The organism is Vibrio sp. Isolate23, assembly GCF_022398095.1.
Taxonomy (GTDB): domain Bacteria; phylum Pseudomonadota; class Gammaproteobacteria; order Enterobacterales; family Vibrionaceae; genus Vibrio; species Vibrio coralliilyticus_A.
In genome coordinates this window covers 57,672-115,342 of the sequence record NZ_JAKEUV010000005.1, presented here as the reverse complement: position 1 = coordinate 115,342, position 57,671 = coordinate 57,672, and the positions used below count along the sequence as shown (strand labels likewise).

Genomic DNA, 57,671 nt, shown 5'->3' with positions numbered 1-57,671 from the left:
ACTACTACTTTTGCGCCTGAGTTACGAACACAGAAACGTTCGCCAGCCATACCGCGAATGAAAGACTCACCCGAAGTTGCACCGTAGAAACACACGTTACCAACCACGATGTTGTCTTCCGCGACAATGCTTGATTTCGCATCTGGGTAAAGTACTAACGTACCGCCAGATAAGCCTTTACCCCAGTAGTCGTTCGCGTCGCCTTCCACTTCGAACTTCACGCCCTTAGCTAGGAATGCACCGAATGACTGACCCGCAGAACCTTTGAACTTCACGTTCATTGGCTGAGGTAGACCTGCATCCTTGTACACTTTCGAGATTTCGTTCGACAACATGGTACCTGCAGAGCGGTCCGTGTTGACGATAGGGAACTCAGCATTCACCGCTTCGCCTTTCTCGAGTGCAGGAATCGCCGCTTGAATCAGCTTGCGGTCTAGTACTTCTTCTAGGTTGTGGTTCTGCTCTGCTTGGTTGAATACACCATCAGCTTCACGTGGTTGCTCAACGTGGAGAACAGGAGACAGATCTAGGTTCTTGTATTTCCAGTGAGAAACGTCTTGGCGAATCTTCAGTTTCTGACCTTGACCGACCATCTCATCGATAGTGCGGAAGCCAAGTTCAGCCATGATTTCACGTAGACCTTGTGCCATGTATTGGAAGAAGGTGACGACGTCTTCTACGCGACCATCAAAGCGTTCGCGAAGCGTCTTGTTCTGAGTCGCGATACCGACAGGACAGGTATTCTTATGACACTTACGCATCATGATACAACCTTCAACCACCAAGGCTGCGGTTGCCACGCCCCATTCTTCTGCACCAAGTAGTGTTGCCACTGCAAGGTCGCGAGGTGTCTTCATCTGACCATCCGCCTGAACCACGATACGGTTACGTAGACCGTTCTTCAGTAGCGTTTGGTGCGTTTCTGCCAAACCAAGTTCCCAAGGAAGACCGGTATGACGGATTGAAGACATTGGTGATGCACCAGTACCGCCGTCAAAACCTGCGATTAGTACAACGTCCGCTTTCGCTTTCGCTACACCAGAAGCGATCGTACCTACGCCTGCTTCCGATACCAGCTTCACGTTTACACGGCCCGCGCGGTTCGCGTTCTTCAAGTCGTAGATAAGCTGAGCCAAATCTTCGATTGAATAGATATCGTGGTGTGGTGGTGGCGAGATAAGGCCGACGCCCGGAGTCGAGTGACGCGTTGCACCGATCCAGTCATCTACTTTATCGCCTGGTAGCTGACCACCTTCACCTGGCTTCGCACCTTGAGCCATTTTGATTTGCAGCTCTTCAGCGTTAGTTAGGTAGTAAGAGGTTACGCCGAAACGACCTGAAGCCACCTGTTTGATTGCAGAGCGTTCCCAATCTCCGTTCTCTTTGCGATCGAAACGCATTGGGTCTTCACCACCTTCACCAGAGTTCGATTTCGCGCCAAGACGGTTCATCGCAACAGCTAGTGTGGAGTGTGCTTCGTAAGAAATAGAACCGAATGACATTGCACCCGTCGCGAAGCGTTTCACGATGCTTTCAATTGGCTCGACTTCGTCGATAGAAATAGAACCTGCTGGATTCTTAATAAACTCAAGTTGGCTACGCAGAGTTACCGCGTTGTCACCTTGTTTATCTACTGCTGTCGCGTACTGCTTGAACTGATCGTAGTTCTTGTTGCGTGTAGACTCTTGCAGTAGAGAAATGGTTTCTGGGTTGAATAGGTGCTTCTCACCACGCTGTTTCCATTGGTAAACACCACCAACATCCAGCATTTGAATTGGAATTTCGCGTTGTGGGTAACCGATGCGGTGACGGATCAGCACTTCTTTGGCGATATCATCAAGGGTTAGACCTTGGATACGAGAAACTGTACCTGTGAAGTATTTGTCGACCACTGATTTGTGGATGCCCAAGGCTTCGAAGATTTGCGCGCCGTGGTATGACTGTAGCGTAGAGATACCCATCTTCGAGAAGATCTTCAGAAGACCGCCATTGATCGCTTTACGATAGTTGTTGAACAGATCGCGAGGGTTCGCTTCTGGATCCAACTTCTTAGTACGTTGAAGCTCAATGATGGTTTCAATCACTAGGTATGGGTTAACTGCATTCGCACCGTAACCAAGTAGCGTTGCAAAGTGGTGCGTTTCACGTGCGTCACCGGTTTCAACCACGATGTCACACTTCGCACGCAGACCTTTACGGATCAAATGGTGGTGTACTGCACCAACCGCCAGCATTGCTGGGATCGCCGCGTGGTTTGAGTTCACTGCACGGTCAGTTAGTAGGATGATTGAGTAACCATCGATAACCGCGTCTTCTGCGTATTGGCAGATACGTTTTAGTGCTCGCTCAAGCTTGCCTTGATCTTCATTGGCTTGGAACACGATATCCAGCGTCTTCGCTTGTAGGTGCTCGTTATCGATCGCACGCAGTTTTTCAAGCTCTGAGTTCGCCAGAACAGGTGATTCTAATTCTACTTTCTGACAGTGAAGTGGTGTTTCAGTCAGAAGGTTTTGGTCTTTACCCAAGTAAGTGTTCAGCGACATAACCATACGCTCACGGATCGGGTCGATCGGTGGGTTAGTTACCTGTGCAAACAGCTGCTTGAAGTAGTTTGAAAGATGCTGAGATTGATGAGATAGAACCGCAAGAGGCCAGTCGGCACCCATTGCTGATAATGGCTCTTTCGCATCATTCGCCATTGGAACGATGATTTCGTTCACTTCTTCAGTGCTCACACCGAAAGCTTGTTGGCGGTGTAGCAAACGTTCTGGAGAAGGTTGGCTGAACTGGTTGCTCGCGTCTGGCAGCTTCTTCAAGCTCAGTAGGTTTTCTTCTACCCACTTCTCGTAAGGCTGCGCCGTTGCGATGGTGTCTTTCACTTCTTCATCAGAGATGATGCGACCTTGCTCCAGGTCTGCAACAAAGATACGACCTGGTTGTAGACGACCACGGAACTCAACGTTCTCTGGTTCAATATCCACAACACCAGACTCTGATGCCATCACTAGGAAGTTATCCTTGGTCACTGTGTAGCGAGAAGGGCGCAGACCGTTACGGTCTAGTGTCGCACCAACTTGAACACCATCAGTAAAACATACTGAAGCAGGACCATCCCATGGTTCCATGATGTTCGCGTGGTACTGATAGAACGCGCGACGCTTAGGATCCATGTTTTTGTTTTCTTGCCATGCTTCCGGGATCATCATCATCAATGCGTGTGGCAGGCTGCGACCAGAAAGAACTAGGAGCTCAAGTGCCATATCGAAGTTAGATGAATCCGAGCTGCCTTCCTGACAGATTGGAAGAAGCATGTCGATTTCAGCCTGAGTAAACAGGTCTGATTCTAGAATTGCTTCACGGGCTTTCATCCAGTTCAAGTTACCGCGAACTGTATTGATTTCACCGTTGTGGGCAATGTAACGGAAAGGCTGTGCAAGACGCCATTTCGGGAAGGTATTGGTAGAGAAACGAGAGTGTACCAGTGCCAGTGCAGTCACCATGGTCGGGTTTTGCAGATCAAGGAAGTACTGAGGTACTTGCTCGGTCGTTAACTGACCTTTGTACACTAATGTCTTGTAAGACATGGAGTTAATGTAGAAGTCGTCACCAATGTTCGAAATGCTTTCTAGGCAAACACGTACAGTGTAGTTACGAAGTACGTACAGTTTGCGTTCTAGCTCTTCAGGTGTGATGCCAGGGCCACCAGAGATAAACACATGCTCAAACTGAGGTTCTGTGCTTAGTGGGTCTGCACCGATCATTGAGTTATCGGTTGGCAGAACACGGTAGCCGATAACTTCAAGATCTAGACGTTGTGCGTTACGTTCTAGAATGTCACGGCATTGCTCGCGTTTGTATTCGTCTTTCGGGAAAAGAACGACACCAACACCATACTTTTCAAACGAAGGCAATTTAATGCCTAACTTAACGGCTTCTTCTAATAGGAATTCATGAGGTTTTTGTAGCAAGATACCCGCACCGTCACCGCTGCATGGGTCACAACCTTGACCACCACGGTGTTCCATGCGAGCCAGCATATCCAATGCTTGAGTCACTACTTCATGAGATTTACGGTTTTTAAGGTGAGCAACAAAACCGATACCACAAGCGTCATGCTCCAGCTCAGGAGTATACAGACCTTGCGAATTTTGCTCTCTATCTACCATAGATACATCCTTCCAGTTCAATAGGCGCAAATGAGCTAGTCGAAACCAGTTTTGCGTCCAGTCCTTTATTTTTTATGATTCGAAGTCTTCCGAAGTTGGCGACTTTGATTCCATTCCGTATCTCGCAGGAAAAATATTGCGAGAAAAACAATCCTTGGTGTAATCCATGTTTTTTGTATCACTATTTAGTGATTTATATAGGTGGGAGTTGGAAAACACCGACGTTTTAGTAAATGATTGTGTAATTAAATACACAAATAAAACTAAAATCTGAAATTATCCTACAATTTTGTCCAGCTTAATTGCAATCAAAATTCGAGGAAGTCGAGTAGTTTTTCAGGTCCTGTTATTGTATTTATGTTTAACTTTTGCTTAACAATTGCTTTTTGTGCTTAATTTTATGCATTTTTATTGATTTCAGATAAAGCTTAGCTGTTTTAAATCTTTAAATTCTGACCTGTTAATTTTTCATTGTTGTAATTTAATTACATAAATCGAAATGATAGTTATTCCTATTTGGTGTGTAAGAGAAATATGCAGCTACATGAGATGGTCAATACGATTGGGCAAGATCTACAGCGACGATATGGAGAGAAGGTCCATAAACTGACACTGCATGGCGGTTTCAGTTGCCCAAATAGAGATGGCACGATAGGCAGAGGTGGATGTACATTCTGCAATGTTGCTTCATTTGCTGATGAAAAAAGCCAGATTAAGAGTATTGGTGAGCAACTGAATGATCGTGCCAATGAAGTTCGCAGAGCGAAGAAGTACTTAGCGTATTTTCAAGCTTACACCAGCACCTATGCAGAAGTGCAAGTGCTGAAAAATATGTATGAGCAGGCCTTGAAAACAGCTGACATCGTTGGGCTTTGTGTCGGGACAAGGCCTGATTGTGTGCCAGATGCCGTGTTAGAGCTTTTGTCTGGTTATGCTCAACAAGGTTATGAAATTTGGTTGGAGCTGGGCCTGCAAACTGCTAATAATGAGACTCTGAAACGTATTAATCGTGGTCATGACTTCGAGTGTTACGCTGAAATTACTCACCGTGTGCGGGCTATGGGCATTAAAGTGTGCACTCACCTGATCGTTGGCCTACCAAAGGAGACTCATGAGGACAATCTGAGCACGCTGAGTAAAGTGCTAGAGGTAGGGACCGATGGTATTAAGCTTCATAGTCTGCATATTGTTGAAGGGAGTACTATGGCTAAAGCTTGGAAAGCGGGCAGATTGGATGCGCCATCATTAGAACAATACGTTGAAACCGCAAGTGCGATGATTCGGATGACACCTCCAGAGATTGTCTTTCATCGAGTGTCGTCTGCGGCCCGTCGACCTACTTTGCTTGCACCTTTGTGGTGTGAGAATCGTTGGCTAGCGATGACAGAGCTTGAACAGACACTTCAACGTGATGGTGCACAAGGTTCGTTAATTAATCAGCCGTTTGTATATATAAAACCATTAATAAATACAGAAAAATCAGCAATAAGCTGATATCTTTTGTAACCTTAGTATTAGGTTGCAGATGGACATAGAGTATTAGAATGGAGCAGGTACTTTACTGGCTATGGGATGTTTCCCGTGGACATGGTTTTAGCCTTGTCGTCATCCTGCTCTTCGTTATTTTATCCTCAGTGCTCTATTCGCGATTGCAAAAGCATATCGAGTTGCTGTTTCAGGATACCCCCACAGCCTTGATTCTCGTCGAGGCTCAGTCAGGAAAGTTGCTTCTATCCAATAAGAGTGCCATGCAGTTGCTTGCTATTCGACGCATGGGGAAATCGTTTCTTCTACCTGATACTGTTTCACGAGAATTCTTACTATCGACCATTAACCAGTTTGCAGGAAATGGATTTAAGAGCTTTCTCATTGAATGGAGTGTTTCGAGAAATACGCGTATTAAAGTAGAGATGACTGGGCGTAAGACTGTCTATCGAGGACGTGCATCTTGGTTACTCTATTTATCACCGCACCAAGCTTCTCACGAGGAAATGGCACGTGAGATTCAATCTCTTTCCATCGCCAAAAGTGCGTTAAATAACCTTTCAGAACTGGTGTTTATCAAGAATAACCAAGGAGAGTTGATTTTTACTAATCGAGCATTTGAACGTTTTTGGGATGGACGTGAACAGGAAGGCAGCGCTGATATTAAAGGTGTCGTTAAAGGGCGAGCGAATAAACGGCGCTGGACTGCAGACTGCGATGGGCGAAGTTGCCTCCTCGAAACCTATCAGAATATCTTGCTTTCCTCTACGGGAGAAAAAATGGGCAGCATAGGTATCAGCCATGACGTAACGGACTGGCATAATATGCAGCAAAGCCTTCGTGATGAGATGGATAAACGTCGCGATACTGAAGTGGCTTTGGCGCAACGCGATACCATTTTACAGAATATTCTTGAGTCCAGCCCAGATGCTATCGGTATCTTTAACGAGAACATGGTTTACCAAGCCTGTAACCTACCTTTTGTGCGCGCCCTCGGTATTTCTGAGGTGGATGAGCTCATTGGTAAGCGGCTTCAAGATATCATCCCAGGTGATGTCTATAGCCGTTTGTCTGAAACGGATAAGAAGGTTTTATATGAAGGGAAATCATTACGTTACATCGATAAAGCGATCAATAGTAATGGGGAGTTTACTTGGTATGATGTCGTGAAATCGCCGTTTCGTGATCCCGCTTCTGGCACTAATGGTGTATTGATCATGGCGAGAGATGTCTCGGATCGTTATCTTGCGGCACAAAAACTGGAAGAGGCCAATCAAGAGCTAGAGAGGTTGAGTTTTCTTGACAGCTTGACGCAAATTTCCAATCGACGTCGATTTGATGAGCAACTCGCTATTTTATGGCCTTTACATATTCGAGAGCGTCAGCCGCTGAGCGTTCTCCTGTGTGATATCGATTATTTCAAAGGCTTCAATGATTATTACGGTCACCAAGCTGGTGATGACGCTCTGATTCGAGTGGCTGAGGTGTTTAAATCAGTGCTATCTCGAAATAGTGATTGTGTGGCTCGATATGGCGGGGAAGAGTTTGGATTCATTTTGCCTAACACAACCGTTGACGGAGCGTGGCAGATTGCTGAAAAAATCCACCAAGAGGTGAAACGGCTGGGGCTAGAACATGAAGCCTCTGAAGTCTCTTCGAGTCTGACCGTAAGTATTGGGGTTGCCACGCTTGTCCCTAATCCTATGGATAACAGAGAAAGCTTGATTGCGTTGGCAGACAGTGCCCTGTATCAGGCGAAAGCAAACGGGCGTAATCAAACTTGTGTCCATCACACATCAGAAAATTAACTTCTCCAGATTTTAGGTTCTCTTAGCCGTGGGTAGTGAAAACAGGTAGTATTTACCTAGTCTTATCGTACGGAGCGCCCAATGAAACCTATAAAGAATCTCGCTCAGTATTATGTCGATCTTCTGGTCAAGCTTGGCATTTTGCGTTTCTCTATTTTACTCGCTTTAGCGCTGGTTGCCTTGGCTGTTGTGGTTCAGGTTGGCATCACCTTAGTGTTGAGCGGACATGTGGATGACATTGATATTGTTCGCTCGGTGTTTTTTGGTCTGCTAATCACGCCTTGGGCTGTGTATTTCTTATCTGTGGTCGTCGACCAACTTGAGGAATCACGCCAGCGTTTATCAAAGCTCGTATCTAAGCTCAAAGATATGCGTTCTCGAGATCAAGAACTGAACCATAAGTTACAGCAGAATATTGCTAAGCTGAATCAGGAAATTGAAGAGCGGATAAAAGCTGAGGAAGCCCGTGAAGAAGCGATGAAAGATCTCGAAAACGAAGTCTACCAACGTGAGCGTACGCAACTGGAATTGGCGGAAAGAACCGCACTTCTACGTTCATTTATTGATGCGTCTCCGGATCTTATTTATTACCGCAATGCTGAAGGGGTATTTTCCGGTTGTAACCGTGCCATGGAAGAGCTAACGGGTAAAAAAGAAAATCAGCTGGTGGGGCTCACCCCTTGGGATGTCTACAGCAAAGAAGTGGCTCAACAGATTGTTGATACGGACGAAAAGGTGTTTGCGGATAACCAAGCCTTGACTTACGAGCAGTGGCTGGAATACCCAGACGGCCGTAAAAATTACTTTGAGCTACGCAAAGTTCCTTTTTATAGCAAGGATGGCCGCCATCTTGGGTTAGTCGGTTTCGGGCGTGACATTACTGAGCGAAAACGTCACGAGGAATCATTGAAGAAAGCCAGCCGAGATAAGACGACTTTCATTTCAACCATCAGTCATGAGCTACGTACCCCACTAAACGGCATCGTTGGTTTGAGCCGTATGTTGCTTGATACGCCATTAACGGATGAGCAACGAAACCATATGCAGACCATCAATGTCAGTGCGATTACCCTAGGTAATATTTTCAACGACATTATTGATATGGATAAGTTTGACCGTCGCAAGTTAGAGCTGTTCCCATCTCCACTGAACTTTGAGGAATTTGTGGCTGAAATGGAGAGTATTTCTGCCCTCATGGCCTCCCAAAAAGGTTTACGTTTTGATCTAGAGCGTTTAAGCGAACTTCCAACAGCAATAGAAGTCGATGCAACCCGTTTGCGACAGGTACTGTGGAACCTGATCAGTAATGCTATGAAGTTCACCAAAGAGGGGGGCGTTGTGATGACCGTCGATGCTGAAATCGATGGTGAGCTTGCCAATATCACCATGGAAATTGAAGATAGTGGTATTGGTATTCCGGAATCTGATCTTGAGAAGATCTTTGCGATGTACTACCAGGTTAAATCCGGTAAGGATAACCTTCACGCAGTTGGCACAGGCATTGGTTTAGCGGTATCTAAACAACTTATCAAGATGATGGATGGAGATATTACCGTCAGTAGTGAGGAAGGGTTTGGCAGTACTTTTACGGTGACCATACGTGTTCCTCTTTCTGCACACGAGCAGCCACTTGAAAGTGAGCCAACGGAGCGTAAAGAGCTCAATATCTTTATGGTCGAAGACATTGAACTCAATATTACTGTAGCGCGTTCGCTTCTAGAGAGTATGGGGCATGAGGTTAGTGTGGCAATGACCGGACAGGATGCGATTGAGATGTTTGATCCGGAAATTTATGATCTGGCGTTCTTGGATATCCAACTTCCAGATATGACAGGTTTTGATGTTGCTGATTTTTATCGTAAAACCTATAAAGATTTGCCGCCATTGGTCGCCCTTACTGCTAATGTACTGAAGAACAAAAATGAATACTTGGAAAAGGGCATGGACGATGCGATCAGCAAGCCTCTATCCGTGACGGCTGTTCAGGAAGTTATCGCGAAATTTACCTCCGATGAAGAGTATCAACAGCCACTGACGATTGAAGAGCCAGTTGTGGCGGAAAGTAACGACTTATACAGCCGGGTGTTGGATTTGGAGATGCTGGAATCTTATGTCGGTATAGTGGGCTCTCAACCGGTCCTGGATAGTATCGAGATGTTTGAAAATATGATGCCAGAGTATGTCGAAGTTCTTAATTCTAATATGACGGCGAAACATCAAGACGGTATTGTTTCTGAAGCTCATAAGATTAAAGGCGCGGCTGGTTCTATTGGTCTTAAACATATTCAGAAAGTCGCACAAAAAGCTCAGTCTCCTGATTTGCCAGCATGGTGGGAAAACATAGATGATTGGGTTGAAGAAATAAAAAATGAATATCAGAATGATATTCAAACTCTCAAAGAGTGGTTGGCTCAAAGGTGATAACAATGAAAAAATATGCAGTAGTGGTGTTGGGAGCTGTGCTGCTAGCTGGCTGTGCATCGACTCCAGTGGGTTGGGAGCAGGATGAACAGGTTGCTATTGAAGGAGCTACGGTTCGACTAAAAAGTAATTTATGGCTAAACAAAATGCCTACCTTAGGAGAAGTTCAGGACCAAACGCTCCATGGCGCGCTCTATCTAGAATCGGATAAAATACTACCTGCCACTTTGGAAGTGGACAGTATTTCTATTAAGCAAGGTGAAGAAAGTTGGATTATCGATGGTGATTTACTGGATTTACGTACTCACAATCAAAGCCGTTGGGAAGTGGCATTTGTGTGGCAATTCGCGGTAGAGACAGAAAAACCAGTCGATGTCGCCTTAATGCTTAAGAATGGTGACAAGGTCGAGTGGCTCGTAGAAAAAGATGTTGTAATAGATACGGTGTACTAGTTTTTGAGATAGACAAGAACTAAAAAAGGTTGATGCGAAAGCATCAACCTTTTTACTTTTCCGTGTTAGCTGTTAGCTGTTAGCTGTTAGCTGTTAGCTGTTAGCTGTTAGCTGTTAGCTGTTAGCTGTTAGCTGTTAGCTGGAGCTTCTTTCAGACCAGCATTGATATCTAGGATATCTTGCTCGCTTAACGTACCGACTGCTTGACGAAGCTGCAACACACTTAGGATGTAATCGTAACGTGCGTTAGAAAGGTTCTTGTTTGCATCGTACAAGTTACGAGTTGAATCAAGAACATCGACAATGGTACGTGTACCGACATCAAAGCCCGCTTCAGTGGCTTCTAACGCTGAACGAGCTGAAACTACGGTCTGTTCATAAGCGCGTAGCGCACCAATCGAAGCACTGATGTTGTTATTAAAGGCACGAACGTCTTTCACCACACTGCGGTAAGTCGCTTCTAAATCTTGGCTTGCCGCTACGTAATCAAATTCTGCTTGCTTAGTCAGAGAGGTTGTTGAGCCACCGCTATAAATTGGTACAGACAGATTTAGCCCGACATTGAAATTGTCCGAGTCATAATCATCTGAACTGGATGTGCTGTTCTTTTGCTCGGCTAATGTATAGCCGCCATCTAAAGTCAATGAAGGGAGGTGGCCTGAGCTCTGCAGAGAAATATTATCTTTAGCGATGTCTTGGGCGATGCGTGAAGAAAGTAAGTTTAGGTTCTTCTCTTGGGCCTCTTTAACTAGAGAGTCTACTGGCGATTGAGTCTTGGTCGCAGAGAAACGGTCAATGTCTAATACATTGAGATCATCATGCTCTATGCCCGTGATTTCGCGTAAACCTTCGTAGCTGTTGATCAAACTGTTTTCGGCCAGCACTTCATCTGCTAAAACAGTGTCGTACTGTGCTTGTGCATCATGGACGTCTGTAATCGCAGAAAGTCCTACTTCAAAACGCTGTTTGGTTTGTTCTAGTTGACGGCCCACAGCCGCTTTCTCTGCTTGGACAAAAGCCAGGTTATCTTGTGCTCTTAATACTTCAAAATAGGCGGTAGCAACGCGAAGAATGAGATCTTGCTGGGCAGCCGCATAGGTTGCATCGGCCTGGCGTGCCGTCTTCTCCGCTGTATCTAGAGTGAGCCAGCTAGAACGTTTATACAATTCTTGAGTAAAACCTAGTTTAGCTGTCCAAGTATCCTTGTCATTGTCTGCGTCATTGTACTCACCGCGATCAAAGTCGTAGCTTGCTGTCAGATCAACTTGAGGGAGTAAAGTGGCACGGCTAGAAGTCACCGCTTCAAATGCAGAGTCGCGGGTAGCAGCTGCGCTAAGTAATGTTGGGTCGTTTTCTTTTGCTTGATTGTAAATTTCCGTCAGTGTGTCAGCAAAAACGTTGGTGCTTAAGCTGCCAAGTGCTGCACTGATAAATAGTGGAAGCAGTTTTTTCATAGGTCCTATTCCTGCCAAAATATGAAAAAGGTGACTGAGCGAGAGTTTAACTCATACTGATGCTAATTCACGCAAAACTTTGCAAATTTTTACACTTAACTATCCACCTGTGCAATATACTTGATTCTCAGATTTAACTCAGAATATAAAAATTGTATAAAAAGTTGAGCCATGTCCTTGGAAGTTAAGCTTCTGTCTGAGTAAACTATAAGATTCACTCACTGAGGTGCCAAATGCAACTATCTGATAGTCAACAAAGTGAATTTACTCCACAAGATGTAGAAATCATCTCAAAAGAGACACTATTTAAGGGCTTCTTTAGGATGATTAAGTATCGCTTTCGACATAAGTTGTTTGAAGGTGGCTGGAGTGAGGTTATTGAGCGTGAAATGTTCGAGCGAGGGCACGCTGCGGCATTACTGCCTTATGATCCAGTAACGGATCAGGTTGTATTGATTGAACAGATTCGTGTCGGTGCGCTGGAACATGATCACCCTTGGCAATTTGAAATTGTGGCGGGGGTGATTGATACCAATGAATCTTCAGAGCAGGTTGTGCGTCGCGAAGCGGTTGAGGAAGCGGGGATCTCCGTTGACGATGTAACCAAGGTGACGTCTTATTACCCTTCTTCTGGTGGTTGCTCCGAGAAACTGGATGTTTACGTTGGGAAAGTGGATGCATCCACCGCTCAAGGCGTTCATGGTTTAGACTATGAAGGTGAGGATATTCGAGTTCATGTGGTCAGTCGTGAGACCGCCTATCAATGGGTCACAAACGGAAAATTTGAAAATGGCGCTTCGATTATTGCACTGCAATGGTTGCAGCTGAATTACCAAACGCTAAGAGAACAATGGCACAAGTAGCAGTAAAAAAGCCGTATCACGTTGATTTATCAGAATTGATGCGGACTTATGAAACCAATTACGCCAAATTAAATGCTTTGCTTCCAAGTAGAGCAAAGGTTGGTAATGTGCGCTGCTATCAGGCTGCTAACATGACATATCAAATTCAAGTGGTCGAAGTCACAAAGTACACAACTTTGGTCGATATTTGTCAAAGTGATGATATCCCGGTGTTTCCATTGCCAAAAATGTCTGTCAGGCTCTATCACGATGCTCGCGTAGCAGAGGTGTGTGAGTGTGAGCATTTAAAACGAGTGAATGCTCGATACGAATACCCCAATGACAAAATGGTTCAGCAAGATGAAAAAGTGCAACTGAACCGTTTTTTGGGTGATTGGTTATCTTTTTGTTTAAGGCATGGTATTAGCCGGACGCCGCTCAATATTTAGGTTTTAGTTTTGAAAGTAACGTCGAGCTCATCAGATGGTCGCATCAGGCTGCTTCAAATTACAGATACTCATCTGTTTGAAGCAGCAGATGGAAGCCTATTGAGTGTGAATACAGGTGACAGTTTTAAGGCTGTCGTTGAAGCTATTGTCGAAGAAAATCCTGCCTATGACGCTGTTTTGGCGACAGGGGATATTTCACAGGATCATAGCGAAGCGTCATATCATCGTTTTGAGCAAGGTATTGTACCGCTCAAGAAAACCTGTTTTTGGCTTCCTGGCAATCATGATTTTAAACCGAGCATGACCTCGGTGATTCCTTCTCCACAGATTCAGCAAATTGAGCATGTACTGCTTGGTGAAACATGGCAGATGATTATGCTTGACTCTCAAGTCGTGGGAGTGCCTCATGGTCGTTTGAGCGATAAGCAATTTGCACTGCTGGAAGAAAAATTAGTTCAGTATCCAGAACGTCACGCTTTGATCCTATTGCATCACCATCCCATGCTTGTGGGCAGTGCTTGGTTAGACCAACATTCTTTGAAAGATTCAGAGGATTTTTGGCAATTGGTCGATCAGCATAATAATGTCAAAGCAGTCCTGTGTGGCCATGTGCACCAAGACATGAATGTGATGAGAAATGAAGTGCGGGTTATGGCCACGCCTTCAACCTGTGTACAATTTAAACCCAACTCAGATGACTTTGCTTTGGATAACCAGTCTCCGGGGTGGCGTGAATTATTGCTCCACGATGATGGAAATGTGACTACCGAAGTGAAACGTCTACCCGCAGGTAGGTTCCAACCTGACTTTAACTCAACGGGTTATTAACCTTGAACTCACCTGATTAAGGACCATTATGCAACCTTCATTACTGCTTTATATTCATGGTTTTAACAGTTCTCCTTTGTCTCATAAAGCTAATGTTATGAAGGAGTATTGCCAGCAATATCGTCCTGATATTAAGGTTGTTGTTCCTCAATTACCTTGTTTTCCCAAGCAAGCTGCAGAATGTTTACTGGACATTATTGAAACGCATCTTAACGATTATCAAATTGGCTTGGTGGGCAGTTCGCTGGGTGGGTATATGTCCATGTGGCTCAATGCTCAATTTGGTTTTAGAGCAGTAGTAGTTAATCCAGCGGTGAAACCTTATGAGTTACTTTCTGACTATTTAGGCGAGCAGGAAAACCCCTACACACAGCAACGCTATGTTTTAAAAGACACCCATATTGATGAATTAAAAGTGTTGGATACGCCGGTCATCAAACAACCGGAAGATTTCTGGCTTTTACAACAAACAGAAGACGAGGTGTTGGATTATCGTCAGGCGGTTGAAAAGTTTAGCGGAGCTAAACAAACCGTTGAACAGGGAGGAGATCATAGTTTTGTCGACTTTGAACGCTACCCTAAGCATATCATTGAGTTTCTCCAGCTATAGGCTCATTGAGGGAAAAGTCATAATTTTAGTGGTTACTTAGTTATCTCACTTGACATCATTCCCTCTCTTCCAGACTATGTTTCCCTTGTACTGAGCTGGATGTGAAACGACGAGAGTTTGGTCGTTTTTGCTACTTTTTAGACTAATTAATAAAAAGAACAAAAGCTTACCTGCTCAGTAACCCATTTATTTTCTATAACGATATTCCGTATTATGACTGAACAATATAATGCTGGGGCCATTGAGGTTCTTAATGGTTTGGAGCCAGTACGTCGCCGACCAGGGATGTATACGGATACAGCGCGCCCTAACCACTTGGGACAAGAAGTCATCGACAACAGTGTCGATGAAGCGCTAGCCGGACACGCTTCAAAAGTTCAAGTAATTCTGCATGCCGATCAATCACTCGAAGTGATCGATGATGGCCGAGGCATGCCTGTTGATATTCACCCGGAAGAGAAAGTCTCCGGCGTTGAACTTATTCTGTGTAAACTCCACGCGGGTGGTAAGTTTTCCAATAAAAACTATCAATTCTCTGGTGGTCTTCACGGTGTAGGTATTTCGGTTGTAAATGCCTTATCAAAACGTGTGGAAATAACGGTACGTCGTGAAGGACAAGTGTATGAAATTGCATTTGAGCACGGCGATAAAGTGTCTGACTTAACGGTCACTGGCACTTGTGGACGTCGTAACAAAGGTACCAGTGTTCACTTCTGGCCTGATGCTAAATATTTTGATTCTGCCAATTTCTCCGTCACTCGTTTGGTGAATAACTTACGAGCTAAAGCGGTACTTTGCCCAGGATTAGAAATCACTTTTTCTGATAAAGTGAACGGTAACGAACACAAATGGCTATACGAAGATGGGCTGAAAGACTATCTAGCAGAAGGTGTGAAAGGTTATACCGTCTTGCCTGAAGAGCCGTTTACTGGAGAGTTCTCTGCGGAGACCGAGGCGGCTAATTGGGCGGTGATTTGGCAGCCGGAAGGTGGTGATATGATCACCGAAAGTTACGTAAACCTGATCCCGACAGCTCAAGGCGGCACCCACGTAAATGGATTGCGCCAAGGCTTGCTTGATGCGATGCGAGAGTTTTGTGAGTTCCGTAATCTGCTTCCTCGTGGTGTTAAGCTCACGGGGGACGATGTCTTTGACCGCTGTTCCTACGTATTGTCGGTTAAGATGCAAGACCCTCAATTTGCCGGTCAAACCAAAGAACGTCTGTCTTCGCGTCAAACCGCTGCCTTTGTTTCTGGCGTGGTAAAGGATGCGTTTAGCTTATGGCTGAATGAGAAGCCGCAACTGGCTGAACAGCTGGCAGAAGTTTGTATTGCCAATGCACATCGCCGAATGCGTGCAAGTAAAAAAGTGGTACGTAAAAAAGTAGCTTCAGGGCCAGCCTTGCCGGGTAAATTAACGGACTGTTCAGTACAAGATCTCAACCGTACCGAAATCTTCTTTGTCGAGGGTGACTCGGCTGGTGGTTCTGCAAAGCAGGCTCGCGATCGAGAGTTTCAGGCTGTCATGCCGCTTCGCGGTAAAATTCTTAATACTTGGGAAGTGTCTGCTGACCAAGTATTAGCCTCTCAAGAAGTCCATGATATTTCGGTTGCGCTGGGTATTGACCCAGACAGTGATAACCTTGAAAGCTTACGTTACGGCAAGATCTGTATCTTGGCCGATGCCGACTCCGATGGACTACATATTGCAACATTGCTCTGTGCATTATTTACCCGCCACTTCAGAGCTCTGGTAGAAGCGGGTCATATCTATGTGGCTATGCCGCCTCTGTATCGAATCGATTGCGGAAAAGAAGTTTTTTATGCGCTTGATGACGATGAGAAAGAGGGCGTTCTAGAGCGCTTATCGAAGAAGAAAGCCAAGATCAACGTTCAGCGATTCAAAGGCTTGGGTGAAATGAATCCACTTCAGCTACGTGAAACGACTATGGATCCGAATACTCGCCGCTTGGTTCAGCTCACGATTGATGACTCTCAGGCAACCATGGAAATGATGGATATGCTACTTGGTAAGAAACGTGCTGATGATCGCCGTTCTTGGCTACAAAACAACGGGGATTTGGCAGAGGTTTAACGAATGTCTACGGAAATTACATACGATGGCGTTGAACAGTTGCCAATGCGCAAGTTCACTGAAGACGCTTATCTCAATTACTCGATGTACGTCATCATGGACCGCGCCTTGCCATACATTGGTGATGGCTTAAAGCCGGTTCAGCGACGAATCATTTATGCGATGTCAGAGCTGGGGCTCTCGGCAGCAGCAAAATACAAAAAATCCGCGCGCACGGTTGGCGATGTGTTGGGTAAATACCACCCACATGGCGACTCCGCGTGTTACGAAGCTATGGTGTTAATGGCTCAGCCGTTTTCTTATCGTTACCCATTGGTTGACGGTCAAGGTAACTGGGGGGCGCCGGATGATCCTAAATCATTCGCTGCGATGCGTTATACCGAAGCGAAATTGTCCAAGTTTGCAGAAGTTCTGCTTGGTGAACTTGGACAAGGAACCGTTGAATGGCAGCCGAACTTTGACGGTACGATGAAAGAGCCGCAAATGCTGCCAGCGCGACTGCCACATATTCTACTCAATGGCGTTACGGGTATCGCAGTAGGGATGGCGACCGATATTCCGCCACATAATGTGCGTGAAATTGCTGATGCCACTATCCATCTGATCGATCATCCTAAGTCCGAACTGTCAGATGTGATGAACTTTGTTCAGGGGCCGGATTACCCAACGGAAGCTGAGATTATCTCGCCAAAAGCTGAGCTGGAAAAAATCTACCGCACTGGTCGCGGCAGTATCAAAATGCGCGCAGTATGGCATAAAGAAGGCAGTGATATTGTTATCACGGCTCTGCCACATCAGGTATCAGGTGCCAAGTTACTTGAGCAAATTGCTAGCCAGATGCGAGCCAAGAAACTGCCAATGGTCGATGACCTACGTGACGAATCGGATCACGAAAACCCGACGCGTATTGTTGTGGTTCCTCGCTCAAATCGTATCGATTGTGATCAGTTGATGAACCACCTGTTTGCGTCGACGGATCTTGAAAAAAACTTCCGCGTTAATCTCAACATGATTGGCTTGGATAATCGTCCTCAGGTGAAAGGCCTGGTTCAGATCTTATCAGAGTGGATTGAGTTCCGCCGTGCGACCGTTCGCCGCCGTTTGCAGCATCGCTTGGACAAGGTCCTTGCACGTTTGCACATTTTAGAAGGTTTGTTGGTTGCTTACCTTAATTTGGATGAAGTGATAGAGATCATCCGTACGGAAGATGATCCCAAAGCAGTGCTGATGGCACGCTTCGGTATTACGGATATTCAGGCGGATGCGATTCTTGATACCAAACTTCGTCACCTTGCCAAGCTGGAAGAGATGAAGATCCGTGGTGAGCAGGAAGAGCTAGAAAAAGAACGCGAAAAGCTTGAGCAGCTTCTAGGCTCTGAGCGTCGTCTGAATACGCTATTAAAGAAAGAAATCAAAGCGGATGCGGAAAAATACGGTGATGATCGCCGCTCTCCTCTTGTTGAGCGTGCGGAAGCCAAAGCCTTGACTGAGCGCGATCTTGTACCGAGCGAACCTATTACCGTTGTGCTTTCAGACAAAGGGTGGATCCGCCACGCGAAAGGTCATGATGTTGATGCTGAAGGACTGAATTACAAGTCGGGTGATAAGTACTTAGCCCATGCTCGCGGTAAGAGTAATCAGCAAGCCGTCTTCTTAGGCAGTGATGGTCGAAGCTACTCGTTAGAGTCACACTCATTGCCTTCAGCGAGAAGCCAAGGTGAGCCTATCACGGGACGTCTGAACATTAATGCAGGGACTAACATTCGCCATGTGGTGATGGGGGAAGAAGACCAGTTATGGTTGGTCGGTTCTGATGCCGGTTATGGCTTTGTGTGTAAAGGAAGTGATTTACTGTCGAAAAACCGCAGTGGTAAAGCACTAGTCACGTTGCCTCAAAATGCTGAGGTCTTGAGCCCGGATGCGATCCGTAGCCTGGACCAAGATGAGATTTTGGCTATTACCAATCAAGGGCGAATGTTGTTATTCCCTATCAAGGATTTACCTCAGTTAGGCAAAGGTAAGGGTAACAAGATCATTAATATTCCAGCGGCCAAAGCCAAAGAGCGGGAAGAAGTGGTTTCTCATCTGATGTCGTTACCTCAAGGGGCATCGGTGACGCTTTATGCCGGTAAACGTAAACTTGGCTTGAAGCCAAGCGACCTGGATAATTTCCGTGGTGAGCGTGGTCGTCGAGGTAGTTTGCTACCGAGAGGTTTACAGCGGGTAACCCGTATTGAAGTTGAAACTTCTACCACAGAAGAAGACAGCGAATAAAGTAAAATCCCATGCTATCGAGCATGGGATTTTTCTATCTAGGTTTTTAAATTTCTCGGGTATCTTCTGCAATCGTCACGCTAAGTGTTTGCTCTTTGCCCTTACGTAGGATGAGCACATCGACGGTTGTCCCCGGCCTCAACTCGGTGACAATATCCATTACGCTTTGGCGACCATTGATTTTTTGTCCATCAATTTTGAGAATAATATCCTGAGCCTGAAATCCTGCGTGGGCGCCAGGTCCGTTAGGATCGACGCCTAACACGATAATACCCCCTAAATGTTCATTACCTAGTAAGCGGGAAGTGACGGAGTTGATGTCCTGACCATCAATACCGATATAACCTCGGATCACGCGACCATCGGCTATGATTTTTTGCATGATTTTATTGGCAAGAGCATAAGGGATAGCAAAAGAAATGCCGTAAGTTTCCAGTTCTGTTGCTTGCTGAAAGGAGGCAGTGTTGATACCAACCAGTTCACCTCGTGTGTTAACCAGTGCCCCACCAGAGTTGCCTTCATTGATGGCAGCATCAGTCTGAATAAAGGCTTGTCGTCCGCCGGCGCTGATGGAAGAGCGACCAGTTGCGGAGATAATGCCGAAAGTGGTTGTTTGGCCGAGGTTGTATGGGTTACCGATGGCGAGTACGACATCACCGACGGTTGGGGAATAGTTTGGATTGAGTGGTATGACAGGAAGATTACTACCTTCTACACGTAAAACTGCAATATCGGTTCGCTTATCAGTACCGACCAATTGAGCGGCAGCGACGCGCCCATCTTGCAGTGCTACTACCACCTGATCGGCTTGAGCAACAACATGATAGTTAGTGATGATATAGCCTTTGTCGCTAACAATAACCCCAGAGCCCAGTCCCTGAGTCAACAGCTTCGAACGATCATCCTCTTTGTACTTTCGGCTGTAAATGTTCACAACAGCAGGCGCAGCCTTATGTACTGCACTGTTAAATGAGATTTCTTGCGCCGAAGTAATACTGATTTCATCGCTCAGTGTCTGAGGGAGGATAGTAGAGCGTAGAGAAGGGATCGCCAATAGTAATAATGCTGCTGTTGCCAGCCCTAAACCTATTGAACGCAATAAGAATTGCAGCATATCTTCTTAACCACTCTAAATATCAGACAAGTGGCGAAAGGATAGCATTAGATGAGAAAATAATAAAAGGACGGCAGGAGATCCTACCGTCCTTTGACATTGAGCGTCCGTTTTTAACGTACGACTAAATAAATAGTCCGTTCGCCACGTTGAATGTTCAGAGCCAATACACTTGGTTGCTTCTCAAGGACTTTTCTAAACTCAGCAAGGTTTTTGACTCGTTTACGGTTTACACCAATAATGATGTCACCTTTCGAGAGCTGATATGCCTCAGCTTTTGAGCCTTTCTCTACGCCGGCGACTTTAATACCTTGTACAGGATCGCTTGAGGTTGTATTGGTGAGTTCTGCACCAGAAAGGCCGTCATGGAGTTTGTCGGCTGAGGCTTTGACATTTTGCTGCTCACCTAATGTCACATCAAAGTTTTCCTTCTTACCATCGCGGACCACTCCAAGCGAGATTTGTTTGCCTGCACCAAGTGTTGCAACTTTTGCGCGCAGTTCACTGAATGAATGAATGCTTTTGCCGTTGACGGATACAATGACATCACCCGCTTTGAGCCCTGCTTTATCTGCTGCACTGTCAGGCACCACTTGGCTAACAAAAGCCCCTTTACTGGACTCATAGCCGAGTGCATCAGCAAGCTCTGAAGTAATTTCTCCACCTTGAACACCTAACATTCCGCGTTTAACTTCACCAAACTCAAGGATTTGTGCTGTTAGGTTGTTCATCATATTTGATGGAATGGCAAACCCAATACCAACATTACCGCCATTTGGCCCCAAAATAGCAGTATTGATACCAATCAATTCACCATTTAGGTTCACCAAAGCACCACCAGAGTTACCACTATTGATAGCGGCATCGGTTTGAATGAAGTTCTCGAAATTTTCAATGTTCAGGCCGCTGCGTCCTAGAGCGGAAACAATACCGGAGGTGACCGTTTGTCCAAGACCGAATGGATTACCGATCGCAACAGCAAAGTCACCGACCCGCAAGGCATCCGAATCTGCAATCTGAATTTCCGTGAGATTCTTGGCTTTTTCTAACTGCAGAAGCGCTACATCTGACATTTGGTCGCCGCCCACTAATTCAGCATCATACTCTCTGCCATCGTGTAGCTTAACGCGAATTTTTTCAGCACCATTGATGACGTGATAGTTAGTCACGATGTAGCCTTTATCGGCGTTGATGATGACACCCGATCCAAGACCTCTAAATGGACGTTCCTGTAATTGCTCGGTTGGAAACTCTGGGCCGAAAAAGAAACGGAATTGTTCAGGGATGCGCTGCTTCGAGACTTGGGTACCTTCCACAGAGATGCTGACGACAGCAGGGGTAACCTTTTCCAACATTGGAGCCAAACTTGGTAATTGCTCTCCATCTACTGAAAGCGGCAGGGCTGCAGTGGCTGGTATGGGGGTGATGATTGAACTTAAGCTTAAAGATAGGACGGTTAAAGCAAGCAAAGGTTTTTTCATCTGATAACTCCTCGTTAAGTTAAGGCCTGAGATTTAATATTTGGTTAAAAAATAAGAAATCAATCGACGCTTATTGGAGTTTAAGACTAAAAAACCTTTGTAAAGTTCAGCAAGTGAACAAATAGAGCTAAGAGGCTTTTGCTGTAACCACTTGTTCTGAGTTAAGAACTTCCTTTTTCTCTTCGGTCAGCATGCCTGTTGCGCCGGAGGCGTAATCTTTAGGTGCTTCATTGAGAATTAATGGTTGTTCAACTTCAGCTTGCATTTCTACTTTCGTTTGCTCTGCTACTTTTTTGTTGAATGGGTTATCCTGAATTGGAATATTTGGTAGCAGTTCAGAAGATGTTTTGGTCATGTGCTGATAAAGCTTAGTGTATTCTTTGCCTAAAGAATCCAGCATTTCTGCAGTTTGGGCAAAATGATCGGCAAGATCTTGCTTTTGCTGCTCCAGCTCAAATTTAGCATTATCTAAATCTTTTTGAATGGTCTTCTGTTTGTTATATCCCGGAGTGGTGATACGCGAGATGATGATTCCTAAAACAGCGCCTACAAGCAAACCTACAAGGGCATAAATCCAAGGCATATTCGCTCCTTATCATTGTTATTTAACATGTTTTTTACCGGTTGGTTACACATGTTCACCGGACATGTTACTATGAGAATTCGAGACGATAAAGAAAAATGCATGTGCTCTGCATAGCAGTTTCAATCCTTCTATAGCACGTGAGTGAAGCGATGACCCCATTAGAGATCTATACAAAAGATGTAAAAGAGCATGGCTTTCAACAAGATGAAGCCCAATTTCAAGCCGTGAAAGCTCTGGATAATCTCTACCATGAATTTGTTCAATATATAAATACCCCTGTTGAGCCTGTCACCGGGTGGAAAAGCTGGTTTGGCAAAAAAACACCTCAACCTATTGCTCCTAAAGGATTGTATTTTTGGGGGGGAGTAGGGCGTGGAAAAACCTACTTAATGGATACTTTTTTTGAAGCCCTTCCCTGCGACAAAAAAATGCGTGTCCACTTCCACCGATTTATGTATCGAGTGCACGACGAGTTGAATGCGCTTGGAGATATCAATGATCCATTGGAGCTGGTGGCTGATATCTTTAAGTCAGAAGCGGAAATCATATGTTTTGATGAGTTTTTCGTATCAGATATTACCGATGCAATGATTTTAGGGACTTTGTTTCAGGCTTTATTCAAGCGTGGTGTGATTTTAGTCGCCACATCCAATATTCCACCACAAGACTTGTATCGCAATGGCTTACAAAGAGCTCGTTTTTTGCCTGCGATTGATTTGATTCAGTCAAACTGTTTAGTGCTTAATGTTGATAGTGGAATTGATTACAGATTGAGAACGCTTGAACAAGCGGAAATTTATCATTTTCCTTTGGATGCTCAGGCCAATACCAATCTCTGTCATTACTTTGAACAATTGGTTGGTGAGCATAAGCAAGGTGCGAAAAGCATTGAAATCAATCATCGTCAGATAGAGGTATTGAATTCGTACGAAGGGGTGCTGCATGCTACCTTTGAGCAGTTGTGCCAGTCCGCCCGGAGTCAAAATGATTATATAGAGCTGTCACGTATCTACCACACCGTACTATTAGCCGACGTCCAGCAAATGGGAAAGTCTATTGATGATGCGGCTCGTCGTTTTATTGCTTTAGTGGATGAATTCTATGAGCGTCATGTCAAATTAATTATCTCAGCGGCAGTTCCGTTAGAAGAGCTATATACCCAAGGACAATTGGAATTTGAATTTAAACGCTGTCAGTCTCGACTTATTGAAATGCAAAGCCATGATTATCTGGCGAAAGAGCATTTAGCATAAGGGGTTTGATGTTTCTATAAGGGAAGAAAAAAATTGATTTTTTTGCCTAAAAAGAGGTGATTTTTTCAACTGACTTCTCTATAATCCTGCGACCCACCGTTACTGCAGACCAGATCCTTACAGATCTAGGGTCGAGAGTGCCAACCACTCGAAGGGGTGATGAATGGGCTCTTAGTCAGTGGGAGCAATGCTCCTTAAGTGTAAATTTTAATAAACGGGTTATTATTAGCATGAAAACTTTCGTTGCTAAACCAGAAACTGTAAAACGCGACTGGTACGTTGTAGACGCTGAAGGTAAAACTCTTGGTCGTCTAGCAAGTGAAATTGCATCTCGCCTACGTGGCAAACATAAAGCTGAATACACTCCACACGTTGACACTGGTGATTACATCATCGTTGTAAACGCGGAGAAAGTTACTGTAACTGGTAACAAAGCTAAAGGTAAAATTTACTACCGTCACACTGAATTCCCTGGCGGCCTAAAATCAATCAGCTTCGAGAAGCTAATTGATCGTAAGCCAGAGATGGCGCTTGAGCTAGCGGTTAAAGGTATGCTACCACGTGGTCCTCTAGGCCGTGCTATGTACCGTAAGCTGAAAGTTTACGCGGGCGCTGAGCACAACCATGTTGCTCAACAACCACAAGTACTAGACATCTAATCGGGGATTTCGAAAATGGCAGAGAATCAATACTACGGCACTGGCCGTCGCAAAAGCTCAGCTGCACGTGTTTTCATTAAACCAGGCAGCGGCAACATCGTAATCAACAAGCGTAGTCTTGATGAGTACTTTGGTCGTCCAACTTCTCGTATGGTTGTTAAACAGCCTCTAGAGCTAGTTGAACTAACTGAAAAATTAGACCTATACGTTACTGTTAAAGGTGGCGGTATTTCAGGTCAAGCAGGTGCTATCCGTCACGGTATCACTCGCGCGCTAATGGAATACGATGAGTCTCTACGTCCTACTCTACGTGCAGCTGGTTACGTTACTCGTGACGCTCGTTGCGTTGAACGTAAGAAAGTTGGTCTACGTAAAGCACGTCGTCGTCCACAATTCTCTAAGCGTTAATCTTTTTTCGAAAAGATTGCCCTTCGGTGTTTTCACCGGATTGTGGTTCCAAAAGCCTGGCTTCATGCCAGGCTTTTTGTTTTTCTGCACAAAAAAATCCCTTCTCTCAGACCAGTTTCGAGAACTTTTATATTACTTATTCCCCTTTTGTGACCTCATAGGCGATTTACTTCACGATTGTTACAAAAAGGTAGCTTTATCTTGTCAAAAAGTAGGGTTTTATTTATCATTTGCCATCAAATAAATACAACTAAATTCGTATTTTGTTAGCCATGCTCTTTAAGCGGAATAACAATAATCCAAAAGGAGCAAATGGGAGAATGTTTGGATGAGCAATGCGCCTTTAAATAACGGTCGCAGACGTTTCTTGACAGCAACAACGGCGGTTGTTGGTGGTCTCGGAGCAGCTGCTGTCGCCGTTCCTTTTATTAAATCTTGGAACCCAAGTGAGAAAGCAAAAGCTGCGGGTGCCCCTGTTGAAGTTGACATAGGTAAACTTGAAGAAGGGCAGATGGTTCGTGTTGAGTGGCGTGGTAAACCTGTCTGGGTTGTCCGCCGAGCACAATCTGTCGTAGATGCGCTGAAAAATATTGACGGTCAACTTCGTGATCCAGCGTCAGGTGAAGAGCAACAGCCAACTTATGCTCAAAACGCCTACCGTTCTATTAAGCCTGAGTACTTTGTCGCTGTAGGTATCTGTACTCACCTAGGGTGTTCGCCGACTTATTTACCGGACAGTTTTAGCGAACAAGTACAAGGTGTTAAATCAGGTTTCTTCTGCCCTTGTCACGGTTCCAAGTTTGATATGGCTGGCCGCGTATTCCAAGGTGTACCAGCCCCACTAAACTTGGTTGTTCCAAAGCACATGTATCTCAGTGATACTAAGATTATCATCGGTGTTGACGAAGAAGGGGAGGCATAATGCAAGCTCTACTTGATTGGGTAGAAAAACGTCTACCCGCAATGAATGCGTATAAGAAACACCTTTCTGAGTACCCGATGCCAAAGAACTTTAACTTTTGGTATCTTTTTGGCTCTCTAGCAATGCTGGTATTGGTTAACCAGATTCTGACAGGTATTTGGCTAACAATGAACTATGTTCCATCTGGTGATGGTGCGTTTGCTTCAATCGAATACATCATGCGTGATGTCGAATACGGTTGGTTATTGCGTTACATGCACTCGACAGGTGCTTCGGCATTCTTTGTCGTGGTTTACCTGCACATGTTCCGCGGTTTAATCTATGGTTCTTACCAGAAGCCTCGTGAGCTACTGTGGATCTTCGGTATGCTTATCTTCTTAGTGTTGATGGCTGAAGCCTTCATGGGCTACCTACTTCCATGGGGTCAGATGTCCTACTGGGGAGCCCAGGTAATCATTTCACTATTTGGTGCGATTCCTGTTATTGGTGACGATTTGACACTATGGATTCGTGGTGACTACGTTATTTCTGGTGCAACGCTGAACCGTTTCTTCGCTTTACACGTTATTGCATTGCCAATCGTACTTCTGCTGCTTATTGTTCTACACGTATTAGCACTACACGAAGTGGGTTCAAACAACCCAGATGGTATCGAAACTAAGCTGCCTAAAGGTACCATGGGCGACGACTACAAGACGCAGTTCAAGTTCCACGATTACTACTCGAAGAAATACGATATCATCGATTCTATTCCGTTCCATCCTTACGGTACGGTTAAAGACATGGTTGGTGTAGCAGGCTTCCTGTTCTTGTTCTGTTACGTGTTGTTCTTTAACCCTGAGATGGGTGGATACTTCCTTGAGCCGCCTAACTTTGAAGCTGCAAACCCACTGAAAACACCAGAGCACATTGCTCCAGTATGGTACTTCACACCTTTCTACGCGATTCTGCGTGCGGTACCTGATAAGTTACTAGGTGTTATCGCGATGGGAGCGTCAATTGTGGTTCTATTCGTTCTGCCTTGGCTGGATCGTTGTAAGGTTCGTTCTTACCGTTACCGTAGTAAATTCCATTTGTTTAATATCATCCAGTTTACGATCAGCTTTATTGCTCTGGGTATTCTTGGTGCGCTTCCTGCCACACCAACGTACACACTGCTAGCTCAGATCTTTAGCTTAGCTTACTTCATGTTCTTCGTACTGCTGTATTTCTACAGTAAGAACGAAGCGACTAAGCCACTACCAGAAAGGGTGACATTCAAATGAAAAAATGGATTGTAATTCTATTTGCAATGCTGCCTTCTCTGGCGATGGCAGCGGGTGCAAACGTACCGCTAGACAAAGCAAACAATGACCTAAGTGATCAAGCATCACTACAAAACGGTGCCAAGCTGTTCATGAACTACTGTTTTGGCTGTCACTCAGCGCAGTATCAACGTTATGAGCGGGTTGCACGTGACATCGGTATTCCGGTTGAACTACTGAAAGAGAACCTGATTTTCGATTCTAATGCGAAAGTCGGTGATTTGATGGAAAACGCAATTCCTGATGAATCCGCAGCCAAGTGGTTTGGTGCTACGCCTCCTGATCTAACTTTGGTTGCTCGTGTTCGTGGCTCTGATTGGCTATACACATACCTGCGTTCTTTCTACGAAGACCCATCTCGCCCGTTTGGTGTGAATAACGTTGTTTTCCCAAGCGTAGGTATGCCGCACGTTCTCGAAGAACTACAAGGGATTCCTAAACCAGTTTACGAGACTAAAATCGTAGAAGGTGAAGAGCATAAAGTTGTTGTTGGTGTTGAAACTGATGGTACTGGTGAATTGAACCAAGAAGAGTACGACGATGCTGTTCGTGATTTGGTGAACTTCCTAGAATACTCTGGTGATCCAGTGAAACTAGAGCGTCATGCATTAGGCTGGTGGGTAATGGCATTCCTCGTTATCTTCACTATTGTGGTTGTTCTGCTTAAGAAAGAGTATTGGCGTGATGTGCACTAATTGTGCTATCATACTGTGCTAATTCCCAATTTTATTGTTGATAATGGAGGCTTAGCCTCCATTATTTTTTATATCTGTAAGTGTGCTGGAGGGCTCCATGGCTGTAGCTGCCAATAAACGTTCTGTGATGACTCTATTTTCAAGTGCATCTGATATGTATAGCCATCAGGTACGTATTGTACTGGCTGAAAAAGGTGTAAGTGTCGAAGTTGAACTGGTTGATGAAGGAAATCTTCCCGCAGAGCTGATTGAGCTAAACCCGTATAAATCAGTACCCACTTTAGTTGATCGTGAGCTAGCGCTTTACGATTCGAAAATCATCATGGAATATCTGGATGAGCGTTTTCCCCATCCTCCATTGATGCCTGTATACCCAGTTGCACGTGGTAACAGCCGTTTGATGATTTACCGTATTGAGAAAAACTGGTACTCACTGGCAGAGAAAGTGGTAAAAGGTAACGTTGAAGAAGCGGAAGCTGCGCGCAACAAACTGCGCAATGATCTGCTGACTCTCGGCCCTGTATTTGCAGAGTTTGAATACTTTATGAGTGAAGAGTTCAGTTTGATCGATTGTTACCTTGCTCCGTTATTGTGGCGCTTGCCTCAGCTAGGTATTGAACTCACTGGCCCAGGTTCGAAAGAGTTGAAAGTGTACATGAACCGCGTATTTGAGCGTGATTCATTCCTAGCTTCACTGACCGAGGCAGAACGTGAAATGCGTCTGAGTCGCTAATTGGAAGCGAAATGGACATTACTAATATGACACCTCGCCGACCTTATATGCTTCGAGCATTTTATGATTGGCTGGTAGATAATGATTTAACACCTCATTTAGTCGTTGAGGCAACCTTGCCTGGTGTTCGTGTTCCTGTTGAGTTTGTTCAGGATGGGCAAATTATTCTCAATATTGCTCCACGGGCAGTAGGTAACCTTGAACTAGGTAATGAAGCGATTACGTTTAGTGCGCGTTTCTCTGGTCGCCCTCACTCCGTTATTGTACCTCTGTATGCGGTCCAAGCCATTTATGCTCGTGAAAACGGTGCAGGGACCATGTTTGAGCCTGAAGAAGCATATATGGATGACTTTGATGGAGGTACATCTGTCGTTGAAGAATTTTCGGAAGAAGATTCAGGTTTGTCTTTGGCTACGGAAGCTTATGAAGAAGAACCCACCCCGGATGACGAGCCACCTAGACCTAAAGGCCGACCAAGCTTAAGAGTCATCAAATGAAAAAAGCAGCGTATTCGCTGCTTTTTTGTCTTTTATGAATTAAATTTTAATTTCCAGTCTGAAATGCTTTGATGACTTGTTTTACACCTGAAATATTACGTGCTACCTCTACAGCCACATCTGCTTGTTCTGGGGATACATAACCAAGTAAAAATACTTCTTTATCCTCGGTAATGACTTTCACTTTTACTCCATTAAGCTCGCTATTTGTCAGTAGTGCTGATTTGACTTTGGTTGTTATCCAGCTGTCGTGACTGATTTGACCAACTGATAGCGGGGCTTTAATTCGCACTTGGTTGTGGACTTTCTTAACACCTTTTAAATCTCTTGTTTTGCTTACAAACTGATTAAGAAGATCTTGGCTACTGGCTTGGCCCATTAATACCACCGTCCCGTCATACGAGCTTGCTGTAATTCTTACTTCTCGCTGAAAAGGTGGTTTGTTTGCAAGGCCGGCAACTTCAAACTCGATATTATTATCATCCCACATTTCTTGGGTTGTTCGGGTATCAGTCACCACATTAACAGTGGTTGCCGCTCCCGCTACAAATAAACCAGCGCATCCAGTGGTGCTAAGCAGCATACAAATGATGACAAAAGTTTTAAGGTGTTTCATAACTTACTCTTCGTGAGCTGGAAATAGGACTTGATCGATAAGATCGCATAAGCAGTGCAGCGTCACCATATGCACCTCATGGATCCTTGCTGTTCTGTGAGATGGAATTCGAATTTCAACATCATTCTCACCTAGTAAGCCGGCCATTTCACCACCGTCTTTTCCTGTGAAAGCAATGATGGTCATATCGCGTGTTACAGCCGCTTCCATGGCCTTAATGATGTTTTTGCTGTTACCACTGGTAGAAATAGCCAACAAAATATCACCGGCTTGTCCAAAAGCTCTAACCTGCTTTGAGAAGATTTCTTCATAATGGTAATCATTGGCGACCGCAGTTAAGGTGGTATTATCCGCAGTGAGGGCCATGGCAGGTAGACTTGGACGCTCCGTCTCAAAGCGGTTTAGCAGGCAAGAAACAAACTGTTGAGCGTTAGAAGAGGAGCCTCCATTACCACAGCATAGAATTTTATTACCATTAAGTAAGCTGGCGACCATTGCCTGAGCTGCATGGGTAATCGCATCGGGCAGGGCCTCTGCGGCTGCAATCTGAATTTGAATACTTTCTGTAAAGCTGTCTTTAATGCTGTCTAGCATCGATTATCCTTGAGTTATTGCGTTTTTTATCCAGTCGATCTGCTTACCTTGCTGGTGCATGGCCACTAAGTCAAATCGAAAATCAGTAGTATGTACGGATTTACCCTGTTTCATCAGCCAAGTGTTTGCAGCGTGAATAAGTTTGTTCATCTTGCATGGGGTGACGGTTTCTGCGGCATGACCGTAACGCTGGTTTGAACGATAACGTACTTCAATGAATACGATAGTCGAACCGTCAAGCATTATAAGATCGAGTTCCCCACCTTTGGAATGGAAGTTTTTACCGATTGGGGAAAGCCCTTGGCGGATCAAATATTGCTCCGCCAAGGCCTCATAATGCTCGCCGCTTTGACGTTTATTTAGCCACGCCATGTTCGGCCCAACTCATCTCACGTTGCACCACACAATCTTTGTTGATACTTAACACTCCAGTATTGCCCTGTAATGTATGCCCATCAACGACCTTCATTTGCGGTAACTGCTCCATCAGTAAGTAGGCGTCCATACCTAAAGCTTGTAAGCGCTTTTCTGCATTAGAATCTTTTGGCCACAGTTGCTCCATCTGGGCTTCAAGTGCTTCATTTGGCTGAATGAGCAGTGGAATATCACTGTACATGACGCCAGAGAGATCTTCATACTGTTGGCGACCGCTATTACTACGAGAGTTAGAAAACAGCTTTGGTGGCACTGTGTCGGGGTTTACAGCCACTTCGATGAATGGTTTGATCAGAGTTAGCTCTGAGCTGCCTGCAACAATGTAAACCGCATCAATATCGCGGCGGCTACGTGGTTGGCTTTCCAAAGGTATCGCCAGCAATGACTCCATTTGGGCAATATGCTGCTGACTCTCTTGTAGGCCAAAGACTTTATTGATATCGCGCTGTAATTGACGCTTATCGCCAAACAGGTTAACGGCAACTTTGTCTTTACCGTATTTCTTCCATTCTTCTTCAAATGCTTCAACAACACGTGTCCCTAATCGACCTTGTGGGGCGAGGATTAGTGGGTAGCGATAACCTTGAGTAAATAAGTGCTTGGCCGCTTGTGCTACCTCTTGATCAGGAGAGAGTGCCAAATAGCAGGTATTGTTGCCAGACTCTAAGTTATCAGGAATATTTAAAGCTAGAGTCGGTAATGGACGAGAGAAGCTTGCTTGAGCTTGCTGGAGCTTTTCAATGTTGCTTTTGATTAGCGGACCGACCACGAAATCGACATTTTTCTCCACTAAAGTCCGCTCAAGTTGTTCAGGTGTTACGGTATTGGTATCAATGACTGTCAGGTTGGCGTTTTCATCGCGTTCAGTGTCATTCATCATTTCCAAAATAAAGCCATCACGAATGAGCTGGGCCTGTTTGGCAAACTTACCAGATAAAGGCAGTAGTAGTGCCGTGCTGACGGGCTTGACCACTTCAAGGTTCAGGATATCGACAATTGCTTGTGGGGTATAGGTAGCCGCTGGGTGGCTTGGATTTTCTGCCAACCACTTTTCCAGTGTATTTTTTAGTTGTGGAATGTTACTGGATAGCGTTTTGGTATAAATAGCCAACTGTAACCAGCCATCAAGCACCTCTTCATCAGCTTCCGCAGAGAGTTCGGTTATCTGATCCTGATTGTATTGGTTGAGGTTGCTCCAAATGTTTTGGGCAATGGCCGTTTGTTTTGCTCTTTCAGCGAACTCAGCAGTCCGAGTCAGCTCACGAGCCGCTTCAAAGTACTGACCTTGTTGAGTCAATAGCTGCGCGCGTAGTTGGTGGTAGTCCTTCCATTGCTCGTCGGCTAAGTCCCATGATGGGTTAAACTTCAGCTGACTAAGTGCTTGCTCATACTGCTCTTGTTTATTCAGTATCTCTGCACGAGCAAGTTGCCACTCAGCTTGCTGTAAATGAGAAAGTTTTTGTCTAGATAAGCGTTTTACTAGCAAATCAGCCTGTGTTAAGTCATCCGATTCTATGGCTGCTTTTAATGCCATTATTAACCAGTCACTCTGAATACTTCCTACGCTGCTGTCTGCCCGCATCAGGTAAGTTTGCATGGATTGGTTCGGATCTAGCGTAATATCAACGTTGGTTGGTGTTGAAGGTGCGGTAGAACAAGCTGCCAGTGTGACAGCAAGGGCTACAGGAGTCAGTAAGCGTGTTACACTGAGTCGCTTTTGGTTTTTCATGGCCATGAGTTATTAACTAATTCCGTATAAAATAGTGTCTATATTAATCGTTGAAGTGATGGTAAACAAATGACAGATAACAAAACCTTACCAACTGAGGTCCCAACTCTCTATATTGTCCCGACTCCAATTGGCAATTTAGGTGATATCACTCAACGTGCGCTCGATGTTTTAACCGGTGTGGATCTCATTGCTGCCGAAGATACGCGTCATACTGGCAAATTGTTGTCTCATTTTGGTATTCCGACAAAAACTTTTGCACTGCATGATCATAATGAACAGCAAAAAGCGCAAGTTCTGGTTGAGAAACTGTTATCTGGGTATTCAATTGCCTTAGTTTCTGATGCTGGAACACCTTTAATCAGTGACCCAGGGTATCACTTGGTTACAAAATGTCGTCAAGCGGGCGTTAAAGTTGTGCCACTTCCTGGTGCTTGTGCAGTGGTGACAGCGTTAAGTGCTTCAGGCTTACCTTCAGACAGATTCAGCTTTGAAGGCTTTTTACCGGCAAAAAGTAAAGGACGTAAAGATAAGTTTCTTGAGATTGCCAAAGCGGAGCGTACTTGCATCTTTTATGAATCTCCGCACCGTATTGTGGATTCTCTACAGGACATGTTAGAGATATTGGGGCCTGAGCGTGAAGTTGTATTAGCTCGTGAGCTGACTAAGACATTCGAAACTATTCACGGATTACCGTTAGGAGAACTAGTGGACTGGGTCAAAGCGGATGAGAATCAACAAAGAGGTGAAATGGCGTTATTGATCCATGGTTATCGCGCGGCCGCAGAAGACACTCTTCCTGAAGAAGCAACTCGGACATTGGCTATCTTAACGAAAGAGCTGCCTTTGAAGAAAGCGGCTGCTATGGCGGCAGAAATCTATAACTTGAAGAAAAACGCCCTGTATAAATGGGGATTAGAACATCTCAATTGAGGCTACAGGTGATTCACACCTTCGCTCGTTTTCTAAGCACTTGCTCTTTGGTTGACGGTTAATCTGTGATCTCGCTAGACACTGAGTAGCAATCTCTATACAATCCGCCTCGGAGTTGACTGGGTAGTCGCTGCTTCATTGATGTCCTTTTAACCTTGTGTTGGGGAGACTGATGAAGGGGAGGAAAGTCCGGGCTCCATAGAGCAGGGTGCCAGGTAACGCCTGGGGGGCGCAAGCCCACGACAAGTGCAGCAGAGAGAAGACCGCCGATGGCTCGTAAGAGTACAGGTAAGGGTGAAAGGGTGCGGTAAGAGCGCACCGGACGACTGGCAACAGTTCGTCGCAAGGTAAACTCCACCCGGAGCAAGACCAAATAGGCTTCCACATTGCGTTGCTCGCGTAAGGAAGCGGGTAGGTTGCTTGAGCCAGTGAGCGATTGCTGGCCTAGACGAATGGCTACCACCGCGCAAGCGGAACAGAACCCGGCTTACATGTCGGCTCCACCTATTCGAGACCCATCGTAACGTCAGCGTTATGATGGGTTTTTTGCTTTTTGTTGACGAAATTAATTCTGCAAGCACTAAACTTAGCGCAATATCACGTGTTCGGAGTTGGGATGGGTGACGATCACCTTCTAAATCAGTACACTGGAAAGTTTGAGCGCGCCTGTGCGAGAGCGAGATAAAAACCATGACCGAAGAATTTAAGCACATTTCTGTATTACTGCATGAGTCTATCGACGGCTTAGCGATTAAGCCTGATGGCACCTACATTGACGGTACATTTGGTCGTGGTGGTCACAGCCGCCAAATTCTTGCGCAGTTGGGTGAAAATGGTCGCCTTTTTAGTATTGATCGCGACCCGCAAGCTATTGCTGAAGCTCAAACGATTGATGACCCTAGATTTACGATTATTCATGGTCCTTTTTCAGGTATGGCTAAGTATGCAGAAGAAAGAGGTTTAGTCGGCCAAGTCGATGGTGTCTTGCTTGATCTTGGTGTTTCCTCACCTCAGCTTGATGATGCCGAACGCGGCTTTAGCTTTATGAAAGATGGCCCGCTGGATATGCGTATGGACCCGACATCGGGTATTCCTGTCTCACAGTGGTTGATGGAAGCCGATCTTGATGACATCACTTGGGTTATTCGTGAGTTTGGTGAAGATAAACATGCTCGCCGCATTGCTAAAGCGATCGTTGCTTACCGTGAGAATGAAGAAAACGAACCGCTGACGCGTACAGGTCAGCTCGCTAAACTTATTTCTGACGCGGCGCCAAAGAGTTTTAAAGAGAAAAAGCACCCCGCCACGCGTTCATTCCAGGCGTTCCGTATTTACATCAACAGTGAGTTGGAAGAAATTGAGACTGCGTTAAAGGGAGCGGCGAGTATCCTAGCCCCTGAAGGCCGCCTATCAGTGATCAGTTTCCATTCACTGGAAGACAGAATGGTGAAGCGTTTCATTCGTAAAGAGAGCAAAGGTCCAGAAGTACCTCATGGAATTCCCATGACAGAAGCTCAGATCAAAGCGCTAGGAAGTGCGAACCTCAAACCTATTGGCAAAGCGATCAAACCTTCGAAACAAGAAATTGATGTAAATACACGCTCTCGCAGTTCAGTACTGCGCATTGCGGAGAAACTCTAGCCCCGATGAGTAAAGCTACGCCTAATCTCGCCAAGCTAATTGCCCTTGACCTATTTACCGTAGGTCGGGTGCCTTTGCTGGTATTGATCATGATCTTCGCATCAGCGATGGGGGTAGTATTTACCACCCATCACACACGTCAAGCGATTACCGAGAAAGATCAGGCTCTACAAGAAAGGGAAAGACTAGACAATGAGTGGCGTAACCTTTTGATTGAAGAAACTGCCTTAGCGGAGCACAGCAGAGTGCAAGAAATTGCTAAAGATGAGTTGCAGATGAAACGTCCAGACTCAGATAAAGAAGTGATTATCGACCTCCCATGAGTAAAACTAAAGTCTCCTCAGCTGCTAAGAAAAAAGCTGTTGCAGAACAGCCGAGCTTGATCCGTTGGCGTTTTTATTTAGTGCTGTTGTTTGTTTTTGGTGCTTTCGCGGCGCTGGTGACAAGAATTGCCTATATTCAAATCGTTGAGCCTGACAACCTTATTCAGCAAGGCGATTTACGTTCCGTTCGCGCGAAGACGATTCATTCTGCGCGAGGGATTATTTCTGATCGTAACGGTGAACCTCTTGCTGTTAGCGTGCCTGTGGAAGCCGTTTGGGCCGATCCCGCAACGATTTTCAAACGTAATGGTTTTGCCAACATGGATCGCTGGTATGCACTGGCCGATGTTCTTGGTCTTGACCGTCAAGACATGATCGACAAAATTCGTAACAATGCATCCCGACGTTTTATCTACCTTCAGCGCCAAGTAAGTCCTGCGATGGCACACTATATTCGTGAGCTTAAGCTTGCTGGTGTGGGGCTGAAAGCAGAATCTCGTCGTTATTACCCCACGGGAGAGGTCAGTGCTCACTTAGTCGGTGTGACAGGGATTGATGGTCATGGTCTAGAAGGGGTTGAACGCAGTTACGATAAATGGCTGACCGGTGAAGCGGGCAAGCGGATCATTCGCAAAGATCGATATGGTCGGGTGGTGGAAAACATTTCTTTGGAAGAGCACGAAGAAGGTAAACCACTGGAGTTAACTATTGATCAGCGTATTCAGGCAATTGCCTATCGATCGATTAAACAGGCGGTAGCGGATTATCGCGCCACATCCGGGACGGCAGTCATATTGGATGTGAAGACGGGGGCTGTATTAGCTATGGTTAATGCGCCATCCTACAACCCGAATAACCGCTCTGATCTCCAGTCCGCTAAAATGCGTAACCGTGCGATTACCGATGCGTTTGAACCCGGCTCAACGGTGAAACCATTTGTTGTATTGGCAGCACTTGAAAATGGGGTCGCGGATAAGGATACGATCATTGATACTGGCAATGGCCTGATGCCGATTGGGGGGCAAAGAGTCCGTGATACCTCCAAAGTCGGTAAGGCTGATTTAACCACTATCTTGAAAAAATCGAGTAATATTGGTGTGGCCAAGCTGGCACTGGATATGCCATTGGAAGCACTGCTTGGTATGTACAGTTCGGTCGGGTTCGGTGAAATGTCCGGACTTAATCTAGTGGGTGAAACTCCGGGTATTTTTCCCAACCGACGCCGTTGGTCCAAGTTTGAAATCGCGACTTTAGCCTTCGGCTATGGTTTGACGATTACGCCTCTTCAGCTTGCGCATGCCTATGCTACGTTAGGTAATTTTGGTAAGTACCAGCCGATCCATATTATTGAAAATAACCAGCAAGATTTATCCCGCCAAGTAATCGATGAAGATGATGCGCATATGGTGCTGAACATGCTAGAGACGGTTACCCAACCTGGCGGTACCGCAACTAAAGCGGCGGTTCCTGGTTATCGTGTTGCAGCCAAAACCGGTACGTCACGCAAGGCGATAGCGGGTGGCTATGGTGACGAGTACTTTGCATATACGGCAGGAGTTGCCCCTGTTAGCAACCCACGAGTCGCTTTAGTCGTAGTTGTCAATGAACCTCAAGGGGACAACTATTATGGGGGCTCTGTTGCTGGTCCTGTATTCTCTGAAATATTGAAAGGAACGCTTCAGATCCTCAATGTCGCTCCTGATGAAAACCGATTTAAAGAAGAATAAGTGAGGCGTTAAATGTCCAAAGAACTCACGCTGGCCAATCTGCTTGCACCTTGGGTTGAACTGTCATCTCAGGACGGTGGCAAGATTGTAATTTCAAAGTTGGAGTTAGACAGCCGTAAAGTGATATCTGGCTCTACATTTGTTGCTATTAAAGGTCATGTTGTTGATGGCAGAAAATTTATCGGCTCTGCTATTGAGCAAGGGGCAAATGCGATCATTGCTGAAGCTGATGAGCGGCAAGTTCATGGCTCTGTTGAGTTTTTGGATGATGTTCCCGTCATATATATCGCGCATTTGACTCGTCATCTGTCTGAACTCGTGAATCGCTTGCTACCGCTTAAACACAATCAATTGATTGCGGTGACAGGGACCAATGGCAAAACGACCATTACTCAGCTGATTGCTCAGTGGTTAGAGTTAACAGGGCGGCGAGCAGCGGTGCTTGGAACAACGGGCAATGGCTTTTTAGACTCATTAGCGCCGACCGCTAATACCACGGGCAATGCGCTTGACATTCAACAAACGCTAGCGGATCTAGAAAGCCAAGGTGCGCAGTATACGGCAATGGAAATCTCATCCCATGGCTTGGTTCAAGACCGTGTCAAAGCACTGAGTTTTGCGGTTGGAGTCTTCTCTAATCTCAGCCGTGATCACCTTGATTACCACGGTACGATGGAAGAATACGCCCGGGCTAAGCTATCTTTATTTACTCATCATGATTGCGCTCACGCTGTGATCAACATTGATGATCCTGTCGGCGCTGCTTGGGCAGAGCAGCTCGAAGGTTGTACTCCGGTTTCTTTATCTCCGATACCAAACGGCAACGGACTCTTTGCCACTGATGTTAAATATTCTGAAGCAGGCATTACGTTGTCGTTTTCTGGGCAGTACGGCGAAGGCCATTTTACGGTGCCACTGATCGGAGCTTTTAATGCCAGTAATGTGTTGGTGGCTTTTGCGGCTTTACTGTCTTTAGGGATTGAGAAACAAGCATTAATGGACTGTGCCAGTCAGCTAAAGCCGGTATTAGGCCGTATGGAACTGTTCCATGCCAAAGGGAAAGCCAAAGTCGTAGTGGATTATGCCCATACGCCTGACGCTTTAGAAAAAGCGCTGTCCGCCTTAAAAGTACATTGCCAAGGGCGACTCTGGGTCATATTTGGCTGTGGAGGGGATAGAGATACAGGTAAACGCCCGATGATGGCGTCTATTGGTGAAGCTTTAGCCGACGTGGTCATCTTAACGGATGATAATCCCCGTAGCGAATCGCCTTCAGCAATAGTAGAAGATATGCTGGCGGGTATGGTTTCACCTGATGGTGCGACTATTGAACATGACCGTTATAAAGCATTAGCGCATGCTTTGCAGAATAGTGAGGCAGAGGACATTATTTTGCTTGCTGGCAAAGGCCATGAAGATTATCAGGTGCTGGCGAATGAAACGGTTTACTATTCCGATCGCGAGTCTGCTGAGCAACTTCTGGAGCTATAACACTATGATTACTTTGATGCTATCTCAGCTTGTTGATGTGCTTGATGCTCAACTTATCGGTAATGATACCGCTATTCATTCCGTTTCTACTGATACTAGGACCATTGAGTCAGACTCTTTGTTTGTGGCGCTGGTTGGCGAAAAGTTTGATGCTCATAACTTTGTCCAGCAAGCGGTTGAATCGGGTGCCAGTGCTTTATTGGTCAGTAAAGCGGTGGATGTTCAAATACCACAGTTATTAGTGGAAGATACTAAAGCTGCGCTGGGTAAATTAGGTCAATTTGTTCATCAAGTCTGTCAGACACCGACTGTTGCGATTACGGGTAGCTGCGGTAAAACGACGGTTAAAGAAATGGTTGCGAGCATTATGGTGCAAAAAGGCCAAGTGCTGTATACCGCAGGCAATTTTAACAATGATATTGGCGTGCCACTCACTTTACTGCGTTCTCAGCCGGAAGATGATTTTGCCGTGATTGAGCTGGGCGCGAATCACATCGGTGAAATTGCTTATACCACACGACTTGTCAATCCTGATGTTGCATTGGTCAACAATGTTGCTGCTGCTCACTTAGAAGGCTTTGGTTCAATGGACGGAGTCAAGCAAGCGAAAGGTGAAATTTATCAAGGCCTAAAACCGAGGGCGGTCGCGATTGTCAATTTAGACAGCAATGGCGGTCACTACTGGCAGGAAGTGTTATCTGACAAAACGGTGAAGACATTCTCACTGTCTGATAACAGTGCAGAATATAAAGCGCGTAATGTAATAATGAGCGAAAATGGTAAGGCATCTTTTACCATTGATACTCCGCATACATCATTGAATGTTAAGCTCGGTATTATTGGGCAACACAATGTGGCCAATGCGCTTGCCGCAACAGCTTTAGCAATGGAGCTTGGGGCTACGCCAGAAATGATCGTGTCTGGCCTTGCTAACTTATCAAAAGTGAAAGGCCGAGTTGAAACTGTCGAACTAACCGATAGCATAAGGTTGATTGATGACAGTTATAATGCCAGTGTTCCTGCTATGAAAGCGGCTGCAGACTTATTAAGCAGCTTTGATGGTATACGCTGGTTGATTGTGGGTAATATGGCTGAGTTAGGTGAGGAAAGTCTTGCACTTCATCGTCAAGTCGGTGAACATGCGGCCCCATTTAAATTTGAACACGTGCTTACTTATGGCGCTGACGCCAAAGCGATCAGTGACGTTTGTCAAGGAAAGCACTTTGATACTCATGACAGCATGATTGAGTTTATTAAGCAGCAGCTCAACCTGAATACAGGCTCTCAAACATTACTTGTTAAAGGAGCAAACAGTGCAGGAATGGGCAAGATCGCCGCTGCTTTAAAGGAGATGTATACATGATCATTTGGCTTGCAGAGCTTCTACAGCCATACTTTTCATTCTTCCGTTTATTCGAATACTTATCGTTTCGTGCCATTGTTAGTGTCTTGACAGCATTAGGTATCTCGCTCTGGATGGGGCCGCTTATGATCCGCCGTTTGCAGATGTTGCAAATTGGCCAGGTAGTTCGTAACGAAGGTCCCGAGTCACACTTTAGTAAACGTGGTACCCCAACGATGGGGGGAGTCATGATCTTGACTGCGATAACGACTACCGTTCTCCTTTGGACTGATCTCTCTAACCCATATGTATGGGCTGTGCTCGCGGTTTTAATTGGCTATGGTGCCGTCGGTTTTGTTGATGATTATCGTAAAGTGGTGCGTAAAAATACTGATGGTCTTATTGCTCGTTGGAAGTATTTTTGGCAGTCAGCAATTGCTTTGGTGGTTGCTTTTGCATTGTATGCGTACGGCAAAGATACGACGGCCACCCAGCTTGTTGTCCCTTTCTTTAAAGACATCATGCCCCAGTTAGGTTTGATGTATATCGTACTGACTTACTTTGTGATTGTAGGGACGAGTAATGCCGTAAACCTGACCGATGGTTTGGATGGTTTGGCTATTATGCCAACAGTATTAGTGGCAGCAGGATTTGCCGCAATTGCCTGGGCAACAGGTAACGTTAACTTTGCGAATTATCTGCATATTCCCTATGTTCCTCATGCGTCAGAGCTTGTGGTGGTATGTACTGCTATTGTCGGTGCAGGTTTAGGCTTTCTTTGGTTCAATACCTATCCAGCACAAGTCTTTATGGGTGATGTGGGGTCATTGGCTCTGGGGGGCGCTTTAGGGACTATCGCGGTCCTTGTACGACAAGAGTTCGTTTTAGTGATCATGGGCGGTGTGTTTGTAATGGAGACACTGTCAGTGATTTTACAGGTTGGTTCATACAAGTTGCGTGGTCAACGCATTTTCCGTATGGCGCCGATTCATCATCACTATGAATTGAAAGGATGGCCAGAGCCTCGTGTGATTGTTCGCTTTTGGATCATATCAATTGTTCTGGTTCTTGTTGGCTTAGCAACACTGAAAGTACGTTAAGGAAAATCAACTTGACTATGGAACGCTGGCAAAACATAGAGAGTGTTGTGGTGGTAGGGCTCGGTATTACCGGGCTCTCAGTCGTTAAGTACTTAGCGAACTTGCCATATAACTTAACTATTCGTGTTATCGACACTCGAGATAATCCCCCAGGTAGAGAAGCGCTGCCTAAGCAAGTGGAGTTGCATTCTGGTGGCTGGCGCTTAGATTGGTTATCCGCAGCAGACTTGATAGTTGCTAACCCTGGGATTGCATTAGCGACTCCGGAATTAAAGCAAGCAAGAGAGGCCGGTATTCCAATTGTCGGCGATATCGAATTATTTGCATGGCAGGTGGAAAAGCCAGTCGTCGCAATCACTGGTTCAAACGGTAAGAGCACAGTGACCGACTTGATGGGGGTTGTTGCCAATGCTGCCGGTGTTAAGACCGTGATTGGTGGCAATATAGGGGTTCCTGCATTGGATTTATTGGAGCAAAAAGCCGAGCTATATGTACTCGAATTATCGAGTTTTCAGTTAGAAACCACGTCGAGCCTTAATCTTAAAGCGGCTGCATTTTTAAATTTATCTGAAGATCATATGGATCGCTATGATGATATGAGTTGTTATCGTCAGGCTAAGCTTCGTATTTTTGAGCATGCACAGGCGTGTATTGTCAATGCGGATGATCCTACGACCTATCCTGACCAGGTCAATTTTCCTCTGATTGAGTTTAGCTTGGATAAAGCCTGTGATTTCCACCTCCAAACATTGGGTGGACGAGAGTACCTGTCTCACCGGGAGCGGAGTTTACTGGCTGCTGATGAGCTGAGCTTAGTCGGAAGACATAATGTCGCTAATGTTTTGGTTGTACTAGCGCTACTTACTCAGGTAGGCATTGATGTATCTCTTGGGCTTGAGGCGCTGAAATCTTACAACGGGCTGACACATCGATGTCAGGTGGTTGTGGATAATCAAGGCGTTAAGTGGGTAAACGACTCCAAAGCGACCAATGTAGCTAGCACCCTAGCGGCACTCTCAGGGTTATCACTTACTGGTAAGTTGTATCTATTAGTGGGAGGCGATGGGAAAGGTGCGGACTTTTCTGAATTGCAACCTGCACTCAGTCAGCTAAATGTTCAGCTCTGTTGTTATGGTGCTGATGGTGATAAGTTTCTCCCTCTACACCCAGAGGCAAAACGTTTTGAGACGCTTGATGACATTGTTCGATGGGTGAGCTCACAAGTTGAGTCGGGAGATATGGTTATGCTGTCTCCGGCTTGTGCGAGTTTTGACCAATTTAAGAACTTTATGGCTCGCGGTGATGCTTTTACCGCTCTAGCCAAACAATACGCATAGTGAAGCGACTTGGATGCAGATACGCCACTTTTTCTTGAAGACTCAACGCTGGCTGACCACTTCGTCACCGGAAGTTTTGTTCGATCGTCAACTAGTGTGGATTTCTCTCGGTCTGATGCTAACTGGCCTAGTAATGGTGACATCAGCGTCATTTCCGATCAGTTCTCGTTTAACGGATCAGCCTTTCCACTTTATGTTTCGCCATGCTGTTTTTTTGGTGTTGGCATTATCAACCGCTAGTGTCATTTTACAGGTGCCACTGAAGAAATGGTCGGAATACAGTACATTGTTGCTAGGGTTATCCTTTTTTCTCCTGGTGGTTGTGCTCGTCGCAGGCAAATCAGTTAACGGTGCTTCTCGCTGGATCCCCCTTGGTTTGTTCAACCTTCAACCTGCAGAAGTGGCTAAGCTATCGCTGTTCATTTTTATGTCGGGTTACTTGGTCCGAAAACATGAAGAAGTGAGATCGAGCTTCTTTGGTGGTTTTATCAAACCCATCATGGTGTTTGGCACCTTAGCAAGTTTGCTGCTGCTTCAGCCTGATCTCGGGACAGTCATCGTAATGCTTGTCACCTTGTTTGGCATGTTGTTTATTGCTGGGGCAAAGCTCACTCAGTTTCTAGCTTTGATGGTGGTGGGGATCGCTTCTGTCGTGGGCTTAATTCTGATTGAACCCTACCGAATGCGTCGAGTCACTTCCTTCTTAGACCCTTGGGAAGACCCGTTTGGTAGTGGCTATCAGCTGACTCAGTCTTTAATGGCCTTTGGCCGAGGTGAGTGGTTTGGCCAAGGTTTAGGAAACTCTATTCAAAAATTAGAATATTTACCTGAAGCGCATACGGATTTTGTATTTGCAGTATTAGCTGAAGAGCTAGGCTTTATTGGTGTAGTTCTGGTGTTAATGCTGATTTTTAGCCTCGTTGTCAAAGCGATACTGATTGGTCGTAGAGCTTTCGATAGTGATTTATTGTTTGGTGGGTATCTCGCCTTCGGTATTGGGATCTGGTTTGCTTTTCAGACATTGGTTAATGTTGGGGCAGCAGCTGGTATGGTGCCAACGAAAGGGCTGACACTGCCTTTGATCAGTTATGGTGGTTCGAGCTTGATAGTTATGTCGACTGCGGTAGCAATATTACTTCGCATTGATCATGAGTGTCGGCTTATTGCTTTGAATAGCGAGCCGAAACAGAAAGAAGAAAATGAAAAAGAATAAAAGATTGATGGTGATGGCTGGAGGCACTGGCGGTCATGTTTTTCCAGGTCTAGCGGTTGCAAAAAAACTACAGCAGCAAGGGTGGGAAATTCGTTGGCTCGGAACCTCTGATCGTATGGAAGCGGAATTGGTACCTAAGCACGGAATTGATATTGACTTTATTAAAGTCAAGGGGCTACGAGGTCAGGGACTGTCACGTATGATTAAAGCCCCTTTTCAAATCTTGAATGCCATACTGCAAGCAAAAAACCACATGCAACGCTGGCAGCCTGACGTTGTACTTGGTATGGGGGGGTATGTCAGTGGCCCAGGTGGTGTTGCTGCGAAGATGTTAGGTATTCCGGTCGTTTTACATGAGCAGAACGCTGTTGCAGGGTTAACTAACCAGTGGCTATCACGCATTGCGTCTAAAGTATTCCAAGCTTTTCCCGGAGCTTTCCCCAATGCCGAAGTTGTGGGTAACCCCGTTCGCCAAGATGTAGTGGCATTACCTAGCCCAGAGCATAGGATGTCAGAGCGAAGTGGTAAAATCCGGATTCTGGTTATGGGAGGCAGCCAAGGCGCGCAAATTCTCAATCGCACTATGCCTGAAGTGATGTCAAAACTTGGGGCTGAGTACGAAATTCGCCACCAAGCGGGTAAAAATAATCAGGTAGAAGTGGCAACGGCCTATGAGGCGCTTAACGTCACAGACGTACAAGCAACGGAGTTTATTGATGACGTTGCTGAAGCTTATGCGTGGGCTGACTTGTTAGTTTGTCGCTCTGGCGCTTTAACTGTCTCCGAAGTCTCGGCTGCTGGTGTCGGGGCTGTGTTTATTCCGTTTATGCACAAAGACAGGCAGCAAGCACTAAACGCTGATCATTTGGTTGAATGTGGTGCTGCAAAAATGATTGAGCAACCTGAGCTTACCGTCGAGAAATTAACCGAACAGATCCAGCGATTAGATCGCCAACAACTGCTTGATATGGCCAAAAGTGCTCGAGAAGCTGCCAAGCTGGATGCAGATACCAAAGTGGCTGATGCCATTATTGCGCTAACGAATTAACGAGAAATATTCATGACAGTTCAACATACTCAAGATTTAGCGCAAATTCGCGCCATGGTGCCAGAAATGCGTCGTGTGAAATCTATCCACTTCATTGGTATTGGTGGAGCGGGAATGAGCGGCATTGCTGAAGTGTTGCTCAACGAAGGTTATCAGATCACGGGGTCAGACTTAGCTGAAAACCCTGTGACAGAGCGTTTGACCAATAAAGGCGCCAAGATCTTCATTGGCCATGCTGAAGAAAATGTTCAACAAGCCAGTGTAGTTGTCGTCTCTACGGCGATTAATGAAGAAAACCCAGAAATTAAAGCAGCACGTGCGGCAAGAGTTCCGGTGGTACGCCGTGCTGAGATGCTAGCGGAACTGATGCGTTTTCGCCATGGTATCGCAGTGGCAGGGACTCACGGAAAAACTACGACCACGGCTTTGGTAACCCAGATATACTCGGAAGCGGGTTTAGATCCGACATTTGTGAATGGTGGTTTGGTTAAGAGCGCGGGGACGAATGCTCGTCTTGGTTCTAGCCGTATTCTCATTGCGGAAGCTGATGAAAGTGATGCGTCCTTCCTTCATCTTCAGCCTATGGTGAGCATTGTCACTAATATCGAAGCAGATCATATGGATACCTACGGTGGAGACTTTGAAACCCTGAAGCAGACGTTCATTGATTTTCTCCACAACCTTCCTTTCTACGGGCAAGCGATTGTATGTATCGATGATCCAGTCGTGAGAGCATTGATTCCGAGGATCAGCCGCCAAGTGATCACCTACGGTTTTTCTGAAGATGCGGATGTACGTATTGAAAATTATCATCAGGAAGGCCAACAAGGTAAGTTTACTGTCGTGCGTCAGGGGCGTGCCAACCTTGATATTACATTGAACATTCCTGGTCGCCACAACGCACTCAATGCCTCTGCTGCAATTGCTGTGGCAACTGAAGATGATATTGACGATGAAGCCATCTTATGTGCCATGGCTGGAACGCAAGGCACAGGGCGTCGTTTTGATCACCTTGGTGAGTTTGATACCGGTAATGGTAGCGCAATGTTGGTCGATGATTATGGCCATCACCCGACGGAAGTCGATGTCACGATTCATGCGGCTCGTAATGGATGGAAAGAGAAGCGTTTGGTAATGATTTTCCAGCCACATCGCTACAGTCGTACTCGTGATTTATACGATGACTTTGCTAATGTCTTAGAACAAGTTGATGTTCTTTTGATGTTGGATGTTTACTCTGCTGGCGAGAAGCCAATTGCGGGCGCTGATGGGCGTGCTTTATGTCGAACGATTCGTAGTCGAGGAAAAATCGATCCGATTTTTGTTTCCGATAGTAATGCCTTACCTGCTGTTTTAGCGAATGTTTTGCAAGATGGTGACTTGGTTCTAACGCAAGGTGCAGGAGATATTGGCAAAGTAGCGAAACAATTGGCGGCTTTTGAATTAAGTATCGATAAGATGCATATGGCGTGATTGGAAACATGAGATTTCGATTAATTCGACTAATTAATGCAATTAAAGTGCGATTTCTCAATTTCAGTATTTGATACTTTCAATGACGCCAGTATAATCCGGAAGTTAAAGTCATTGCTTTTGCCTTTTTAAGAAATTGAGATAGGGGTTAAAGTTGCGAACTGATAGCAGGGACAGCGGTCTTGATTGAGAGCACTTTAGATGAAGGCCGTCGCTTTACTGATTCTCCACTAGTGAAAAAACATGCTTTTGGTAGCATATTTTTGCTGGTGGTTTTGCTATTGATAAGCTCTATCCTTCATTCCACGATATCTTGGATGTGGGATGATAAGCGTTTGCCTTTATCGAAAATAGTCTTGGAGGGAGATCTGAAATACGTTTCTTCCCTTGATGTGCAGCGTGCGTTTGCTACGTTGCAACATGTGGGTACCTTTATGTCTCAAGACGTGAAAGTACTCCAGAAGACTGTAGAGGCTATCCCTTGGGTTTCTCATGCATCGATTCGCAAACAATGGCCTGACACGGTCAAAGTTTTTCTGACTGAGTATGAAGCGGCTGCTATTTGGAATGGTAGTGAACTCCTTAATAGTCAAGGGCTTGTTTTTAATGGCGACATTGGCAAGCTAGAAGGAGAGCGTGTCAAGCTTTATGGTCCCGCAGGTACGAGCCAAGAAGTATTGGACGTATGGCGGCAAATTAACCCTAAGTTTGCAGTGCTGAATCTGAACATTTCCTCGTTATTACTGAATGATCGCCGTGCATGGCAGATTATCCTTGATAACGGTATCCGGCTTGAACTGGGTAAAGAATCTTTAGAAGAGAGGGTGAAAAGATTCCTCTCTTTATACAAAAACTTAGGTAGCGACTCACAAAGAGTTAGCTATATTGACCTCAGGTATGATACGGGAGCCTCCGTCGGTTGGTTCCCTGAGCAAGAGTTAGAACAAGAGAGCACAGATGACTAAGACCGCTGATGACAACATTATTGTTGGTCTTGATATTGGCACTGCAACCGTATCAGCTCTGGTTGGAGAAGTACTGCCTGATGGTCAGATAAACATAATTGGCGCAGGAAGTAGTCCATCACGAGGAATGGATAAAGGTGGTGTCAACGACTTGGAATCTGTTGTCAAATCTGTTCAGAGAGCTGTTGACCAAGCTGAGCTAATGGCGGAATGTCAGATCAGTAATGTCTTTATTTCTATCTCTGGTAGACACATAGCTAGCCGAATAGAGAAAGGCATGGGAACCATTTCTGATGAAGAGGTTTCTCAGGAAGATATGGATCGTGCGATTCATACTGCTAAATCTATCAAAATAGGTGACGAACAACGCATTCTGCATGTAATTCCACAAGAATTTACGATTGATTACCAAGAAGGGATAAAAAATCCGCTAGGTTTATCAGGAGTAAGAATGGAAGTCAGCGTGCATTTAATCTCTTGTCACAATGATATGGCAAGAAACATTATTAAAGCCGTTGAGCGATGCGGTTTGAAGGTTGAGCACTTAGTTTACTCCGGTTTGGCTTCGAGTAATGCGGTGATCACTGAAGATGAACGTGAGCTCGGTGTTTGTGTTGTCGACATCGGTGCTGGCACTATGGATGTATCCATTTGGACTGGCGGAGCACTGAGACATACGGAAGTTTTTTCCTATGCAGGTAATGCGGTAACAAGTGATATTGCTTTCGCCTTTGGTACTCCAGTGAGTGATGCCGAAGAAATAAAAGTGAAATATGGCTGTGCTCTGAGTGAGCTAGTAAGCAAGGATGACACGGTTAACGTTCCTAGTGTAGGAGGTCGACCATCACGCAGTTTACAAAGACAAACTTTGTCTGAGGTGATTGAACCTCGTTATACTGAGTTAATGGGGCTGGTTAATCAAACTATCGATACTGTTCAGGAGAAGCTGCGCGAAGAAGGGATAAAACATCACCTTGCGGCTGGTGTAGTACTGACTGGTGGTGCTGCACAGATTGAAGGATTGGTAGAGTGTGCGGAACGTGTATTCCGCAATCAAGTACGAGTTGGTAAGCCACTAGAAGTGAGTGGGCTAACAGACTATGTAAAAGAGCCGTATCACTCGACGGCAGTGGGTTTACTTCATTATGCAAGAGATAGTCAAATTAACGACGATACAGAGTACAATGAGCCTAAGCGCCAATCTGTAACGACATTATTTGGGCGTTTGCGTAACTGGATACAAAAAGAATTTTAACCTGAGCAGCAGGATAAACGGAGATAACACATGTTTGAACCGATGATGGAAATGTCTGACGACGCAGTAATAAAAGTCGTTGGGGTTGGTGGCGGTGGTGGTAATGCCGTTGAACACATGGTACGTGAATCCATCGAAGGCGTGGAGTTCATTAGCATCAACACTGATGCGCAAGCGCTTCGTAAAACAAGCGTTAATAGCGTAATCCAGATTGGTGGTGACATTACCAAAGGTCTGGGTGCAGGCGCTAACCCTCAGGTTGGGCGTGATGCTGCTCTCGAAGATCGAGATAGAATTAAAGAAGAGCTCGATGGTGCCGATATGGTATTTATCGCAGCTGGCATGGGTGGTGGTACAGGTACAGGTGCTGCTCCAGTGATTGCAGAAGTCGCAAAAGAGCTGGGCATACTTACTGTTGCTGTAGTAACTAAGCCATTTAGCTTTGAAGGCAAAAAGCGTTTAGCGTTTGCTGAGCAAGGAATTGAAGAGCTATCTAAACAGGTAGACTCATTAATTACGATTCCAAACGAAAAGCTACTAAAAGTACTGGGTCGTGGTATCACTCTACTTGAAGCTTTTGCTAGTGCGAATGACGTACTTAAGAATGCAGTACAAGGTATTGCAGAGCTTATTACTCGTCCTGGCATGATTAACGTCGACTTTGCGGATGTTCGTACCGTGATGTCGGAGATGGGTCATGCAATGATGGGTAGCGGCGTAGCCAAAGGTGAAGACCGTGCTGAAGAAGCGGCTGAGATGGCTATCTCAAGCCCACTTCTTGAAGATATCGATCTCGCAGGTGCTCGTGGTGTTCTGGTTAACATTACAGCTGGCCTTGATATGCGTCTGGATGAGTTTGAAACAGTGGGTAATACGGTTAAAGCATTTGCTTCAGATAATGCTACAGTTGTTATCGGTACTTCATTGGATCCTGATATGGCCGATGAAATCCGAGTGACCGTTGTTGCTACTGGTATTGGTACAGAGAAAAAGCCTGATATCACTTTAGTTGCGGGCGGGAAGACGAAAGTAGCTTCTGTTTCTCAACCACAAACTCAGCCAGCGGCTCCAACTCAGCAGCCAGCTGTCAATAAAGTGGAAGAGAAACCGGCACCAAGTTTGCAAGAGAAACCTCAGGTGACTCCTCAGCCGACAAGTTCTGCTCCTTCAAGCTCAGGTGCTGGTCAACAAAGTGCTGCACCGAAAGCGGATAAGGACACTGGTTATCTTGATATACCAGCATTCTTGCGTCGTCAGGCTGACTAAAATTAAATCATAATTTGACACTGTTCAAAATTATGGTACGATTCGCGGTCAATATTGCTTATTGACCGTGTTTTGTAGCAATTAGTACTGAGGCAAGCAGATGATCAGACAACGTACTCTGAAAGAAATAGTGAAAACAACTGGTGTGGGTCTCCACTCTGGTCGTAAAGTCACACTTACTCTTCGCCCAGCGGCTGCAAATACAGGTATCATTTACCGCCGTACGGATGTAAATCCTCCTGTTGATTTCCCAGCAGACCCAGCTTCAGTTCGTGACACCATGCTTTGTACGGCATTGGTGAACGATGAAGGCGTGCGTATCTCAACCGTTGAGCACCTCAATGCAGCTCTTGCTGGTATGGGCATAGACAACATTGTGGTTGAGGTCGATGCTCCGGAAATTCCTATTATGGATGGCAGTGCTAGCCCTTTTGTATTCCTCCTTCAACAAGCTGGCATTGAAGAGCAAAACGTACCAAAACGCTTTATTCGTATTAAAAAGCCTGTTCGCTTTGAAGACGGTGATAAGTGGGCTGAATTTGTCCCTTTCAATGGCTTCCGTATGGACTTTGAAATCGAATTCAACCATCCCGCGATTGAATCTGATGAACAGCATTTATTATTTGATTTTTCATCGCAAGGCTTTGTAAAAGATATCTCTCGTGCTCGAACTTTTGGTTTTATGCGAGATATCGAACATTTACAGTCTCAGAATCTATGTCTAGGTGGTAGCTTTGACTGTGCCATTGTACTGGATGAATATCGAATTCTAAACGAAGAAGGCCTTCGTTTTGATAATGAGTTTGTCACTCATAAAGTGTTGGATGCGATTGGCGATCTTTACATGTGTGGTCATCCAATCATTGGTGAGTTCCGTGCGTTTAAGTCTGGACATGGCTTAAACAACCAACTGCTGCGTTCTGTTCTAGCAGATCAAGAAGCGTGGGAGTGGGTAACGTTCGAAGAAGAAGCGACTTCTCCAGTTGCCTTCGCCGAGCCTAATGTGGTTGTTGCATAATAAGTATGAAGTTTTGAAAAGCCAGACGAAAGTCTGGCTTTTTTGTTTGCCGCACGGCAAAAATCTGCCTGCTGAGAAAGAAGAATCGCGTGGCCGACTTTAGAGTACGGTAAGCCGCGAAAATTGAAGAGATGCCTTATCAGCGTATAAACATCCACCATATAACCTCAAAAAATAAAGAATGCTTCAAACAAATAACCTTGTTATTGGTTGTTAGAGGCAAAATTCCTTAAACTAACCGCCACTTAAGCCTTGAAATATATAGTTCTCATCGCAATATCTGGGTAAAGTGATTTATCTCAGTATTCTTAGTTCAAAACTGTTAGAGACTGAAGGCACAGAATGTAGATCGGGCCCGATCTAAGTAAAGAGAGATGCATAGCAAATGATAACTAAGCTACTGACAAAGGTAATTGGCAGTCGCAACGACCGCACGTTACGTCGCCTTAGAAAGATTGTAAAAGAAATTAATAACTATGAACCTACGTTTGAAGCGTTTTCTGACGAAGAGTTGAAAGCGAAAACAGTTGAGTTCCGCCAGCGTCTTGAACAGGGTGAAACATTAGACAAACTTCTACCTGAAGCGTTTGCGACAGTTCGCGAAGCATCAAAGCGTGTATATGGTATGCGTCACTTCGACGTCCAGCTTATTGGTGGTATGGTGTTAAATGCTGGTCAGATTGCTGAGATGCGAACTGGTGAAGGTAAAACTCTGACAGCAACGCTACCTGCCTATTTGAATGCATTGAAAGGCGCTGTTCACGTTGTGACAGTCAATGACTACTTAGCAAAACGCGATGCTGAGACTAACCGTTCTCTGTTCGAGTTCCTTGGAATGACGGTTGGTGTCAACGTACCGAACATGCCTCCCCAAGAGAAAAAAGAGGCATATCAAACTGACATTTTGTATGGCACAAATAACGAGTTTGGCTTTGACTACCTGCGTGACAATATGGCCTTCCGTGCCGAAGATCGTGTTCAACGTGAGCGCTTCTTTGCGATTGTTGACGAAGTGGATTCCATCCTAATTGATGAAGCGCGTACGCCTCTGATTATTTCTGGCCCAGCAGAAGACAGCTCCGAGCTTTACACTCGTATTAATACTTTGATTCCTAACTTACAAAAGCAGGATCAAGAAGATTCGGAAGAGTATCGTGGTGATGGACATTACACGGTAGATGAAAAGTCGAAGCAAGTTCATCTGACAGAAACGGGTCAGGAGTTTGTTGAAGAGCTGATGATCAAAAATGGCCTGATGGAAGAGGGAGATACTCTGTATTCTCCTGCAAACATCAGTCTGCTACATCACGTTAATGCAGCACTGCGTGCGCATGTGTTGTTTGAAAAGAACGTTGATTACATCGTCAACGAAAATGGCGAAGTGGTTATTGTCGACGAGCATACCGGCCGTACTATGCCAGGTCGTCGTTGGTCTGAAGGGCTTCACCAAGCGGTTGAAGCGAAGGAAGGCGTTAAGATCCAAAACGAGAACCAAACCTTAGCTTCGATTACATTCCAGAACTATTTCCGCTTGTATGAAAAATTGTCAGGTATGACTGGTACTGCGGATACGGAAGCATTCGAATTCCAGTCGATTTATGGCCTAGAAACGGTCGTGATTCCAACGAATAAACCTATGATTCGTAACGATATGCCAGATGTGGTTTATCGTACTGAGGCAGAAAAGTTTGCTGCTATCATTGAAGACATTAAAGAGCGAGTAGAGAAAGGCCAGCCTTCGCTGGTGGGTACGGTTTCTATTGAGAAGTCAGAGCTTCTATCTAATGCGCTTAAGAAAGCTAAAATTAAGCACAACGTACTTAATGCTAAATTCCATGAAAAAGAAGCTGAAATTGTTGCAGAAGCAGGGACTCCGGGGGCTGTAACAATCGCAACCAACATGGCAGGCCGTGGTACGGATATTGTGCTAGGTGGTAGTTGGCAAGCTCAAGTTGAAAAACTAGACAATCCGACTCAAGAGCAAATAGACAAGATTAAAGCGGATTGGAAAGAAGTTCACGATAAAGTGCTGGAAGCGGGCGGCCTTCATATTATCGGTACCGAGCGTCACGAATCACGCCGTATTGATAACCAGTTACGTGGTCGTTCTGGTCGACAAGGTGATGCGGGTTCTTCACGTTTCTACCTATCCATGGAAGATTCACTGCTACGCATCTTTACTTCTGATCGTATGGCAAGTTTGATTCAAAGCGGTATGGAAGAAGGTGAAGCGATAGAATCTAAGATGTTGTCTCGTTCCATCGAAAAAGCACAACGTAAAGTGGAAGGGCGTAACTTTGATATCCGTAAACAGCTGCTTGAATACGATGACGTTGCTAACGACCAGCGTAAGGTTGTTTATGAACTTCGTGATGAGTTGATGGTTGTTGAAGACATCAGCGAGATGATCGAGCAAAACCGTGCTGATGTGCTCACTGCTGTGATCGATGAATACATTCCGCCGCAGTCTTTAGAAGATATGTGGGATGTTGAAGGTCTACAAGAGCGTTTGAAAAACGATTTTGATCTCGATGCACCCGTCAAGCAATGGCTGGAAGAAGACGATAAGTTATACGAAGAAGCACTTCGTGAGAAGATCCTGGAAACAGCGGTTACTGTCTATAAAGAGAAAGAAGCGGTGGTTGGTGAGCAGGTTCTGCGTAACTTTGAAAAATCTGTCATGCTGCAAACACTGGATACACTTTGGAAAGAGCATTTGGCGGCAATGGATCACCTTCGTCAAGGTATTCACTTACGCGGCTATGCACAGAAGAACCCGAAACAAGAGTACAAGCGTGAGTCATTTGAACTTTTTGAGGGGCTATTAGATTCTCTGAAGTCAGATGTGATCACGATTCTTTCGAAAGTTCGTGTCCAGCAGCAAGAAGAAGTGGAGCGTATGGAAGCACAGCGTCGTGCGCAAGCGGAAGAAGCGGCTAGACGAGCTCAAGCACAGCACGCATCAGCTGAAAATCAGCTTTCTGATAGTGAAAAAGCCGAAGACATTCATCAACCAATGGTTCGTGAAGAACGTAAAGTTGGTCGAAATGAACCTTGCCCATGTGGTAGCGGTAAGAAATACAAACAGTGTCATGGTCAAATTAGCAGTTGATCCTGTTCTAAGGTAAATATAAAGAGTCGCTTAGGCGGCTCTTTTTTTAAGGAAAAATACAATGAAACGTACGCATATTGTTGCTGCCATTATCTTTAACCGAGATAAGTCAGAGGTTTTTATTACGAAACGACCAGATGAAAAGCATAAAGGTGGCTTTTGGGAGTTCCCAGGTGGAAAAGTCGAGTCTGGGGAAACGATCGAACAAGCCATTGTTCGTGAATTAGACGAAGAGGTAGGAATTCGAGCGACAGAGCTGAGTCTATTCGAACATCTCGAGTTCGATTATCCAGACAAGTCGCTTAAGTTCGATTTTATCTGCGTGATGGAATTTGAACATTCCCCTTACGGTAAAGAAGGGCAGCAAGGCGCTTGGGTTCGCGTTGCGGAATTAAGTCGTTACGCTTTTCCTGAAGCAAACATGCCAATCTTGCAGCGAGTCATGAAGGAATTTTCTTGATAGCCTTTAGGTGGTTGATCATTTTTTAAAATTTAATCAGGAAAGATCAACACACTCTAGCCAGCTGCACTTAATGTTGGTAGTTTTAATCCACTACGCAAAAGTAATGAGAATAATGGAGAGGTGCAATGGTACGTATTGCAATTGCAGGAGCGGCTGGCCGTATGGGCCGAAACTTAGTTAAAGCGACTTATCTGAATTCACAGTCTCAGGTAGGGGCTGGCTCTGAGAGACCTGAGTCATCTTTAGTTGGTGTCGACATTGGTGAGCTATGTGGTGAAGGAAAGTTTGATGTCGTATTGACGGATGATCTGACAAAAGATATTGCTAACTTTGATGTCATCATTGATTTTACTGCGCCTTCGAGCACACTTGCTAATCTCGAATTATGTAAGCAGCATAACAAAAGTATTGTTATCGGAACGACTGGATTTACTGAGTTGGAACGTGAGCAAATAGATGAGTTCGCTAAGCATGTGCCTATCGTAATGGCACCTAACTACTCAGTGGGCGTTAACCTAGTATTTAAGCTGTTGGAAAAAGCCGCCAAGGTAATGGGTGATTACTGCGATATCGAAATTGTTGAAGCGCATCACCGTCATAAGGTTGATGCACCGTCTGGCACAGCTATCGGCATGGGCGAAGCGATAGCTGACGCTATGGGCAACAAGCTCAATGACGTTGCTGTCTATGCTCGTGAAGGCATCACAGGTGAACGTACTAAAAATGAAATTGGTTTTGCGACCATTCGTGCTGGTGACATTATCGGTGAGCACACCGCTATGTTTGCTGATATTGGTGAACGTGTGGAGATCTCCCATAAAGCGACTGACCGTATGACTTTTGCTAATGGTGCTGTTAAAGCCGCCGTTTGGCTAGATGAGAAGCCTGTGGGCTTTTATACAATGACTGATGTACTAGGTCTGAATGAACTGTGAGTTTAATTACTTGTTTGTCTCTTAGATTTAAAATTAGCTAAATCACTTAAAGTAAATAATTATGCGCTGGGCTTGCCCGGCGCTTTTTGTGTTAAACGAACGCAACCTAGTTCATCAACAAGTTACAGTGCTCTTTTTTAGTTATGTTTGTTGTTTGTTTTGTGTCTTATGTTGTTTAATTGGTGTTTAGGCCTTAAAAGTTGCATTCTTTTTTGTTTGTTCATCGTTTGCGCATTTTTTAAGATAAAAACTGTGATTCATGATGATGGAAAAATAAGGTGTTTCATAAAACCTTCACCTGTTAGCAAGTAAATAACAACTAAAGTGATGTTTTTGGGCATCTTGAAAGGTTTTTTCTTTTAAGTGCTCTAAATATTTAATTTATTTTTATGTCTCTGTTGACACATTCATATCGCCTCATTAGAATACCGCCAATTTGTCTAAATAACCTAAAAACGCTTTTTTACAGCGTGAAGGAAGGCAGATTTGCAGTTTAATTTATTATTTTTGCATTTTTATTCTGGAGGTTGTCTTGAGTAAATCAGCACTGTTAGTCCTAGAAGATGGGACAGTGTTCCACGGTGTTTCCATTGGAGCAGATGGTTCGTCCGTTGGTGAAGTTGTTTTTAATACCTCGATGACGGGGTACCAAGAAATCCTCACTGATCCTTCCTATTCCCAACAAATCGTCACACTCACTTATCCTCACATAGGCAATACCGGAACCAATTCCGAAGACGAAGAATCCTCTTCCATTCATGCACAAGGCCTTGTGATTCGCGATCTCCCTCTAATCGCTTCTAACTTCCGCAGTGAACAATCCCTTTCTGATTACCTTAAATCGCAAAATATCGTCGGCATTGCTGATATCGATACTCGTAAGCTGACTCGCATTTTGCGAGAGAAAGGTGCGCAGAACGGTTGTATCGTTGCGGGTAACAATTTAGACGAGGCTCTAGCGCTAGCTAAAGCGAAAGAATTCCCTGGCCTAAAAGGTATGGACCTTGCGAAAGAAGTTACAACAAAAGAAGCGTATCAATGGAAACAAGGTTCGTGGACGCTCGAGGGTGGACTTCCTGAGGCGCAAGACGACAGCGAGTTGCCATATCACGTTGTTGCCTATGACTTCGGTGCAAAGCGAAACATCCTGCGTATGCTTGTTGACCGAGGCTGCCGCTTAACAGTCGTTCCAGCTGAAACCAGTGCAGAAGAGGTGTTGGCGCTAAACCCAGATGGCGTATTCCTATCGAATGGTCCTGGTGACCCAGAGCCATGTACTTACGCTATCGAAGCAACCAAAGTATTCCTAGAAAAAGGTCTACCTATTTTTGGTATCTGCTTAGGTCACCAAATACTAGCTTTGGCATCAGGTGCTAAGACAGTGAAGATGAAATTTGGTCACCATGGTGCTAACCACCCAGTTAAAGACCTAGATCGTAACGTTGTAATGATTACTTCTCAGAACCATGGTTTCGCTGCGGATGAAGCAACACTACCTGAGAATCTACGTGCAACTCACGTGTCACTATTTGATGGCTCTCTACAAGGTATCCACCGTACAGACAAGCCAGCATTCAGCTTCCAAGGTCACCCTGAAGCAAGCCCTGGTCCACACGACGCAGCACCACTATTTGACCACTTTATCGAACTAATCAAACAACACAGCGCTTAATTCGGAGTAGTAGAGAATGCCAAAACGTACTGACTTAAAAAGTATTCTAATTCTAGGTGCAGGCCCGATTGTTATCGGTCAGGCATGTGAGTTTGACTACTCTGGTGCTCAAGCATGTAAAGCACTGCGTGAAGAGGGTTACCGAGTTATCCTTGTAAACTCTAACCCTGCAACCATCATGACTGACCCAGACATGGCGGATGCAACTTACATCGAACCAATCCAGTGGGAAGTGGTTCGCAAGATCATCGAAAAAGAGCGCCCAGATGCAGTACTACCAACAATGGGTGGCCAAACGGCGCTTAACTGTGCACTAGACCTTGAGAAACACGGCGTACTTGCAGAGTTCGGTGTAGAAATGATTGGTGCGACAGCTGACGCTATCGATAAAGCAGAAGACCGTTCTCGTTTCGATAAAGCGATGAAGTCTATTGGCCTTGAGTGTCCTCGTGCAGATACCGCGAAGAGTATGGAAGAAGCTTACCAAGTTCTCGATATGGTTGGCTTCCCATGTATTATTCGTCCTTCGTTCACTATGGGTGGTACTGGTGGTGGTATCGCTTATAACAAAGAAGAGTTCGAAGAGATTTGTCGTCGTGGTTTGGACCTGTCGCCAACTAATGAACTGTTAATCGATGAATCGCTGATCGGTTGGAAAGAGTATGAGATGGAAGTGGTTCGTGATAAAGCGGACAACTGCATCATCGTATGTTCTATCGAAAACTTTGACCCAATGGGTATCCACACGGGTGACTCAATCACAGTGGCACCGGCCCAGACTCTGACGGACAAAGAATATCAGTTGATGCGTAATGCATCTCTAGCAGTACTGCGCGAAATCGGTGTTGAGACTGGTGGTTCAAACGTACAGTTTGGTATCAACCCGAAAGATGGCCGTATGGTTATCATCGAGATGAACCCACGTGTATCTCGCTCTTCTGCTCTTGCTTCTAAAGCAACAGGTTTCCCAATCGCTAAGATCGCAGCGAAACTGGCCGTTGGCTTTACTCTTGATGAGCTACAGAACGACATCACGGGGGGCGCGACTCCAGCGTCATTCGAACCAACAATCGACTACGTAGTAACTAAGATTCCTCGCTTTAACTTCGAGAAATTTGCAGGTGCTAACGACCGTCTGACCACTCAGATGAAGTCCGTTGGTGAGGTTATGGCTATCGGCCGTAACCAACAAGAATCTCTACAAAAAGCGCTTCGTGGCCTTGAAGTTGGTGCCAATGGTTTTGACGAAATGGTTGATCTCGATGCGCCTGACGCACTAACCACAATTCGTCATGAACTAAAAGAAGCTGGTGCAGAGCGTATTTGGTACATCGCGGACGCATTCCGTGCTGGTATGTCAGTAGATGGCGTATTCAATCTAACGGCAATCGACCGTTGGTTCCTAGTTCAAATCGAAGAGCTGGTTAACCTAGAGAACCAAGTTAAAG

At 45.2% G+C, this 57,671-nt stretch carries 47 protein-coding genes and 1 other RNA gene (2 of these 48 cut by a window edge); 39 read left to right on the top strand and 9 right to left on the bottom strand.

The features are described 5' to 3' along the window. Positions 1–4,166: the 5' portion of a glutamate synthase large subunit gene (gene gltB / locus L1D31_RS14155; protein WP_239837742.1), read on the bottom strand. 385 nt of this gene lie to the left of the window's left edge; only the first 4,166 of its 4,551 coding nucleotides appear in the window; the start codon lies at positions 4,164–4,166; its stop codon lies off the left edge, out of view. A 534-nt stretch (positions 4,167–4,700) separates the two neighbouring features. Here gltB and L1D31_RS14150 point away from each other — a divergent pair. The 4 genes from L1D31_RS14150 (at position 4,701) to L1D31_RS14135 (ending at position 10,332) form a co-directional block, all read left to right on the top strand. Further along, a complete protein-coding gene (locus L1D31_RS14150) occupies positions 4,701–5,660 on the top strand; it encodes a TIGR01212 family radical SAM protein (protein ID WP_239837741.1) in 960 nt (319 codons plus the stop codon). 50 nt (positions 5,661–5,710) lie between these two features. Next, a complete protein-coding gene (locus tag L1D31_RS14145; protein WP_239837740.1) occupies positions 5,711–7,459 on the top strand; it encodes a diguanylate cyclase in 1,749 nt (582 codons plus the stop codon). Between the two features lie 81 nt (positions 7,460–7,540). Beyond that, a complete protein-coding gene (gene arcB / locus L1D31_RS14140; protein ID WP_239837739.1) occupies positions 7,541–9,880 on the top strand; it encodes an aerobic respiration two-component sensor histidine kinase ArcB in 2,340 nt (779 codons plus the stop codon). Between the two features lie 5 nt (positions 9,881–9,885). Beyond that, on the top strand, positions 9,886–10,332 hold the full coding sequence (locus L1D31_RS14135; protein WP_239837738.1) for a hypothetical protein: 447 nt from the start codon (positions 9,886–9,888) through the stop codon (positions 10,330–10,332). 128 nt (positions 10,333–10,460) lie between these two features. On the opposite strand, the gene tolC is transcribed toward L1D31_RS14135, so the two are convergent. Then, positions 10,461–11,786: an outer membrane channel protein TolC gene (gene tolC, locus L1D31_RS14130; protein WP_239837737.1), complete on the bottom strand. Its 1,326-nt coding sequence runs from the start codon at positions 11,784–11,786 to the stop codon at positions 10,461–10,463. 233 nt (positions 11,787–12,019) lie between these two features. Here tolC and nudF point away from each other — a divergent pair, with 233 nt between their 5' ends. The 6 genes from nudF (at position 12,020) to parC (ending at position 18,883) form a co-directional block, all read left to right on the top strand. Then, complete coding sequence (gene nudF, locus L1D31_RS14125; protein WP_239837736.1) at positions 12,020–12,649, top strand: ADP-ribose diphosphatase; 630 nt, start codon at positions 12,020–12,022, stop codon at positions 12,647–12,649. Beyond that, complete coding sequence (locus tag L1D31_RS14120) at positions 12,637–13,077, top strand: DUF1249 family protein (RefSeq protein ID WP_239837735.1); 441 nt, start codon at positions 12,637–12,639, stop codon at positions 13,075–13,077. The genes nudF and L1D31_RS14120 overlap by 13 nt, the downstream gene beginning before the upstream one ends. 9 nt (positions 13,078–13,086) lie before the next feature. After that, complete coding sequence (gene cpdA / locus L1D31_RS14115) at positions 13,087–13,905, top strand: 3',5'-cyclic-AMP phosphodiesterase (RefSeq protein ID WP_239837734.1); 819 nt, start codon at positions 13,087–13,089, stop codon at positions 13,903–13,905. 28 nt (positions 13,906–13,933) lie between these two features. Beyond that, positions 13,934–14,515: an esterase YqiA gene (gene yqiA, locus L1D31_RS14110; RefSeq protein ID WP_239837733.1), complete on the top strand. Its 582-nt coding sequence runs from the start codon at positions 13,934–13,936 to the stop codon at positions 14,513–14,515. A 213-nt stretch (positions 14,516–14,728) separates the two neighbouring features. After that, a complete protein-coding gene (parE, locus tag L1D31_RS14105; protein ID WP_239837732.1) occupies positions 14,729–16,609 on the top strand; it encodes a DNA topoisomerase IV subunit B in 1,881 nt (626 codons plus the stop codon). Positions 16,610–16,612: 3 nt separating this feature from the next. After that, a complete protein-coding gene (parC, locus tag L1D31_RS14100) occupies positions 16,613–18,883 on the top strand; it encodes a DNA topoisomerase IV subunit A (RefSeq protein ID WP_239837731.1) in 2,271 nt (756 codons plus the stop codon). 46 nt (positions 18,884–18,929) lie between these two features. Here the strand turns inward: parC and degS are convergent, their stop codons facing one another. The 3 genes from degS to zapG all read right to left on the bottom strand — a co-directional run bounded on the left by degS (position 18,930) and on the right by zapG (position 22,061). Further along, the gene (gene degS / locus L1D31_RS14095) at positions 18,930–19,997 is read right to left on the bottom strand and encodes an outer membrane-stress sensor serine endopeptidase DegS (protein WP_239837730.1); all 1,068 of its coding nucleotides are present in this window, start codon (positions 19,995–19,997) and stop codon (positions 18,930–18,932) included. Positions 19,998–20,110: 113 nt separating this feature from the next. Continuing rightward, entirely contained in the window at positions 20,111–21,478 is a 1,368-nt protein-coding gene (locus tag L1D31_RS14090; RefSeq protein WP_239837729.1) for a DegQ family serine endoprotease, read from the bottom strand. A 127-nt stretch (positions 21,479–21,605) separates the two neighbouring features. Continuing rightward, on the bottom strand, positions 21,606–22,061 hold the full coding sequence (zapG, locus tag L1D31_RS14085; protein WP_239837728.1) for a Z-ring associated protein ZapG: 456 nt from the start codon (positions 22,059–22,061) through the stop codon (positions 21,606–21,608). 152 nt (positions 22,062–22,213) lie between these two features. Here zapG and zapE point away from each other — a divergent pair, with 152 nt between their 5' ends. The 8 genes from zapE to sspB all read left to right on the top strand — a co-directional run bounded on the left by zapE (position 22,214) and on the right by sspB (position 28,535). After that, on the top strand, positions 22,214–23,317 hold the full coding sequence (zapE, locus tag L1D31_RS14080) for a cell division protein ZapE (protein WP_239837727.1): 1,104 nt from the start codon (positions 22,214–22,216) through the stop codon (positions 23,315–23,317). Between the two features lie 230 nt (positions 23,318–23,547). Beyond that, positions 23,548–23,976 carry a 50S ribosomal protein L13 gene (rplM, locus tag L1D31_RS14075; RefSeq protein ID WP_006877363.1) on the top strand — a complete coding sequence of 143 codons (429 nt, stop codon included), beginning with the start codon at positions 23,548–23,550 and terminating at the stop codon, positions 23,974–23,976. Between the two features lie 15 nt (positions 23,977–23,991). After that, the gene (gene rpsI, locus L1D31_RS14070) at positions 23,992–24,384 is read left to right on the top strand and encodes a 30S ribosomal protein S9 (RefSeq protein WP_005436094.1); all 393 of its coding nucleotides are present in this window, start codon (positions 23,992–23,994) and stop codon (positions 24,382–24,384) included. 328 nt (positions 24,385–24,712) lie between these two features. Further along, positions 24,713–25,306, top strand: coding sequence for a ubiquinol-cytochrome c reductase iron-sulfur subunit (petA, locus tag L1D31_RS14065; RefSeq protein WP_239837726.1), 594 nt, complete (start codon positions 24,713–24,715; stop codon positions 25,304–25,306). Continuing rightward, a complete protein-coding gene (locus L1D31_RS14060; RefSeq protein ID WP_239837725.1) occupies positions 25,306–26,571 on the top strand; it encodes a cytochrome bc complex cytochrome b subunit in 1,266 nt (421 codons plus the stop codon). Before petA ends, L1D31_RS14060 begins: the two co-directional genes overlap by 1 nt. Next, positions 26,568–27,305, top strand: coding sequence for a cytochrome c1 (locus L1D31_RS14055; protein WP_239837724.1), 738 nt, complete (start codon positions 26,568–26,570; stop codon positions 27,303–27,305). Before L1D31_RS14060 ends, L1D31_RS14055 begins: the two co-directional genes overlap by 4 nt. Before the next feature lie 97 nt (positions 27,306–27,402). Then, the gene (sspA, locus tag L1D31_RS14050; RefSeq protein WP_239837723.1) at positions 27,403–28,038 is read left to right on the top strand and encodes a stringent starvation protein SspA; all 636 of its coding nucleotides are present in this window, start codon (positions 27,403–27,405) and stop codon (positions 28,036–28,038) included. Between the two features lie 11 nt (positions 28,039–28,049). Beyond that, positions 28,050–28,535, top strand: a complete 486-nt coding sequence (gene sspB / locus L1D31_RS14045; RefSeq protein WP_239837722.1) for a ClpXP protease specificity-enhancing factor — start codon at positions 28,050–28,052, stop codon at positions 28,533–28,535. Positions 28,536–28,581: 46 nt separating this feature from the next. Here the strand turns inward: sspB and L1D31_RS14040 are convergent, their stop codons facing one another. Genes L1D31_RS14040 through L1D31_RS14025 form a run of 4 tightly spaced genes read right to left on the bottom strand, consistent with a single transcriptional unit; the run spans position 28,582 to position 31,915 of the window. Continuing rightward, entirely contained in the window at positions 28,582–29,151 is a 570-nt protein-coding gene (locus tag L1D31_RS14040) for a BON domain-containing protein (protein WP_239837721.1), read from the bottom strand. Positions 29,152–29,154: 3 nt separating this feature from the next. Further along, on the bottom strand, positions 29,155–29,745 hold the full coding sequence (locus L1D31_RS14035; protein WP_045976171.1) for a phosphoheptose isomerase: 591 nt from the start codon (positions 29,743–29,745) through the stop codon (positions 29,155–29,157). Positions 29,746–29,748: 3 nt separating this feature from the next. Then, the gene (locus L1D31_RS14030; protein ID WP_239837720.1) at positions 29,749–30,117 is read right to left on the bottom strand and encodes a YraN family protein; all 369 of its coding nucleotides are present in this window, start codon (positions 30,115–30,117) and stop codon (positions 29,749–29,751) included. Further along, positions 30,101–31,915 (bottom strand): penicillin-binding protein activator, encoded by a 1,815-nt coding sequence (locus tag L1D31_RS14025; protein ID WP_239837719.1) that lies wholly within the window; start codon positions 31,913–31,915, stop codon positions 30,101–30,103. The genes L1D31_RS14030 and L1D31_RS14025 overlap by 17 nt, the downstream gene beginning before the upstream one ends. A 63-nt stretch (positions 31,916–31,978) precedes the next feature. Here L1D31_RS14025 and rsmI point away from each other — a divergent pair, with 63 nt between their 5' ends. The 21 genes from rsmI to carB all read left to right on the top strand — a co-directional run. Then, on the top strand, positions 31,979–32,842 hold the full coding sequence (gene rsmI / locus L1D31_RS14020) for a 16S rRNA (cytidine(1402)-2'-O)-methyltransferase (RefSeq protein WP_239837718.1): 864 nt from the start codon (positions 31,979–31,981) through the stop codon (positions 32,840–32,842). A 111-nt stretch (positions 32,843–32,953) separates the two neighbouring features. Continuing rightward, positions 32,954–33,348: RNase P RNA component class A (rnpB, locus tag L1D31_RS14015), an RNA gene on the top strand. Positions 33,349–33,532: 184 nt separating this feature from the next. Beyond that, positions 33,533–34,483, top strand: a complete 951-nt coding sequence (gene rsmH / locus L1D31_RS14010; protein WP_239837717.1) for a 16S rRNA (cytosine(1402)-N(4))-methyltransferase RsmH — start codon at positions 33,533–33,535, stop codon at positions 34,481–34,483. A 5-nt stretch (positions 34,484–34,488) separates the two neighbouring features. Continuing rightward, positions 34,489–34,806 (top strand): cell division protein FtsL, encoded by a 318-nt coding sequence (ftsL, locus tag L1D31_RS14005; RefSeq protein ID WP_239837716.1) that lies wholly within the window; start codon positions 34,489–34,491, stop codon positions 34,804–34,806. Then, on the top strand, positions 34,803–36,533 hold the full coding sequence (locus tag L1D31_RS14000) for a penicillin-binding transpeptidase domain-containing protein (protein ID WP_239837715.1): 1,731 nt from the start codon (positions 34,803–34,805) through the stop codon (positions 36,531–36,533). The genes ftsL and L1D31_RS14000 overlap by 4 nt, the downstream gene beginning before the upstream one ends. A 12-nt stretch (positions 36,534–36,545) precedes the next feature. Then, a complete protein-coding gene (gene murE, locus L1D31_RS13995) occupies positions 36,546–38,024 on the top strand; it encodes a UDP-N-acetylmuramoyl-L-alanyl-D-glutamate--2,6-diaminopimelate ligase (protein ID WP_239837714.1) in 1,479 nt (492 codons plus the stop codon). 4 nt (positions 38,025–38,028) lie between these two features. Then, positions 38,029–39,387, top strand: a complete 1,359-nt coding sequence (gene murF / locus L1D31_RS13990) for a UDP-N-acetylmuramoyl-tripeptide--D-alanyl-D-alanine ligase (RefSeq protein WP_239837856.1) — start codon at positions 38,029–38,031, stop codon at positions 39,385–39,387. After that, entirely contained in the window at positions 39,384–40,466 is a 1,083-nt protein-coding gene (gene mraY, locus L1D31_RS13985; protein WP_239837713.1) for a phospho-N-acetylmuramoyl-pentapeptide-transferase, read from the top strand. Before murF ends, mraY begins: the two co-directional genes overlap by 4 nt. 17 nt (positions 40,467–40,483) lie before the next feature. Next, on the top strand, positions 40,484–41,803 hold the full coding sequence (gene murD, locus L1D31_RS13980; RefSeq protein WP_239837712.1) for a UDP-N-acetylmuramoyl-L-alanine--D-glutamate ligase: 1,320 nt from the start codon (positions 40,484–40,486) through the stop codon (positions 41,801–41,803). A 13-nt stretch (positions 41,804–41,816) separates the two neighbouring features. Next, the gene (gene ftsW / locus L1D31_RS13975; RefSeq protein WP_239837711.1) at positions 41,817–43,016 is read left to right on the top strand and encodes a cell division protein FtsW; all 1,200 of its coding nucleotides are present in this window, start codon (positions 41,817–41,819) and stop codon (positions 43,014–43,016) included. After that, on the top strand, positions 43,003–44,064 hold the full coding sequence (murG, locus tag L1D31_RS13970; RefSeq protein WP_239837710.1) for an undecaprenyldiphospho-muramoylpentapeptide beta-N-acetylglucosaminyltransferase: 1,062 nt from the start codon (positions 43,003–43,005) through the stop codon (positions 44,062–44,064). The genes ftsW and murG overlap by 14 nt, the downstream gene beginning before the upstream one ends. A 12-nt stretch (positions 44,065–44,076) precedes the next feature. Further along, positions 44,077–45,537 carry a UDP-N-acetylmuramate--L-alanine ligase gene (gene murC, locus L1D31_RS13965; protein WP_239837709.1) on the top strand — a complete coding sequence of 487 codons (1,461 nt, stop codon included), beginning with the start codon at positions 44,077–44,079 and terminating at the stop codon, positions 45,535–45,537. 182 nt (positions 45,538–45,719) lie between these two features. After that, complete coding sequence (locus L1D31_RS13960; RefSeq protein ID WP_239837708.1) at positions 45,720–46,502, top strand: cell division protein FtsQ/DivIB; 783 nt, start codon at positions 45,720–45,722, stop codon at positions 46,500–46,502. Beyond that, positions 46,495–47,757, top strand: coding sequence for a cell division protein FtsA (ftsA, locus tag L1D31_RS13955; RefSeq protein ID WP_239837707.1), 1,263 nt, complete (start codon positions 46,495–46,497; stop codon positions 47,755–47,757). Before L1D31_RS13960 ends, ftsA begins: the two co-directional genes overlap by 8 nt. A 30-nt stretch (positions 47,758–47,787) precedes the next feature. Further along, positions 47,788–49,023, top strand: a complete 1,236-nt coding sequence (gene ftsZ / locus L1D31_RS13950) for a cell division protein FtsZ (protein ID WP_239837706.1) — start codon at positions 47,788–47,790, stop codon at positions 49,021–49,023. A 100-nt stretch (positions 49,024–49,123) separates the two neighbouring features. Further along, complete coding sequence (gene lpxC / locus L1D31_RS13945; RefSeq protein ID WP_239837705.1) at positions 49,124–50,041, top strand: UDP-3-O-acyl-N-acetylglucosamine deacetylase; 918 nt, start codon at positions 49,124–49,126, stop codon at positions 50,039–50,041. Between the two features lie 385 nt (positions 50,042–50,426). After that, on the top strand, positions 50,427–53,153 hold the full coding sequence (gene secA / locus L1D31_RS13940; protein WP_239837704.1) for a preprotein translocase subunit SecA: 2,727 nt from the start codon (positions 50,427–50,429) through the stop codon (positions 53,151–53,153). Positions 53,154–53,214: 61 nt separating this feature from the next. Beyond that, the gene (gene mutT / locus L1D31_RS13935; protein WP_239837703.1) at positions 53,215–53,613 is read left to right on the top strand and encodes an 8-oxo-dGTP diphosphatase MutT; all 399 of its coding nucleotides are present in this window, start codon (positions 53,215–53,217) and stop codon (positions 53,611–53,613) included. Between the two features lie 128 nt (positions 53,614–53,741). After that, entirely contained in the window at positions 53,742–54,551 is an 810-nt protein-coding gene (gene dapB, locus L1D31_RS13930) for a 4-hydroxy-tetrahydrodipicolinate reductase (protein ID WP_239837702.1), read from the top strand. Positions 54,552–55,083: 532 nt separating this feature from the next. After that, on the top strand, positions 55,084–56,223 hold the full coding sequence (gene carA / locus L1D31_RS13925) for a glutamine-hydrolyzing carbamoyl-phosphate synthase small subunit (protein ID WP_239837701.1): 1,140 nt from the start codon (positions 55,084–55,086) through the stop codon (positions 56,221–56,223). Between the two features lie 16 nt (positions 56,224–56,239). Next, positions 56,240–57,671, top strand: the 5' portion of a protein-coding gene (gene carB, locus L1D31_RS13920) for a carbamoyl-phosphate synthase large subunit (RefSeq protein WP_239837700.1). It continues 1,799 nt past the right edge of the window; only the first 1,432 of its 3,231 coding nucleotides appear in the window; the start codon lies at positions 56,240–56,242; its stop codon lies beyond the right edge, outside the window.

Coding starts and splice junctions, on each gene's coding strand:
- ftsW (WP_239837711.1), top strand. CDS start 41,817: ATGCAGATACGCCACTTTTTCTTGAAGACTCAACGCTGGCTGACCACT.
- ftsL (WP_239837716.1), top strand. CDS start 34,489: ATGAGTAAAGCTACGCCTAATCTCGCCAAGCTAATTGCCCTTGACCTA.
- yqiA (WP_239837733.1), top strand. CDS start 13,934: ATGCAACCTTCATTACTGCTTTATATTCATGGTTTTAACAGTTCTCCT.
- mutT (WP_239837703.1), top strand. CDS start 53,215: ATGAAACGTACGCATATTGTTGCTGCCATTATCTTTAACCGAGATAAG.
- lpxC (WP_239837705.1), top strand. CDS start 49,124: ATGATCAGACAACGTACTCTGAAAGAAATAGTGAAAACAACTGGTGTG.
- L1D31_RS14030 (WP_239837720.1), bottom strand. CDS start 30,117: ATGGCGTGGCTAAATAAACGTCAAAGCGGCGAGCATTATGAGGCCTTG.
- sspA (WP_239837723.1), top strand. CDS start 27,403: ATGGCTGTAGCTGCCAATAAACGTTCTGTGATGACTCTATTTTCAAGT.
- L1D31_RS14120 (WP_239837735.1), top strand. CDS start 12,637: ATGGCACAAGTAGCAGTAAAAAAGCCGTATCACGTTGATTTATCAGAA.
- L1D31_RS14145 (WP_239837740.1), top strand. CDS start 5,711: ATGGAGCAGGTACTTTACTGGCTATGGGATGTTTCCCGTGGACATGGT.
- murD (WP_239837712.1), top strand. CDS start 40,484: ATGGAACGCTGGCAAAACATAGAGAGTGTTGTGGTGGTAGGGCTCGGT.
- L1D31_RS14090 (WP_239837729.1), bottom strand. CDS start 21,478: ATGAAAAAACCTTTGCTTGCTTTAACCGTCCTATCTTTAAGCTTAAGT.
- rsmH (WP_239837717.1), top strand. CDS start 33,533: ATGACCGAAGAATTTAAGCACATTTCTGTATTACTGCATGAGTCTATC.
- dapB (WP_239837702.1), top strand. CDS start 53,742: ATGGTACGTATTGCAATTGCAGGAGCGGCTGGCCGTATGGGCCGAAAC.
- nudF (WP_239837736.1), top strand. CDS start 12,020: ATGCAACTATCTGATAGTCAACAAAGTGAATTTACTCCACAAGATGTA.
- parE (WP_239837732.1), top strand. CDS start 14,729: ATGACTGAACAATATAATGCTGGGGCCATTGAGGTTCTTAATGGTTTG.
- rplM (WP_006877363.1), top strand. CDS start 23,548: ATGAAAACTTTCGTTGCTAAACCAGAAACTGTAAAACGCGACTGGTAC.
- murG (WP_239837710.1), top strand. CDS start 43,003: ATGAAAAAGAATAAAAGATTGATGGTGATGGCTGGAGGCACTGGCGGT.
- L1D31_RS14035 (WP_045976171.1), bottom strand. CDS start 29,745: ATGCTAGACAGCATTAAAGACAGCTTTACAGAAAGTATTCAAATTCAG.
- rsmI (WP_239837718.1), top strand. CDS start 31,979: ATGACAGATAACAAAACCTTACCAACTGAGGTCCCAACTCTCTATATT.
- sspB (WP_239837722.1), top strand. CDS start 28,050: ATGGACATTACTAATATGACACCTCGCCGACCTTATATGCTTCGAGCA.
- L1D31_RS14000 (WP_239837715.1), top strand. CDS start 34,803: ATGAGTAAAACTAAAGTCTCCTCAGCTGCTAAGAAAAAAGCTGTTGCA.
- secA (WP_239837704.1), top strand. CDS start 50,427: ATGATAACTAAGCTACTGACAAAGGTAATTGGCAGTCGCAACGACCGC.
- parC (WP_239837731.1), top strand. CDS start 16,613: ATGTCTACGGAAATTACATACGATGGCGTTGAACAGTTGCCAATGCGC.
- L1D31_RS14060 (WP_239837725.1), top strand. CDS start 25,306: ATGCAAGCTCTACTTGATTGGGTAGAAAAACGTCTACCCGCAATGAAT.
- L1D31_RS14055 (WP_239837724.1), top strand. CDS start 26,568: ATGAAAAAATGGATTGTAATTCTATTTGCAATGCTGCCTTCTCTGGCG.
- murC (WP_239837709.1), top strand. CDS start 44,077: ATGACAGTTCAACATACTCAAGATTTAGCGCAAATTCGCGCCATGGTG.
- murF (WP_239837856.1), top strand. CDS start 38,029: ATGATTACTTTGATGCTATCTCAGCTTGTTGATGTGCTTGATGCTCAA.
- petA (WP_239837726.1), top strand. CDS start 24,713: ATGAGCAATGCGCCTTTAAATAACGGTCGCAGACGTTTCTTGACAGCA.
- tolC (WP_239837737.1), bottom strand. CDS start 11,786: ATGAAAAAACTGCTTCCACTATTTATCAGTGCAGCACTTGGCAGCTTA.
- rpsI (WP_005436094.1), top strand. CDS start 23,992: ATGGCAGAGAATCAATACTACGGCACTGGCCGTCGCAAAAGCTCAGCT.
- arcB (WP_239837739.1), top strand. CDS start 7,541: ATGAAACCTATAAAGAATCTCGCTCAGTATTATGTCGATCTTCTGGTC.
- L1D31_RS14150 (WP_239837741.1), top strand. CDS start 4,701: ATGCAGCTACATGAGATGGTCAATACGATTGGGCAAGATCTACAGCGA.
- degS (WP_239837730.1), bottom strand. CDS start 19,997: ATGCTGCAATTCTTATTGCGTTCAATAGGTTTAGGGCTGGCAACAGCA.
- ftsA (WP_239837707.1), top strand. CDS start 46,495: ATGACTAAGACCGCTGATGACAACATTATTGTTGGTCTTGATATTGGC.
- L1D31_RS14025 (WP_239837719.1), bottom strand. CDS start 31,915: ATGGCCATGAAAAACCAAAAGCGACTCAGTGTAACACGCTTACTGACT.
- murE (WP_239837714.1), top strand. CDS start 36,546: ATGTCCAAAGAACTCACGCTGGCCAATCTGCTTGCACCTTGGGTTGAA.
- mraY (WP_239837713.1), top strand. CDS start 39,384: ATGATCATTTGGCTTGCAGAGCTTCTACAGCCATACTTTTCATTCTTC.
- zapE (WP_239837727.1), top strand. CDS start 22,214: ATGACCCCATTAGAGATCTATACAAAAGATGTAAAAGAGCATGGCTTT.
- L1D31_RS14040 (WP_239837721.1), bottom strand. CDS start 29,151: ATGAAACACCTTAAAACTTTTGTCATCATTTGTATGCTGCTTAGCACC.
- L1D31_RS14135 (WP_239837738.1), top strand. CDS start 9,886: ATGAAAAAATATGCAGTAGTGGTGTTGGGAGCTGTGCTGCTAGCTGGC.
- ftsZ (WP_239837706.1), top strand. CDS start 47,788: ATGTTTGAACCGATGATGGAAATGTCTGACGACGCAGTAATAAAAGTC.
- zapG (WP_239837728.1), bottom strand. CDS start 22,061: ATGCCTTGGATTTATGCCCTTGTAGGTTTGCTTGTAGGCGCTGTTTTA.